The sequence below is a fragment of the Furfurilactobacillus curtus genome, assembly GCF_054657915.1.
Genome location: NZ_BAAHXU010000001.1, coordinates 112876 through 169758, shown reverse-complemented (window position 1 = coordinate 169758; position 56883 = coordinate 112876). Strand labels below are relative to the sequence as shown.

Here is a 56883-nt window from a genome sequence, read left to right as displayed (position 1 = left end):
GTCGCTTAACATCAGCAACCTGCGTGGCCAATTTATGTGTTTGTTCCGTTAAACGGCTTTGTTGCTGACTACCTTGTTCACGACTACGAGTCAAAAATTGGCGTTCATTGTGTAAAGTCGCCAACGTTTGCATGATCGAAACATACTCATCTTGTAACGCAGACAAGCGGTCCGTTAATTTTGCTTGTTGTTGTTTTAGATTGTCCCCTGCTAAAGCCGCCACAACCATTTGGGCATTATTCACAGCATCTGCCTGCTCGTCAATTGTCGCTGAAAGTTGATCCAATTCCGCCTGTGATTTAGTTAACGCCGCAACAACTTCTTGTTTTTTTGCCCTCAACTCTGCCAGTTGGCGCTGCTGAAACTGCGTACGTGTCGCAACATTTTCTTGTTGACCGGTTAAAGTCGCCACCTGTTCAGTTAATTGAACCAGCCGCTCCTGTAACTGATCTTTGACTGTAGTTAATTCGGCACGTCGTTGCTTGCGCTTATTAACCTCAGCCATTTGTTCTTTAACCTTGGTTTCGTAATCACTGACTTGTTGATTAGCCCGAATTATTTGCTGATCGATTGTCTGCTTAGCCGCGCGGTTCGCCTGAATTTCCAAGACCAATCGCGACTGATCCAATTGATCATAACGTTGCTTCTGGGCTAAATAGTCTTTCGCTAGCGCACTTTGCTCCGCCAGCGGCTCTAACTGACTCTCCAATTCAGCGATGATATCATTGACGCGATCCAAATAGTCACTCGTCGTCGTTAACTCTTTTTGCGCTTTTTCTTTGTTTTGTTTGTACTTATAAACGCCAGCCACTTCTTCGATAATACTGCGACGATCTTCAGGTTTACTATTAAAGATTGCCTCGACACGCCCCTGACTGATAATTGAAAAAGACTCTCGACCCAATCCAGTATCCATAAACAAGTTTAAAACATCTCGCAATCGACAGGATTGACCGTTAATTAAGTAGTCTGCCTCGCCATTCCGGAATAAACGGCGGGTCACTTTAACTTCACTAAAGTCACTTTTCAAGTAGTGATCCGTGTTATCAAACGTGATCGAAACCTCGGCACGATTCAGCGGTTTTCGGTTAGCCGCCCCAGCAAAGATCACATCGCTCATCTTATTACCGCGCAAATCTTTAGCCGATTGTTCGCCCAACACCCATCGAATTGCTTCGATGATATTGCTTTTACCGCTCCCGTTGGGTCCAACAATACCAGTCATTCCCGGCATAAATTCAATTTTTGTCTTATCAGCGAATGACTTAAAGCCGCTGATTTCTAGCGTCTTGAGTTTCATGCACACCATCCGTTACATCATTAATTGTCAGCTTGATCCCGACCATGATCCACTAAGGTTTCCTGCTGGCCACGTAAACTAGTCAGCGCTTGTAATGCCGCTGATTGTTCCGCAATCTTCTTTGATTTACCAATGCCCTGACCGATAATTTTACCAGCAGCAGCTACCGTCATCGTGAAGTCACGATCATTTTCCGGTCCTGTTTCGGCGGCTAAATCGTATTCAATGTGCACGTCACCATCACGTTGTAACCACTCTTGTAGTGCCGTCTTGTAGTCAATCGCATGATCAAACCACCCAGCATCCAGTTTAGGAAAAATCACTCGACTGATAAATGCCACCACGGCATCTTTGCCTTGATCCAAATATAATGCGCCAACAAAAGATTCAAAAATATCACAAAGTAATGACGCACGGTGGCGGGCACCCTCTTTTTCTTCACCCTTACCAAGCCGAATATAACGATCAAAATGGCACTCTAGCGCAAATTTTGCGAAACTAGCTTCCTGAACCATTGCCGCTCGTAAACGGGTCAACTTACCTTGTGGCATTTCTGGATACCGCCGATAAATATATTCTGATACGGTGAGTTGCAACACCGCATCACCTAAAAATTCAATTCGCTCATAAAATTTCAATCCCTGATGGGGATGTTCGTTGACATAGCTTGCCTGAGTAAAGGCTTCATCCAGTAATTCAGGACGATTAAAGTGAATGTCAAACTGACTGGCAAGTTCTGCTTGTAATCCTGGTATCAAAATATTTCTCCTTTTGTCTTAAAAAAACCGCCTTACCGGCGGTTTTTACTATTACTCAGCTTTATCCTGATGGTTGTAAATGTAATCCACCACTTGTCCGATAGTGCTCAATTTTTCAGCATCTTCATCGGAAATTTCGGCGCCAAATGTATCTTCTAGCTCCATAATAAATTCCACAAAATCAATTGAATCCGCGTCTAGGTCACTTCGAAAGTTCAGGTCATTAGTAACCTTATCTCGATCGACCTCAAAGCGATCGTCAATAATATCGGCAATTTTATTAAAAATCTCGTCTTTAGTCATGATTTCCCTAGTTTCTAAGAAGTGTTTTACAGTCACTTAGTTTATCGTTTTCGCAGGTAAATGTCCACTACCGCCGCTATTTTTCAGTCTGATCATCAGCCGCTTTTTCTGCCCTCTCATGTTCGAAATAATCAATCGTTTGCTGAATCAAACCACTTTCCACAATTTGATGAATTTGACTCATCGTATTGCGCACCGTTTCTGCTTTGGAAGAACCGTGCGTTTTGATGACAGCGCCCTTTAATCCCAACAAGACCGCACCACCATGCTTCGAATAATCCATCACTTGGCCAACTTGATGAAAGGCCTTTCGACTTAACACGTAGCCCACTTTGGCGCTGGTAGAACCCATAATTTTCGCTCTGATCAGGCTCATCATCGACAAAGCAGTCCCTTCAATGGCCTTCAAGGTCGCATTACCAGTGAAACCATCTGTGACTACCACATCTGCGGCACCGTTTAATAACTCACGCGACTCAACATTGCCGATGAAATTAAGTTGAGTGGATTCGCTCAACTGTTGATAAGCTTCACGATGCACTTTGTCACCCTTGTCAGCTTCTGTTCCATTATTGAGTAGCCCGATTCGTGGTTGCTTGATGCCCATGACCGTTTGTCCATAGAAGTTCCCCAAGATCGCGAATTGCTCCAAATTGCTGAGCTTATAGTCCGCGTTGGCGCCCACATCTAACATCGTAAAACTACCACTTGCATCGCCAGTCACCACTGGCAGGGTCGTGGTTAGGGCAGGCCGGTCAATCCCCTTAACCCGCCCAATGATAAATAACCCAGCGGCTAAAACCGCGCCGGTGTTGCCTGCTGAGAAAAAGGCATCCGCCTCGCCATTTTTGACTGCTGTCGCTGCTAAAACGATTGAAGAATCTTTCTTTGAGCGAACCGCGCGGACAGGCTCGTCTTCCATCGCAATCACACTTGCAGCATGCATCACAGTGATGCGGTCAGCATTTCTCACCAACGGCGTGAGACGATCACTTGGGCCAAATAGTTGAAATGTCATGTCAGGAAAAGCATCACGGGCCAACTCAACGCCTTTAACAATTTCTTCTGGTGCATTGTCGCCACCCATTGCGTCTATTGCGATTTTCACGATATTAATGCCACACTTTCTGTTAGTTTAGCTGGAAATAATCAAGGGTTAATCAAGGGTTGAATGCTGTTTAAGCTGATGTTGCTCATAGCCGGCCAATTCGCGATTATCCGGCTCTAATTGCCAATTAGGTTGTTCGACTAAGGCCAGTGCCTCTTCTTGGGCAATTTGTAGGATATTTAATTGAGCCACAGGATCGCCTACTTTAAAATCAGGAACCCCGGATTGCTTAGTTCCCAGTAGATCGCCGGAACCTCGTAATTCTAAATCTTTTTGCGCCAAAATAAAACCATCAGTCGTTTCAGTCATGACTTGCATTCGGGCAATGCCATCTTGTGTCTTAGGATCAGCAATCAGAATACATGTCGAAGCTACCTCGCCTCGGCCAACTCGCCCCCGTAGTTGATGCAATTGCGCTAAACCAAATCGATCTGCGTCAAAGATCAACATAACTGTCGCATTGGCCACATCCACGCCGACCTCAATCACCGTCGTTGATACTAGTACATCATACTCATGCGCCTTAAATGCCGCCATAACCGCTTCTTTTTCCTCATTTTTTAAACGACCGTGTAACAAGCCAACCTGGTAGTCTGGCGCAAAATTCTCGCTTAAATGTGCGTAAATGGCTTCAGCATTTTTAACATCAAGCGCTTCAGATTCTTCAATCAACGGCGTTACCACATAAGCCTGTTGACCATGGTTTAACTGCTGACGAATAAATGTCATCGCGGCTTCCACTTGATTGCTGTGTAACCAGCGCGTGGTAATCGGTTTCCGACCTGCTGGTAATTCATCAATGATTGAAACATCCATTTCCCCGTAGGCCGTAATTTGTAAGGTCCTAGGAATTGGTGTGGCGGTCATGGCCAAAATATCCGGATATTGTCCTTTGCGACGTAAAGTTTGCCGTTGATTAACCCCAAAGCGGTGTTGTTCATCAATCACCGCCAACCCTAATTGATGATAGATCACATCATCAGAAATCAGCGCATGTGTGCCAACAATCAAGTCCACTTCGCCGCTGGCAATATGTGCTAACGCCGTTTTGCGCGCTTTTGCTTTGGTGGAACCGGTTAACAAGACAATGTTAACTGGCATATCAGCAAACACTTCCGCCAGATTCTTGGCGTGCTGCTCAGCTAGGATTTCTGTGGGCGCCATCAATGCAGCTTGGTAACCCGCCGTGATCGCCGCGTACATCACAATTGCCGCAACAATTGTTTTACCAGAACCCACGTCGCCTTGTAACAAACGATTCATATGTGTTGGTCGTTTCATCGCCGCACAAATTTCGTTGACCACCCGTTTTTGAGCGTTTGTCAGTTCAAACGGTAATGTCTTAATAAATGTTTTCAGCGCTTCATTATCATAGTCGATCTCGGTTCCAGCGGCTTGATGATCCTTGGCCCGCATCATTTGTAAACGTAACTCAAATAAGAAAAATTCTTCGAACACCGCCGTGCGCCGCGCTAATTTGGCCGCTTGTGGGTCTTTTGGAAAATGCAAGTCATGGATCATCGTTTTCCGATCTAATAACCGATATTTTTGCAGCAAGTATGGAGGCAGCAGTGGATAAATCACGTCTTGATAGGCATCATAAGCTTGTTTAATCAACTGTGCGAGCGTACTTTGGCGAATATGCTTATTCACCGTGTAAATTGCACCAAATGATGCCCCTTTATCTGCGTTAATCAGCTTCATACCAGACAGACTTTTACGCACGGCATCCCATTTGCCATAAACCGCCGTCTCCTGACCAGCAGTTAGTTGTTGACTTAACCAAGGTTGATTGAAAAAAGTAACCATTACAACATCATGGCCAATCAATAAGCGAAAGTTGAGGCGACTTTTTTTGCGACCAAAGCGAACAACCGCTGGCTCATTAGCGACAGTTCCCTTTAACGTGATCTTTTCGCCTTCACTCACCGTTGCCAAATCTTTCGCTGTCAGATCATCATAGCGGAATGGAAAATCGGTCAGCAAATCAGCGATCGTTTGAATGCCCAGTGTCTTTAATGCGGCTGCCCGTTGCGAGCCAACACCACTGAGCTCTGTCACTGGATCTTCTAATGATTTTAACGTGGTCAAAGTAGGCCTCCTTTCAGTTAAGTTCTTACTGTTATCCTACCAAATGACCATTGGAAACAATAGTCTCGTTTCTTGAAATGAACTAATCATCTTACTTGTGAGGCAAAGAGAAAAGCCGCACTGATATCCATTGATACCAACCACGGCTTGAGCCCTTTTATTTTATCGTGCTAAATCATTATTCAACCGAGACTAAGAACGGATAAACGGGTTGATCCCCTTCATGAATTTCCACTTCAAGATCCCCATCAATGTTCATTACAGCAGTTTCTAAAGCCTCCGCATCGGTCTCACTGGCATCTTGACCATAAATAATGGTAACAATTTCGCTGTCTTCATCTAACATTGCCTGAACCATCTTCGTTGCGGCCGTGAGTATGTCAGGATCGGTCACTTTAATATTACCATCGACAATCCCCATGAATTCACCATTCTTGATGTCAATCCCATCCAAGGTCGTATCACGAATGGCATGGGTCACCTGACCACTCTTGACTGTCGCCAAGTTGTCTTCCATACCTTGCTGATTAGCTGATAAATCTTCATCTGGATTGTAGGCTAGTAATGCTGTCATCCCTTGAGAAATTGACTTACTGTGTACGATTACAGTTGGAATGTCGGCAACCTGCGCAGCTTGATCAGCGGCCATAAAGATATTACCGTTATTTGGAAGAACGATCGCGCGTTTAGCACCACTCTCATTAATCGCATTGGCAATATCTTCAGTACTAGGGTTCATCGTCTGCCCCCCATTGATGACTCGTGTCACGCCGAGGCTCTTGAACAATTTAGCAACGCCATCACCAGCTGAAATCGAAATAACGGCGGTTTCCGGTGCTACCGCTTCAATCATGTCGGTCATGGGTGAAGTTGGCGTTTCGTCAGCATCTTGGGCCATGATTTCTTCTTGCTGATGACGCATATTATCAACTTTTACCTTAATTAAATCACCATAATGCTGGCCCCAGCTGAGAACGTCGCCAGGATGTTCGGTATGCACATGAACCTTTACAATCTCATCATCGTTGATCACTAACAGTGAATCACCTAGATTAGCCAGGTATTGGTAAAATTCATCATAATCAAATTGACGATCGACTTGCTGTCCACCACCAAGACGCACCATAATTTCTGTACAATAACCGTACTTAATATCTTTAGGGTCTAGTTCCCCCTGAACACTACGATGATGTTCCGCGTTAATCATTTCGTCCATCTGGGCATCATCTGGTGTTTCAATCTCATCTTGAGCGACTTTTCCACTCAGTACTTCATCAAATGCTTGCAAAATAAAGACCAGTCCTTGCCCACCGGAATCAACTACACCCACTTGTTTCAACACGGGTAATAAATCTGGTGTCGATGCCAGGGCTGTTTTTGCTGCGGCATAAATCGTGTCCATGACGACGATCACATCATCTGTGTTAGATGCGGCGTCTCGACCAGCCTTGGCCGCCTCACGAATGACCGTCAAAATTGTTCCCTCGGTTGGCTTCATAACCGCCTTATAAGCGGTTTGGGCACTGGCGGCAAACGCTTCGGCTAAATCACTAGCGCTAAGCGTTGTCTTACCTTGAACACTTTTAGAAAAGCCACGAAAAATTTGCGAGGTAATCACCCCAGAATTTCCGCGAGCGCCCATCAGTAAGCCTTTCGCCAAAGCTTCAGCCTGATCACTAACGGACGGCGTGGTAACTTCACGTTCATATTTAGCACCACTGGCAAAGGCCAGTGAAATATTCGTACCAGTGTCACCATCGGGCACGGGAAAAACGTTTAAAGAGTTAATGAATTCAGCTTGTCCATTCAGGCGCTGCGAAGCTGCCTGAACCATTTTGCCAAATTCTAAATTTGTAATCGCTGTTAACGTTGCTTCCAATTCTATTTCCCCCACTTCGTTACAAGCAGCCACTTAGTCTGCTAACACACGGACACCTTGGACCGTCACGTTAACCGAGTTGGCGGAAATGCCAAGCATACTGTCTAAGTTGTAGCGAACTTTTTGTTGGACGTTTTTTGAAACTTCAGAGATTTTAGTGCCGTAACCGACAACAATAAACACATCAATCGCCACACCATTGTCTTCTTGTCGAACAACGACACCACGCGAATAATTATCACGTCGTAAAATCTCATTGACATTGTCGCGGATTTGGTTCTTGGACGCCATACCGACAACACCGTAGTTATCCGTTGCCGCACCACCCACAACCGTGGCAATTACATCATTGTTGATGTCAATTGTGCCATATTGCGTTTTGATTTTAACAGCCATGAAAAAAGGCCTCCTCAACTTTCTCAATCAATATCCTAAAGACCCGCAATGCAATCTTCAATCATGCTATCATAAAACCCGAGTCGAAAAAAGGCAAATATCGCCGTAATCTGGTTAGTGTCAACTCTAGTAGACGATCATTTTAAATGAGTGCTAATTCAAACTTTTATTGCGTCGGTCTTAGTCCTCCCAGCTATTCGACTGGAATAGCTGGGGTCCTCTGGAACCCTTTGGTAAGGCTTGGGACCCCATGATATTCAAATTAGTCTACCGTCAAATTAATTTGCTGATGTTTCTAAAATGCCTGTCAAGTAGTTTCCCTTGGCAATTTAATATTGCATTCAATTCGCCCATATGGTAAGTTATTCAGGTGAGAAAAAAGAGGTTCCCTTTGGAAATCCGAGAAGGAGGGATGAGCAAATGGCTAAAGATTTTATTACTGGCAAGCGGACTCACTTTGGTAACACCCGCTCCCATGCCTTAAACAGCAGTCGTCGTAGCTGGAAAGCTAACCTGCAAAAGGTTCGCATCTTAGTTGATGGGAAGCCAAAGCGGGTTTGGGTTTCGGCCCGGACGCTAAAATCAGGAAAAGTGACCCGTGTTTAATCACTGATTAAATCGGGAGGCGTCATCGACAATTATTGTTGGTGACGCTTTTTCTGTTCCAATATAAAACTTAACCTGAGGTTGAAAACCTGCCTAAAACAGCATTTAAACAACCAAAATACGGAGCATAGGCCAAGATTTGACTTATGCTCCGTTTGCTATGCATTTAAATTATAGCGTTCTGCACGATTATCGCTGAGATCAGTACTCTGAACGACTGCCACAATACCACTCGTGAATGAAAAAGTAGCCGTTTGACCGACAAACTCATTGCTGGCAAAGGAAATTGGCTGGTGAATGTCTACGTGATCAAGTTGATAACGCTCATCGCTTAAGGTTAATCCGCCAACTTCCCCAAATGTGACAAAAGCCAAGTATCGCATTTCAGGCAATTTATCAATCTGATACCGTCCTGGTAAGAAGTAACGAATCTCATTTTGTCGATCGACAAATATTAATCGGGCAACGACCGCGCGGAATCGAGTTTCCAAAGGCAAAAATAGATTGGCTAACAAATGATCAAGCCGGCCACCGGTAGCACCGTAGATCACAATTTCATCTGCACTAAATTCGGTCATCGCCACGCGAACCCCGAGCTGAGTGTCCGTTTCATCCTTGGCCGATCCCACCTGTCGTAAATCTTTTACGGCGGCTTGAACTCGTTCAAATTCGCCTTGTTTGGAAGAATCAAAATCGCCTAATGCAATGATGGGTGTAATCCCTAACTCTAACAAACGAATTGCTCCGCGATCAACGCCGATCCACGGACCAGAAATTTGCCCTGCAGCTAACGCCGGCGGCCACTCGCTTCTAGGTCCGCCAACTAGAATATTAAGTCGCGAAAGTTTAGGTCGGTCACTAGCGCGTTGCATGATGAATCGACTCAATGGCCGTCGCCGGATCTGCAGCACCATACACAAAGGAACCTGCCACTGCAACCGTCGCTCCAGCTTTATAGCAATCAACGACTGTCTTGTCGTTCACCCCACCATCAATTTCAATGTCGAATTCATAACCTCTTTGTTGCTTTAAATCATGCAACTGCTGAATTTTTTCAATCATTTCTGGTAAGAACTTTTGTCCACCAAATCCTGGATTAACGGTCATAACTAGGACCTGATCAACAAATGGTAATAGCGGTTCAATTTGGCTAACTGGCGTGCCAGGGTTAATGACCACTTCAGCCTTTACCCCATCATTTTTGATCATCTGAATAGCACGGTGAATATGCTCCGTTGCTTCAACATGAACACCAATCAAATCAGCGCCGGCCTTTGCAAATTGGTCAACATACCGTTCTGGATTTTGCACCATCATATGAACATCTAGGAACAAGTTGGTAATTGGCCGAATAGCCGCTAGTGTCGTCCAGCCAAAGGACATATTTGGCACGAACATGCCATCCATCACATCCACATGCAATAAATCCGCACCATTTTCTTCGACCATTTTAATATCACGTTCAAAATTGACAAAATCCGCGCTTAAAATCGATGGGGCTACTTTAATCATAAATTTCTCCTCCAACAAATCTCTTATTTTTTATCCTTATCATACTGTGGTTTCTGGTCAACAATCAACTGGTGAAATTGTAAATAGCTCTGATAACGGCTGGCCATAATTTTTTGCTCTGCCAAAGCGGCCTTGACCGCACAACCAGGTTCATTAATGTGTTGGCACCCCCGAAAGCGACATTGTGGTGCTAACGACGCCATTTCGGGAAAATATTGGCCTAATTCTCTCGCAGCCATGGGAAAATCTTCATACGAAGAAAATCCAGGCGTATCAGCAACAAGCCCATCACCGACGGCCAGTAAACCAACTTTTCTAGTGGTGTGTTTGCCACGATTTAAGACTTGCGAAATTTCACCAGTTGCCAAATTGAGGTCAGGCGCCAAATGATTGAGTAACGTCGATTTGCCTGCCCCAGTCTGTCCCATAAACACAGTTAATCGATCCTTAAACAGGGCCAACAGTTGCTCGAGTACACTTGGCTCAAAGGCAGTTGTCGCCAGAAATGTCTGATATCCAATTTGTCGATATCCAGAGGCAACTACTGTTAAATGGTCCAGCTGACTCACTGATAACAGATCTGTTTTAGTCACATAGATAATTGGTGTGATCAACTGACTTTCTAGAGCAACCAATTGGCGATCCAGCAAATTAGTTGAAAAATTAGGTTCGACAGCCGCGGTCACAACTACTGCTTGATCAACATTACTCACAGGTGGCCTGACCAATGCATTCTTTCGGTCTTCAATACTTAAGATATAGCCGTCGGAATTATCTTCACTTTTAAAGTCTACATAATCACCGACCATTGGGCTGATTTTACGTTTGCGGAAATTTCCGCGAGCTCGGGTACGATAAATCCTACCATCAGCGGTTTGAACATCGTAAAAGCCAGCTAATAACTGTTGAATTTGTCCTCTCATATAACCCCTTCTTAATTTCCTGTCACGTGGTTGTCAGTCATGATGGTTTTGCCATCCCGGATCACAATATAACGGCCTGTTTTACCACCTGCTAAAGTAAATGGTAGTGAGACTGACGTGTCCTGGGAAATTTGCATCTCCTGGTACACATCTGAAATATTCTTATCCTGATCGGCTAGATAAATCTTAACATCATTTTCACCTGTCGAGGCGCTGCTGCTAGAATCACGACTCGCTTGCCCATTAGCTGAAAACGGAATGGTAATATCGACGTGAAAGCTGTGCAATTCTGGTCCAGAAGAAATGACGACAGTAAAGGTCTCGCCCACCGCTAACATGGAGCCCACAGCAGGTGCCTGGCGAATCGCTGATCCTTGATCAACACGACTCGAGACTTCATCTGAGAAACTTACATTCACATTATGGTCATCGGCCCATGTTTGAATCGCAGCTTGCGATTTTCCGGCGAAGTCAGGTAGCTTAACTTGCTCAGGTGCCTTGTCTTTTTTGGGCCCAGAACTGACCGTTAAGGTTATCGTGCTATGTTTATACACTGCATCACCTGGCAAGACATCTTGATCAATAATGACGCCTCGATCGATATCACCAGACGACTGCTTGACCTGTTTGACCTTTAAACCAGCTTTTTCTAATTGCCGTTTGGCGGTCGTGAATTGCTCACCGGTGTAATCGTCAACCACGAATTTAGGACGTCCTGCACTAAGAATCAGATCAATCCGACTGCGACGCTTGACCTGAGAACCAATCTTGGGATTTGTTTTAATGATGCGCCCAGAAGCGTATGTCTCACTGGTTTGTTTCTTGATGGACCCCGTTGCTAAGTTGTTTTGCTTTAGAACTTTAGTCGCTCGTGCTTGCGTCATGCCTGAAACACTGGGTACAGTCACCCGACCAGGAAAGAACCACAGCCATAATACGCCAATGATCAGTAGCAACAAAAAGCTCCCTAAGAGCCACAAAAAGATTTTTCGTCCCCGTGAGGTTCGCGGATGCTTGGCTGGCGTTGTTTCAGCAGGTTCAGCAGACGGCCCTTTTCCCATCGTTGTGCGAGCTGCCGCACTAGTTGCCTGAGTAGCAGCCAGCACCTGATCTACCGGAATGATTTTAGTTGTACCATCATCGCCGTGGTCTGCTGGTTCAAAATGTCGCTCCCCACGACGTTCCGGTGCAAGTGCTGTTTGTAAATCCACCGCCATGTCATGTACAGACGCATAGCGATCTTCAGGTCGTTTGGCGGTTGCTTGTAACACGACATTCTCAAGTGCTTGCGGAATGCGTGAATCGAAATCGCGCACCGACGGCATTTGACTCTGGGAATGTTTGAGCGCCACTGAGACCGCAGTTTCGCCTTCAAATGGCACACTACCGGTAAGCATCTCATATAAGATAATCCCTAAGGAATAAATATCACTTTTTTTTGTGGACATCCCCCCACGAGCTTGTTCGGGAGACAAATAATGAACCGAACCCAAGACCGTATTGGTTTGAGTCATACTAGTTTGATTGCTAATCACTGCAATCCCAAAATCAGAAATTTTGACGTTGCCTTGCGCATCAACCAACACATTTTGTGGCTTCAAATCACGGTGAATAATGCCATGTTCATGCGCGACGGCTACAGCATCAAGTATCTGTTCCATAATATTAATTACCATGGCATAAGGGATTGGAAAATGATCATGGATATAAGCCTTCAAATCGGTACCAGGCACATACTCCATGACCAAATATTGCATACCATTATCCTCGCCCACATCATAAACACTCACGATGTGCGGTGAGACCAACTCACTTGCAGCTAACGCCTCTCGTTGAAACCGGCGCATGGTCCCCGCATCGTCACGCAAATCTAGCCGTAATAATTTAACGGAAACATCCCGATCCAAGATCAGATCGTGAGCCAAGTAAACGTCGGCCATCCCGCCTTCACCAAGCGGCCGAATGATACGATATCGACCAGCTAGTGTATAGTTTGCCCTCATGAGGTTGTCACCTCACGATCTGTTTCAACTAATAACACGGTGATGTTATCACGACCGCCGGCTTCATTAGCTAGATCAATTAACCGCTGACACTTTTCAGCTAGTGAACGATCAGATTGCACAAGCACTGCTTGAATTTGATCATCGGTGACCATGTTCGTTAGTCCGTCCGAGCAGAGCATTAATAAGTCACCAGGCATTGCACGATATAAATTGATGTCAGCGTCGGCCTCATCATTAATGCCTAAGGTTCGCGTAATAATATTTTTTTCGGGATATGTGCGCGCATCCGCTTCTGTGATTTGCCCAAGCTTAATCAGTTCATTAACTAATGAATGGTCTTCAGTTAACTGAGCTAATTCCTGATGCCGCAATAAATAAGCCCGCGAATCACCAATGTTTGCAACCAAAAATTGTGTCGGGAAAATAATCGCGGCCACTAACGTCGTGCCCATTCCACTTAAGTCACGATATTGTTGGGCCTTTTCAATAATGGTTTCATTTTCCTGCCGAACTTCACTTGCGAGCCATTTGGCGGCCGTTGCGGGGTCGATAAAACGGGTTGCTTCAAAACGGGTGCCAATATGGGACACCGCCATTGATGACGCGACATCCCCACCGCGATGACCACCGATTCCATCCGCTACAATCGTGAACCCTAATTCGGCCTTATTCATAAAGTTACCGACATAATCCTGGTTTGTTTCTCGTTGCCGACCAATGTCAGACAGAGAGGCTACTTGCATATCTATTTGCCGCCTTTATCAGCTTAATCACGACGTTTAAACCCACAAATGAAGAAGCCGTCGCTCCTATAATCATCTGGATAAATCGTCAACCATGGTGTCGTCCGCTGCGATTTTAGATGTCTTGTGGTCGAAACCGTTACGAATTCAAAGTCGGGATGCGACTTGACAAAGGCATTTGCCACGTCGTCATTTTCCGCTTGAACAATCGTGCAGGTACTATAAATAATTATACCGTTTTTCTTCACTAGCGGTGCGACCGCATCAAGAATTTCCAGCTGAATTTGTTGTAATTTTTGACTATCCGCCAATGTCTTAGCATAACGAATTTCTGGCTTGCGACGTAAGAGGCCAATTCCTGAACAAGGCGCGTCCACCAAAATTCGATCAAAACTCGCTTCATTAAAATGTTCGTTAGCTTGTCGGGCATCTAGTTTAATGGCTGAAATACGGTCAGCAACGTGTAGCCGTTGGGCATTGTCCTTAATTAAGGCAACTTTTTGATCGTACAAATCTAAACCAGTGACATGTCCGCCAGCAGACGCGTCAAGGTAGCCAGCAATTTGCGTTGTTTTTCCACCTGGCGCCGCGCACGCATCCAACACTTGGTCCGTTGGTTGAACGTTTAAAGCCTCGACTGGTAACATGGCACTTTCATCTTGAATGGTAAATAAACCTTCCTGAAAAGCCGCTGATAGTACGGGATGACCCTTGGTGATTCGCAATCCATCACCGCTCACCTCGCTGGTGCTAAACATAAGTTCAGACTGATGAAGTGCTGTTAAAATGGCATCACGATCGCCAGCAGCCTGATTTATTCGGATCGATTGCGCTGCCGGTTGGTTCAAACTGGTTAAAATGCGTTGCGCTTTTGCATCGCCCAGTTCAACACGTAATCGCTGAATCCAAGGCATCGGTACACTATAACGCACGCTTAAGCGCGTTAAGGGATCTTTAATGGTGTCAACATTTGTCAACCCTTGGTTAGCTAAGGCATGAAGCACGCCAGTCACAAATCGACGAGTTCCTTCATGACCACGCTGTTTGGCCAAAGCAATGGTCTCATTAAAAATCGCGTGATCAGGAATTTTTGATAACAATTCACGCTGATACACCGCTGTTTCTAACAAAGCCAGTACCCATGGTTGTACCTTATTAGGTCGCTTAACAAACGGCTTTAGCCAAAATTCCAGTAACAAACGGTGTTGCAACACACCGTAAACCAGCTGTGTACATAAAGCGACATCCCGATCGGATAAATGATGATCTTTTAAGGCAGCATTTAGTGCAAGATTTGAATAGCTCCCTTGTGTCACCTGCACTAAAACATCTACGGCCACCTGCCGAGGATTCTCATTGACTGATCGTTTGTGGGAAACTGGCGTCTGCTGACGATCATGATTAGCCATGTTGCACTCCTTTAAACTTATCTGCGACCACTCGTTCGCCAACCGCAAATTCTTCATCCGTACCATTTAAAAAATCAGTAATCGCCATTTGTGGATGTCCAGCTGGCTGCAAACGATTAATGCGTAATACGGTGCCATGACCAGCAGCCAGATCCAACGCATGTTTAGTTCGGGCAACGACTGTTCCAGGTGCCAGAGTCGTTTTTTGATCAGTCAATACCGTAACATCGAGTAATTTTGTTCGCACGTTGTTCAATCGAATATAAGCCGTCGGAAATGGTCGTAATCCCCTCACTTGCCAATCAATTTCGCTAGCGGTATGGCTAAAATCAATCTCTTCTTGTGCGCGACTAATATTCGGTGAAAAGGTCACCGCCGTCTCATCTTGAATCGTGCCAGTAATGGGGCCTGCAATAAGTTTCGGCAGGTTTGCCAATAACAAATCTCGCCCAACGAGGCTAAGCTTATCAAACATCGTGCCGACGTCATCCTGATCGCCAATCGCAACCTTTGCTTGAGCAATCACATTACCGGCATCCATCTGCCGAATCATGTACATAATGGATACCCCGGTCTCTTTGTCACCGTTCATAATCGCGTAATGAACCGGCGCCCCACCACGGTACCGTGGTAAGAGTGACGCGTGGACATTGATTGCCGCATTGGTGGCTGCCCTTAACAACTTGGTTGGCAAAAATTGCCCAAAGGCCGCTGTCACAATAAAGTCTGGCGCTAAATCAATGACGCGCTGCATTTCTGGTGATTTACTGACCTTTTCCGGCTGTAAAACTTCGATTTGGTGTGCTAGGGCAAGTTGTTTAACCGGTGATGGTGTCAAAATATGTTTGCGCCCAACCGGTCGATCTGGTTGCGTCATCACTGCCACCACATCATATTGGTCAATTAATGCCGCTAAAATTGGTGTTGAAAAAGCTGGTGTACCCATAAAGACAATTCTGGTCATAAATGATCCTCCTAGACGAAATTCTGTGGTTCCATGTCAATGCTAATTTGTAAGCCCCGCAAGTGCTGTGATTCTTCCAATATTTGCATCAAGGCATCGTGAAGTTGGGGCTCTTGCTTATATTTTAAGAAAATTTGATAGTAATAACGATTTTTAATCCGTGCAATCGGTCGTGGCGTTGGCCCTAAAATAATGGTGCTCGACGACAATCGTTGTTTTAACCAATCTGCGAGTTCGAACATTTTTTTGGCCGCCGTATTCTCGTCTTGATCACTAGCGCTGATTAGCGCGGTATAAAAGTACGGCGGATAATTGCCCAAGTGACGTAAATTCATTTCCACACGGAAAAATCGTTCATAATCCTGCTGCTGCGCGAGCTGAATCGCATAATGGTCTGGATTAAACGTCTGGATCATGACTTCACCAGCCTTATCCGCCCGGCCTGCTCGCCCACTGACTTGAGTTAGCAACTGAAAAGTCCGCTCGCTAGCACGAAAATCAGGCAAGCCTAAAGCAGTATCGGCGTTTAAGACACCAACTAAGGTCACATCTGGATAGTCTAGCCCTTTAGCAATCATTTGAGTCCCTAATAAAATGTCGGCTTCACGTCGGCCAAAGGCAGCTAACATTTTTTCGTGCATACCCTTGCGACGTGTCGTGTCAACATCCATCCGAATAACACGTGCAGTCGGTAATAGTTGCTTTAATTCAGCAGCAACTTTTTCAGTTCCCGTTCCATAGTAGCTAATTCGTTTACTGTGACAATTAGGACATCGGCGGGGAATTGCTTCTTCATGTCCACAATAGTGGCAACGCATGGTGTGGGAATCCATGTGCAACACCAATGTATTATCACAATTCGGGCATTTTAAGACAAAGCCACAGTCACGACACATCATAAATGATGAAAAGCCACGTCGGTTCAACATTAAGACACTTTGCTCACCACGCTCTAGGCGTTGTTTTAAAGCGGTTAATAACGCTGCCGAGAAATTACTTTCTTGGCGCGTTTTCAATTGTTCGCGCATATCAATAATTTGAACAGGCGGCAATGGTCGTTGATTGATGCGCTTAGGCAGCATCAAATGTCGATAGACGCCACGCTCGGCTCGTGCTCGGCTCTCTAATGACGGTGTGGCCGAACCTAAAATCACCGGCGCATTGTGCCATTTAGCCCGCCACAGTAGAACATCACGCGCTTGATAGCGAGGATTATCCGATTGTTTATAACTCGTTTCATGCTCTTCGTCCATGATGATCAGGCCTAAATCGTCCAATGGGGCAAACGCTGCCGATCGTGCGCCAACCACGACTGTCGCTTCATGTCGTTCAATTCGCCGCCATTCATCGTATTTTTCACCAGCCGACAAGCCACTGTGTAAAACGGCCACTTGAGCGCCAAACCGGCCGCGAACTCGTTTTACCATCTGCGGCGTCAGCGCGATTTCTGGGACCAACATCAATGCCGTTTGTTGTTGTGCCAAAGCTTTAGCAATACTTTGCAGATAAACCTCTGTTTTACCAGAGCCAGTGACGCCTTCTAGCAAGAACGTTGTCGCCTGATTGGCAGTAATCGCCTGACTAATCGCCGTCACTGCCTGTTGCTGATCAGGCTGTAACATCATCGAAGTAGTCTGTTCCACCTCGCTTTGCGCAAAGGGATCGCGGTACACTTCCTTTTCGGTCATTTTCACCCAGCCACGTTGAGCCGCGGCCGTGAAATCGGCCCGAGTCAAGCGTGCATCGGTTAGTAACTCAGCTAAAGGTTGTGGCGCAACTTGTCGGGAAAGTGCTAACAATACGCGCCGTTGTTTGGTCGCGTTGGCCCGTAATGACGCTAATTTTTCTGTGACCTGCGCTTCATTTAATTGGGAGGTTACCCATGTGTTCGTTTTAACTTGTGCTCGATTATTGACTTGGTACGTCGCATGAACGACCCCCAGACGTTGCAAACGAGCTAACGCTTTGACCTGACTTTCGGATAAAGTTGTGGCGGTAAAATCTAAGCGTCCCTGTGCATCAAACAATCTGGCTAATTCATCATTATCGATTGCTTGATCAGCCACTAACCATTTATGACTAGCCGTTTTCAACGCAGTCGGTAGCATGGTTTGAATCGTTGAGATTCGAAAGGCAAAAGTCTGTTGAGCTAGCCAATCGCTGAGTGCTAATAACTCTTCATTTAAAACAGGGACTAAATCCAGCAGTCGAGTGATTGGTTTTAAATCACCCTGATACACGGCATCATGTTCTAAATCTTGATCGATGTTGATTAAACCAACCACCATGCCACCAACTTCACGGTCACCCTTACCAAACGGAACAGAAACGCGAACACCAGGCACTACTGCGTCCACTAAATCGGTAGGAATCATATACGTATATGGCCGGTTCGTTTGCATCGTCGGCACATCCACAATAATTTGAGCTGCTTGGGTCACCAATTCGACTCCTTTCGATAGTTGAATCAAATTCACTTTTTTCACATTTCCACTAACACTTTTACTAAATTCAAGCCAACAGAAATAATCAACTTATTGTAACAGATTCAGCGATCGTGAGCTTTTTTACAAGAACCGAGGTATTTAGGTTGAGAAGTTTGGCAATAAAAATTACCATAAGGATAGATACAGATATTACCAGAACTTTATAGGGGGGTAAGACATATGCGTACGTTTTCAGTTCGTGTCCTTGACGATGCGTTTGAAATCTCTTACGTACCAAACGGAAAGACAAATTTCACTAAGACCATCACGATTGTATGTGATCCCGATGTTCCGATTGGTGAAAATTTGGAAAAAATTCGTGAAAAATTAGCAGGGATCGACTTTGACGCCGCAATTATCGAAAATCCGTTAGACTATGATTTTTCAGATACTGTCATCGGAGTCAATCACCAGCGCATCGACATGGGCCTAGCCCTCTCCAACATGCTTAATATTCCCGTAGTTAGCCATGAAACAGCTGACCGCGAAGGCTTAGAAACCGCTGTCGAAAATAAACGCACCTATAACGAATGGCATCTTGATTATTATGGTGAATACGCCGCTAAACGTAATTATGGTCAAGAGGCGATGTTAACTATTGGTAACGGTTATTTTGGCCTTCGTGGCGCCTATCTTGCAGCCAATGCTGACCAAGATAATTATCCGGGTTTATACGTCGCCGGTTTGTATAATCAGCTGACAACGGATATCGCTGGACGCGATGTTATCAACGAGGATCTTGTCAATTTACCTAACGCCCAGTATTTATCTTTTAGTTTGGACCAACAAGAACCATTTACGATTAAGCATGAAAATATTAGCGACATCTATCGATCCTTGGATTTGCATACAGGTGTTTTAACCACCACGATGCTCGTCTCCTTGCCTACCGGTCATTTATTAAAAATTTGTGAGCAGCGCGTCGCGGACATGCATCAGTGGCATCGTTTTGTCCTTCATTATGAAGTGACTCCGATGAACTTTGAAGGCCCGATTACGATTTTTTCCCGCATCGATGGTAGCGTTGTTAACGCTAATGTGGATCGTTATAAAGCCTTCAAATCGCGACATTTTGACATTACTGAAACCACTATTAATGGTCAAGATGCAACCCTAGGTGGGCAAACCAAAGCTTCCAAAGTAAACTTCGTGATTGGAACCCGCTTAACCAGTCAAGAATTAACGGCAGATTCACCGGCAAATGAAAGCGTTACCGACGATATCTTAGAACAAAGCTTTACGTTCAAAGCGCAAACAGGAACTACTTATGTGATCGAAAAAACCATTGCCATCAATACCAGCTTAGAAACAGATGGCAATCTTAACGATGCTGTCACTAGTGAACTTGCTCAGACAAGTTTCAACGATGTCGTAACTGCTAATCAACGGTTCTGGGAACGGGTCTGGCACGATAGTGATATTCAAATCGATGGCGATCTGACTGCCCAAAAATTAACTCGCGTTAACATCTATCACCTATTTGTCTCGGCTTCCCCGAACAGTAACCCCCATTTGGACGCTTCTGTTGGCGCTCGTGGGCTACATGGCGAGGCCTATCGCGGTCATGTTTTTTGGGATGAACTATTTGTTTTGCCATTTTACACCCTGCATACACCTGATCTAACTAAGCAACTACTGCTTTATCGTTACCACCGATTGGCCGCCGCTAAGAAAAACGCACAGTTAGAGGGGTATGAAGGTGCCATGTATCCTTGGCAATCGGCTCAATATGGCGACGAACAATCACAATTCGTTCACTTCAATCCAGATAGTGGCAAATTTGATCCGGACAACAGTCGCCTGCAGCGCCATGTTTCCTTGGCGGTCGCTTACAACATTTGGTTATACTTCCATAGCACCAATGACTTGGACTTTCTGAAAACGTACGGCTTAGAGATGTTGTTCGAAATCGCCCATTTTTGGTCCAGTAAAGCAGTCAAAAATGAAGCAACTGGTCGTTTTGATATTAAAAATGTCATGGGTCCAGATGAATTTCATGAAAATTATCCTAACGCGGATGAACCAGGACTAACAAATAACGCTTATACCAACATTATGGTGAGCTGGTTGTTCACTACACTGATGGATTTAAAAAAGCAAGTTGATCAAAAGACTTGGACTGCGTTAACAAAGAAAACAGGATTAACCTCAACGGACTTTACCCGTTTCGACGAAATTGCCCATCAACTAAGTTTGGATATCAATAAAGATGGCATCATCGGTCAATTCGAAGGTTACTTTAAATTACCGACGCTAGACTTTGAAAAGTATCGAAAAAAGTATGGCAATATTTCTCGGATCGACCGCTTGTTAAAAGCTGAAGATAAGTCCCCTGATTCCTATCAAGTCGCTAAACAAGCTGATGCCTTGATGGCTTACTATAACCTCAGCTTCAATACGATTGATAATATCCTGAAACAACTTGATTATCAGTTGCCTAAAGGTGCTTTAACTCGCAACATCGAATATTACCTTGCGCGCACAACTCACGGTTCTACTCTCTCGCGAATTGTTTATTCGGTCTTGAGTCTGATCACTGGTAACATGGATCAATCATTTGCCTTCTTCAATACAGCTTTAAGGTCTGATTACTACGATATTCAAGGCGGGACGACCGCTGAAGGGATCCATTTAGGGGTCATGGGCGCCGTTTTACTTCTTGAAATGCGCAATTACGGCGGCGTAACTGAATTCGATGATGTCTTGTCAATCACGCCTCACCTACCAGAACGTTGGCATCGCCTAGCATTTAGAGAACAGTTCAAGGGCATCAATTACAGCTTTAGCTTCACCCACGCCGAAATGACCATCACAGCCGATAAAGAGGCAACGGTTAAGGTATTCGGCAATACACAACACTTAAAAGCGCAACAGCCACTTACAATAAAAAATACGGAGGCCTCATAACATGGCAAAATTTGCAGACTTAAAAGGATTCATCTTTGATTTAGACGGTGTGATCACTGGGACGGCAAAATTTCACGGACAGGCTTGGCACCAACTCGCCGACGAACTCGGCGTGACTTGGACTGAATCATTAGCCAATGGCCTAAAGGGTGTTTCTCGCATGGACTCCTTAGAAATGATTCTAAAAGCTGGTGGCAAGGAAAACGACTACACCGAAGCAGAAAAAGTCGCCTACGCGACCAAAAAGAACGACAACTATCTGAAGCTAATTAGTAACATGACACCAGCTGATGTCTTTCCGGGTGTGAAAGAATTTCTTGATGATTTATTAGCCAAGGGATATGTCATCTCCTTAGCTTCCGCCTCAAAAAATGCGCCGACAATCTTAAAACACATTGGCTTATCTGATTACTTCACCAAAATCGTTGACCCAGCCACGTTAAGTAAAGGTAAACCAGATCCAGAAATTTATACCCGCGGTGCAGAAATTCTTAATTTGCCGCCAGAAGCTTGTGCCGGAGTGGAAGATGCTGCGGCGGGCGTTGCGGCCATCAATGGTGCTCACGAGACGTCAATTGGGATTGGTGATGCCAATGAATTAAGTGCTGCCGACATCATCTTTTCAGAGACAAGTGCATTAACGTTAGCCAACATTGAAGCCCAGATGGCGAAATAACGACTAACAATTGATTCGGGTAATTTGTCAGCAAAAACCACGTTTACTGTAACTTCCAACTTAGGAAGCGCACGTAAACGTGGTTTTTTAGTGGTTATAGCCTAATTACGCACGGCTGATAAATGTCGTACTTGCTGTAGCGACAATATGTCCTTCGATGACTCGATAAAATTCATTTAACCAGTAACCATCGCTTAAAGGCAATTGCTCATCTAATGCATAACCTAAAACCTTGTACTCATGATCCTTATCAGGTGGTGTCGGTCCAGTATAACGTTGTGTGATCATTGGATCCGTCTCGTGAATTAATCGGCCAGCAGTACTATTTTTCCCTTGAACGAAACGCCCGTCAGCATGCCGACTTGCATCCTCTGGTAAGCTTGCTTGCTCAACAGACAGATTAGCGCCAGTCCAATGAATAAATGTAAAGCCGACAACTGGGATTGCATCATCATCAATCACGACCCAAGCTAAGCTGACCGCCTGCTTAGGAACGTCCAAAAAGTGTAATGGAAACGAAATCGTCGCATGGCCCTGATATAATTCATCTGGTGCCGCGTACTTACCATAGCGATCAGCTAAGAGACCATTTTCTAACGGAATTTCTAATTTCATTGAACAACTTCCTTTTCATGAAACATTATTTTTTAGGTCGTGTCATTCATTTACTGGCAATCAGGTGGTAGTGGCGCAACCCGTTCACAATGCCATCCGTCGTATTGGTTGTCGTTACATAATCAGCAACCGCCTTATCCCTAGGATGCCCATTGCCCATAACAATTGCGGTATCAACGCTCGCAAACATTTCTAAATCATTTAACTGGTCACCGAAAGCATACGTTGGAATGCCAGTTAGCTGTGTTTCTTGAAGTAACCGTTCCAACCCGCTTCGTTTTGTTACACCACTCTTCATCGTGTCTAAACAAACCAAGTTATTGCGAACCAACGATAACCGCCCCGCAAAAGCCTGATTATACAGATCCTCTTTATCACGGTTAAACACGTTCATGAAATTAATCGGCTGTTTGCGGAAATAATCTGGATCAATCGTCACGTCTAACCGCAGCACGTGATAATTATTTACGACATCTTGTGTCGATTCTGTTAAGGCAAACCCTTTATTATTGTAATAAGCCACTGCATCGCCCTGTTCTTTAGCAAACGCCGTAAATTCCTCAATGAGTTGTTGATCGATCGCTTCTCGGAATAATTCTTGTCCATGGTATTGAACATAAGATCCGTTAGCACTAACAACAGTATCAATTCCTGTTTCATCCAACACATATTGGATTTCAAAAACATTTCGTCCTGTCGCAATGACCGGCAAAATATGATTTTGTTGCATCTCATTAATTGCTGCAATGCTTTGTGGTAAAACATGCTTGTCATCATCAAAAAGCGTGCCATCAAGGTCAAAAAAAACAATTGCTTTCGTATCGGTATTCATGTCTTTCAGCTCCCTATTAGGTTTATCTTCCCTTATAAGGATAGCGCATTAAACAACAAGAAACACTCAGAATGACTTGTTTTGCCGAAAACAGTTATTTCAAATCAAACTAAATGATTGACCTAGTTCGCTCAAGGACCTCACATAAAATTAGTCAACGCGTTTCCAAAAATTAACAATTGACCAGGAGTTTAGCTTAATTCAAGTCATAAAAAAACGTCCCCCCAACTTAAGGAAGACGATTTAATCACTATATTTGGCTAAGCCTTACTCAACATCTGTGATATTGCGGTTACGACCAAGATCCTCTTCATGGTCAGGATCAATCGTGACTTCACCGGCTTCGATCTCTTCAAGCGCTTTGCCAACTGACTTGTCCGAATCATAACTTGATAATAGCTCTTGAGATCCGGCATCCAGTTCATGTGCTCGCTTAGAAGCTAACATAATTAAAGAATAACGTGAATCAACCTTTTGTAATAATTTATCAACTGATGGATATAAAATCATAGTTTACAATCCCTTCTTGTCTTCCGAATTGCCTGGTTGCAGCTCACTTGATTCTAACATCTGCGCGTACTCTGGGTAAACCCGGGGAACCCGCAATCGTTCTGCTCGAATAATTTCTCGAATTCGAGATACTGCCAACGGAATTTTGTCATTAACTACCGCATAATCATAGTTACGCATCATTTTAATTTCCGTCACAGCTTGATGAATCCGCTCATCAATCACAGCCATTGTTTCCGTCCCCCGACCGATCAATCGCTGTTTTAAGGCCATTAAATCAGGCGGAGTTAAAAAGATGAATACACCGTCTGGCATCTTCTCACGAACTTGCATCGCACCATTAACTTCGATCTCTAAAAAAACATCCTTGCCTGCTGCGAGCGTTTCTTGAACATATTTCATCGGTGTTCCATAATAATTGTCCACATATTGAGCATATTCAAGCATACCACCGGTTTCAATATTGTGTTCAAACGTGGCCTTAGAAACAAAAAAATAATCCTTGCCATTCACTTCTCCCGCTCGGGGGTGGCGAGTGGTCATCGAGATGGAATACTGAAAATCAGTTCCTCCCTGGTCAAACATTGCTTTACGAACAGTTCCCTTGCCCACTCCTGACGGTCCAGACAAGACAATTAACATTCCACGTTTCGGCATTGACTGTTTCGTTCCTTTCAACAGCTAAAAAAAGATTTACCACTAATTTTGAACTTTTTTAACCAAAAATTCAAGCTATAATCCCATTCACACGCGGGAATAGCGGGATCTTGCCGTAAAGATACCAAACTTCTGTAGAGCAACCAACTGGGAGTTGCATTTTTGAACGTTTGTTCGTATACTAATAACACAAACAAATGTTCGGTAAGTACGAACAAAGTAACGGAGGCTATCACCATGGATCAATTGCTACCAAATACCTATACTCAACCACAACGGCAAAATCACGCACTCTTTAATTGGCGCCAGTCAGTAGCGATTCTTACACACCAAAGTCTACGCGCCCATTTAGTTCGTTTTCGTCAATGGTTCTGGACGGGTGAACGTGGTGATACTCTCGTGCATCCGCAAATGCCAGCCGATCAATTAATCAACCTTCTAAATGGCGCCCTCTCCCATCACGCAGTCATTTCCGTCATGCTAAACAGCCGTAATCCTTTTGCTAAAAAGCTCCCAATTATCACAGGAACCTTGCAGCAACAACGGCATTCGTTAATTTTAACCAATCATAGTACCGATAGTAGCTATGTTTTGCTTCCTGAGCAAGTTCGGGAAATTTGCTATGGTATGATGGTTGCCTAACCGACAAACCTTTGTTCGAAATAAGCTCAGTTAATCGCTGGGTCCTGACTTCCTTAATAAAATCAACCTAAAAAAGCCTTCTTCTGGAAGGCTTTTTTGATGAATCCGATCAGAGCTCAACTGGTAAAAGCCTGTTTTTCCGCAGCCGCTAACTTCAACAGCTCAGAAGCATGCTCGGTTGCCAATTGGGTCACAGTGGTCCCAGCTAGCATTCGTGCCAACTCGTCCACCCGCTTGGCTTCTGATAACTTAACAACCATCGTTTTTGTGCGCTTGCCGACCACTTGTTTTTGAATATAAAACTGATGGTCCGCAATGGCAGCCACTTGAGGTAAATGAGTAATACAAAGAACCTGTGAATGACGACCGATGGCCATAATTTTTTCAGCAATCGCTTGTGCGACACGACCAGAAACGCCCGTATCCACCTCATCAAAAATAATACTGGTCACACCTTGAGTCTCCGAAAAAATTGTCTTCAAAGCAAGCATCATTCGAGATAATTCCCCACCAGAAGCAATTTTGGCTAATGGTTTCAAATCCTCACCAGGATTGGTTTGAATATAAAACTCGACATTATCGATACCAGAGGCATAAAACGGTATCTCTTTATGAGGCAAGAAGCGAACCTGAAAGACGGCCTTTCCCATATACAACGCCTTGAGTTGCTCATGAACCGCCTGTTCCAGCGTTTTCGCCAATTCCTGACGCTTCTGGCTTAATTTAGTTCCCGCCTCTGCCAAACGGGTCTTAACCTCAGCTAATTGGGTCTCTAAAGCCTGATCATCGTCTTGATCGGCCTGCATATTTGCTAACTCAGACTTGATCTTGTCAAAATAAACTAAAATACTGGCCACTGAATCACCATATTTTCGCTTCAGTTGGTGAATTTCCTCTAAACGACTTTCAATTTCATCCAATCGACCTTCGTCGAATTCCTGATTGGCCAACTGAGTAGACAAATCGGTAACCGTATCTTGTAAGCCATAGTAAGCGTTAGCTAAGCCATCTGCCAATGCTTCATAGGCGGGGTCAAGATCTGCTATATCTTGCATCGAAGTCATAGCAACGCCGATTTGATCCAATGCGGCACCGTCTTCACCCCCTGTTATGGCCTCATGACTGCTTTCTAAAGCAGTGACGATACGTTGATAATTCGCCAAATGATCCCGTTCAGTAATCAACTGTTCTTCCTCATCAGGTTGCAAATTGGCATCATCAATCTCCTGTACCTGAAATGAGAGCATGTCCAGCCGTTGCGCCCATTCTTGAGCATGCTCACGCTTGTTAACAACTAGCTGTTGTACCTGTTTAAAAGTACTATATTCCTGCTCATAAGCGGCCTTCAGCGGTGCCAAAGTTTGCGGCTGAAATTCATCTAGTAAGCTCAAATGCTTTTCAGGTTGCATTAACTCTTGATGTTCATTTTGACCATGAATATCAACCATCGTCTCTCCAACGCGCTTAAGGGTGGTCGTATTCACGATGGTACCGTTAATCCGACTCACATTATGCCCATTTTTATTCAATTCGCGATCGATAACCACTTGTTGGTCCGCATAGTCGACGCCTAGTTCATCCAATACATTAAAGGTCGGTGACAACTTTGGCAAAACGAATAAACCTTGAATTGTCGCCTTATTAGCCCCCTTACGAATGAAATCACTAGCCGCTCGACCACCGGCCAGCAGCCCAACTGCATCAATAATGATTGACTTCCCAGCGCCTGTTTCTCCAGTCAGGACGCTCATACCATCATCAAAGGCGATATTCAAAGACTCAATAATCGCGAAATTTTTAATTGATAATTCCTGTAGCATCGCGGTTCCTCGCTATTCTGCACCTAAACTAGCCAACCGGGTTCGTATCTGAGTCGTACTCAACACAGAATTACCGACAATCAGGACCGAGCTATCATCACTCAACACGCCGAACACTTCTGCATAATTCATCTGTTTGATCAAGCTGCCAATGACAGGGCCATTACCTGGCAACACGTTTAACAAACAAAATCGATCATTGAGTTTCATTTCAACTACATTACCCCGCAAATTTCGACGTAGTTTGGCTTCACCATCAACAGGTCGATCATTGGAAAACGTATAGTAAGTGCGACCTTGATCGTCAGGCACCTTAACTAATTGTAAGTCGGTAATATCCCGTGAAACAGTCGCTTGGGTCACCGCCAAACCGGCTTCTTGAAGGACCATCACTAATTCAGTTTGGGTATGAATGGCTTGATTGGCCACTAACCGACGAATTTCCGCCTGTCGTTCTTTCTTTTTCATCCCTACTTGCCATCCTGTTTTTGATTTAGCTGGGTATAAGCAGTTGACAGTGTTTCGTCAATCGATACATTTGGACTAACTGTACCTTGATCATCGGCATTAACTAAGTGGATGAGAAATTCGATATTACCGCCACCGCCTTTGATTGGCGAAAAATCTAGACCTAACACGTCATAGCCGCTCTGACTAGCGAAGTCGACCATATCTTCTAATACGGCTCGATGCACTGCCGAGTCACGCACGATACCATGTTTACCGACCCGATTCTTGCCGGCCTCAAATTGTGGTTTAATTAACGCGACCACTTGCCCACCTGGTGCCAGAATCGTTTTTAGGTTCGGCAAGATCAAATGCAATGAAATAAACGAAACATCAATACTGGCAAACGTTGGTTGTCCTTGCATAAAATCGGCCAATTTTACATAACGAAAATTTGTATGCTCCATCACGACCACTCGGGGATCTTCACGAAGTTGCCAGACAAGTTGATTACTGCCAACATCGAGTGCATAGGAACGCGCAGCACCATTTTGTAACATAACATCGGTAAAACCACCCGTAGAAGAGCCAATATCCAGTACCGTTTGCCCACTCACATCGATATTAAAGACACGTAAGGCCTTGGCCAGTTTGAAGCCACCTCGACTAACATACGGCATGGGCACGCCCTTAATGTGTAATTCCGTGTCAGTCGGAATTTTTTCGCCAGGCTTGTCCAGACGTTCTTCATTTTTACCCAAGACTTCTCCAGCCATGACAGCGCGCTTGGCTTGTTCACGTGAGGCAAAAAGCCCTTGTTCAACCAGCAGAATATCCACCCGTTGTTTTTCCATTAATTTGTTTCCTTCCCATCGATGATAAAGTAGTCGAGCAATGCGCCTAAACGATCAACATTCATCCCCGTAGTTGCTAACTGCCTGCAAAGCTGTCTGGACAAAGTTACCTGTTCAATCAATGCCTGCTTAGCGCCAGGTAGGCCAAGTAATTTTGGATACGTATTTTTTCCTTCGGCAACGTCTTTATTCGGTGTTTTGCCAAGTGCTGCTGCCGTCTGAGTTTCATCTAAAATATCATCGTAAATTTGAAATGCTAATCCGAAAGCCTGTCCAAATTGAGTCAGCAACTTCAATTGCGTTTCAGAGGCTTGGCCCATAAATGCCCCGGCACGCATGGTGTAAACAAGTAAGGCACCCGTTTTTTCACGATGCAATTGTCGCAATTTGGCCAGTGAAATTGTCGTTCCAGCTAAGGTGACATCCAATGTTTGACCAGCGACCATCCCGACCGGACCGGCGGCATGTGCAAGTTCACTAATCAATGTCACTTTAACGGTTAGCGGTAATGATAATGAGCTGAGCCAATCAAAAGCTAATGTTTGTAAGCCGTCACCAGCTAAAATGGCCACATCTTCGCCGTAAACCTTGTGATTAGTTGCTTGCCCGCGCCGTAAATCATCATTATCCATCGCCGGTAGGTCATCGTGAATCAAGGAATACGTATGAATCAATTCCACGGCACAGGCTGCTGCCAATTCTTCGCCAGTTAGTTCACCCTTCAACCCAGTCAAAGCCGCAATTGTTAGCAGCGGTCGTAAACGTTTTCCTCCTGCCATCACTGAATAAGTCATCGCAGCCTGTAAGGTGGCTTGCGTGCTGCTGTGCGCCATTTGCTTTGCTAAACAGTCATTAATCTGCGGCAAGTAAGTCGCTTCAAAGGCGGTTAAGACTTTACTCATTGGCGTTATCACCAGTAGCTGGCTTGACTTCAAAGTCAGCTGTTTGTCCGTCGTCATTCATCACCTGAGTCAGTGTTTTTTCTGCTTTTGTCAAGGTCTCCTGCAGTTGTTGACTGAGTTTGACCCCCGCTTGAAATTGCGTCAAGGCCGTTTCCAATGGAACATCGCCTTGCTCTAACTGAGTCACAATTTCCTGAAGGCGCGTTAAGTTTTCTTCAAATGTTGGCTGTACTTCGTCTGATTTTGCCATGATTAGTTCCCTTCACGATCTGATTTAAGAGTGGTGATCTGAGCAGTCGCTTGACCATCGGCTAAATGCAAGGTAACCGACTGTCCGGTCGTTAATTGACTAGTCGATTTAACCACCGTCTCATCGGTGGTTACGTAACTATAACCTCGCGTCATCACCTTTAGCGGACTCAGCAAATCTAATTGACTGACCAGCGCTGCGACCTGTTGCTGACTTTTTTGAAAAAGGGTGGCCTCCGACGTGAACAATCGCGTCCGTAACGCTAGCAACTGTTCTTGTTGTTGGCTAAAACGGTCTGATAACAAGCGTGAACTTAAACGCGTTTGCAGCGTGCTCAATTGTTGCTGGTTTTGGTTGACGACTTGTCGCTGAGCACGAATTAATTGGTCCAATAATAAGCTCAAACGTTGTACATAACCCTCATATAATCTTTGGGGTTGTGTGAAGACATACGTTTGCTGTAACCGACTTAAACGTTGCTGATCAAAACGTAATCGACTAGTTAGAGCCTGCAGCAACCGATTTTTCAGTTCGCTTAAGGCTGACAACACGTCCGTCAACACTGGTGTCGCTAATTCCGCCGCAGCTGTTGGTGTGGCAGCTCGTACATCCGCAACCAGATCAGCGATTGTGGTATCTGTTTCATGACCTACGGATGAAATCACGGGAATTGCACTGGCACTGATGGCGCGGGCTACGGCCTCTTCATTAAACGGCCAAAGATCTTCAATTGAACCGCCGCCGCGACCGATAATGAGTGTATCAAATTCGCCTAATGCGTTGACCTGCTCAATCCGCCTGACTAAATCACTGGCTGCCGCATCCCCTTGTACTTGCGCGGGAAATAAAACGAGCTGAACAATGGGATAACGCCGCCGAGTGGTCGTTATAATATCTCGGATAACCGCCCCTGACGGACTCGTAATCACAGCAATTCGTTTAGGAAACATTGATAATTGACGTTTTGGCCGATCAAACAGACCTTCGTTAGCTAACTTCTGCTTTAACTGCTCGTAGGCCTGATACAAAGCACCTACCCCATCAGGCTCCATGCGATCGACATAAATTTGATAGCTTCCTGAGGGTTCATACAGAGAAATCCGCCCAGTAACAAGGACTTTCATGCCTGCTTCTGGCTGAAATTTAAGTTTGGCAAACGCTGACTTGAACATGATGGCGCTAATTTTAGCTTGGTCATCTTTTAAACTAAAATATTGATGCGCATTTGGGCGTAAACGAAAATTAGAAATTTCGCCAGTTAAATACACACGGCCAAGATAAGGATCTGCGTCAAATTTTCGCTTCAAATAGCGTGTCAACGTGGTTACTGTTAAATAATCTTCACGAGCAACCATTTCAAACCTCCAGTCCATTTTGCCAGGCGGCCAGTTGAACGGTCTGCTGCATTAATGTAGCGATGGTCATGGGGCCCACACCACCAGGAACTGGCGTAATATACCCGGCAACTTCAATGGCAGTGTCGGCCACGTCGCCTGTTAATTTACCATCGGCTTTACGATTCATGCCAACATCAATGATCGTTGCACCCGGTTTAACCATATTGGCGGTCACAATGTTTGGCTGACCGACTGCCACAATGACAATATCGGCCATTTTGCTTAAAGCCGTCAGCTCATCTGCACCGGTATGTCGATGTGCCAGTGTTACAGTCGCATTCTCATTATTTAATAAAGCCACCATCGGTTTCCCAACGAGTCGACTACGCCCAATCATGAGAACGTGCTGACCGGAAATATTGATTTTCTGGTCGTGCAACATTGTCATGATACCTTTAGGCGTGCAGGCCACCGGATAATGTAATCCTACATTCCCAAATAGGCGCCCCAAATTAATCGGATGTAGACCATCAACATCCTTTACCGGGTTAATGGCCTGGACAACTTCTTCTTCATCCAAGTGGTCTGGTAATGGTGATTGGACCAAAATTGCATGGATTTCGGGGTCCTGATTGTACCGCGCTACTAACGCTAATAATTCGGTCTGTGTCGTAGTTGTCGGTAACTTCTTCACAACTGAGTTAAACTGCAGTTTACCAGCTTGACGCTCCTTATTCCGAACATAAATGGCACTAGCTGGATCATCGCCGACCATTATAACAGCTAAGCCAGGAATAACCCCCTGACTTGTTAGAGCCAGGGACTGCTTTGCAGTTGTTTCATTTAGTCGCTTAGCGATTGCCCGTCCATCGATTAATTTTGCCGTCATGCATCTATCTCCATTTACGTTTCTTCAGTCCATTTTATTAACTTATGCTGAATAATTTTACCACATTCCAACGTCTCTTGGCAGTCGGCCGTTTACGAAATCAAAGTGGATTACGGTGGATTACGCCGGTATAATCTGTTTAAAAACCAAAAAAAACGTCCAGACTTATTAGTCAAACGACTAAATAAATCGGAACGCTCATGTTTCACTTAAAATGCGATAACTCAAGCCTTATTTTTCTGGTCTGCTTGATCAAACAACTTAGAAAGCACCCCATTGACAAAACGTCTAGAATCATCATCGGAAAATTCCTTAGCTAACTCAATTGCTTCATTTAAAGCAACTCGTGTCGGAACCGTCGCCGAATAGCTCATCTCATACAAACCTAAACGCAAAATAATGAGATCAGGATAAGCCAATCGACCAACAGACCACTTGTTGGCTAATTGCGCATCAATTTTGGCGTCCAATTGATCTTGATGCTCAAGTACCCCATTGACCAAGGTCACTAAATAATCTGGCACAATCGTGGGTTGATCTTCATCATGATCAATAAGTTGTTGGTACAAGGCGGTCACATCAGCATCAGAATTCGCGTGTTTGGCGAACAAGACCTGAAAGGCAATCTCACGAATTTGGTGCCGCGATAAATCCACTACGCTTCACCATCTTTACTTGTCAATTCGTTTGATTCAGTCGTTAAATGATCGCCGAAAATATCGTCAGGGTCAATATCAGAACTAGTTTTTTCAGGAACAATCCCAACAATGTGAATGTTAACTTCTCCAACCGTCAACTCAGTCATTAGAGCAACCTGTTGCTTAATCTTATCTTGCAGTTCCAAGGCAACTTTCGGCACACTAACCCCATAGTCCAGATAGACGAACACATCAGCTGTAATTACGCCATCTTCCAAGTTAAGTTTGACACCTTTACTCAATTCTGTGCGGCCAAACAATTCGGAAACATTATTGGCAATGTTTCCACGCATTCGGTTAACGCCTTCAACTTGACTAGCTGCAACACCAACAATAATCTCCAAAACATCAGCTGAAATTTCAATGGTACCCAATGCATCTTCTGGCTGATTTAACGTGATTTTATTCACTTCAGGCATGGCGACCTCCAATCTAGCAACTTACTTAGGCCCGAGAAACGTACGACCCTTCCTGGGTATTAATGATCAACTTGTCACCAGCATTCACGAAGAATGGCACTTGAACCACCAGACCAGTCTCCATGGTTGCAGGCTTCGAACCGCCAGTTGCCGTGTCTCCACGAATACCAGGTTCAGTTTCAGCAACTTCTAGCGTAACCGTGTTAGGTACTTCCACGCCAAGAATTTCATTACCAAATGAAGTCACAGTCACTTCCATATTTTCCAATAAGTACTTGGCTGCATTTTTCATTGATTCATTTGGAATGGAAACTTGGTCATAGGTTTCAGTATTCATGAAGACATAATTAGTACCATCATTGTACAAATACTGCATCTTGGCCTGCGAAATTTCGGCCAATTCCATCTTGGCACCAGCGCGGAACGTCTTTTCTTGAACGGCACCAGTCCGCAAGTTCTTTAATTTTGAGCGAACAAACGCCCCACCTTTACCAGGTTTAACGTGCTGGAATTCAACAATCCGCCAGATGGCATGGTCAACTTCGATCGTTAACCCATTTTTAAAGTCTGCAGTTGAGATCGACATAATCGTTCCTCCTAAAATTCATTCTTGTTCAGTATACAGTAATCGCTCCTAGCGTTGCAATAGCAACCATTTCAAAAACAACTCAGGGCGAAACAAACTAAGCGATGCTGAGCATTAATTAGTGGTCACGACGCGCTAGTTAAATAACTTGCAACGTCTTAGGTGAACTCGTTAAGACTTCCGCCCCATTTTCAGTTACCAAAACGTCATCTTCAATCCGAACCCCACCATGATCTGGCACGTAAATACCTGGTTCTACCGTGATAACTTGGTTTGCGCTCAGTTGGTATGGTGTCCGAGGTCCATAAACTTGTGGCTCTTCATGAATATTCAGACCAATCCCATGTCCCATTCCATGATTGAATTGCGACCCGTAACCTCCCGCAATAATGATGTTGCGACCAGCAGCGTCAAGTTCAGCGCCAGAAACGCCGGGTTTAATGGCGGCGATCACAGCCTGATTGGCAGCTAAAGTTAGATCGTAAATTCGTTTTAACGCTTCATCAACATAGCCGATTGCAAACGTTCGTGTAATATCAGAGGTATAACCATCGAAATAAAAGCCAAAGTCGATAGTCACTAATTCACCTTGTTGAAGCCTTTTATTAGTCGCCGCTGCGTGTGGTTGGGCAGCTCGTGAACCGCTGGCGACAATCGTAGCAAACGAGGGGCCCGTTGAACCATGAGCGCGCATCCATCCGTCCAAGCGATTGGCCACTTCGATCTCGGTCATGCCAGCAACAATTGTTGGCATAACCTCATCGTACCCTTGGCTGGATAAAGCAATGGCGTGTCGAAGTGCCATAATTTCTGTTTCATCTTTGATTTCACGCAAATGATCCACAATTGCGTGCATGCCGACAAAGTCCGCCGTGAGTTGCTCGTCAAGCTGAGCCCAAATAACATATGGCAGTGTATCTTCGAACCCAACCACCGTCATTTGTTCTCGTTCAACTAAGGTCGCAACTTGTCCATAATAGTCACGGGTAATTAGCAGACGAACATCCGCAGGCAGATCACTGGCCATTGCGGTTTCGTAACGGGCATCAGTAATCATCCAATAGCTGGACTGACTAATTAACAGACAACCATCGCCACCTACGTCGCTAAAACCAGTTAAATACTGTAAGTTAAACCCATCCGTGATCAGGATGGCATCTAACCGCAAGTGAACTAACTCCTCCTGTACGCGTTTCAACCGTTCTCGTCTGCTCATTTTGTCGTCTCCACCACTAAATAATTATAAAACTGTGACCTTTCGCCTCGTCAAACAAAAAACGAACACAATGTTTTACACATCATGCCCGTCAATCGACGCGTTATTCAGCTTCAGCAACCGGGTAAACAGACACCTGACGGCGATCCTTACCCTTCCGTTCAAACTTAACAACACCATCAGTCAATGCAAACAGGGTATCATCCCCACCACGACCAACATTAAGGCCAGGTAGAATATGCGTACCACGCTGACGGTAAATGATTGAACCGGCGTTGATCTGTTGACCATCTGCCCGCTTCGTTCCTAACCGACGACCTGCTGAGTCACGACCGTTAGTTGTCGATCCGCCCCCTTTATGGTGAGCGAAGAATTGTAGATTCATGTCCAATAACATGTGGTTCCACCTCCATTAGTTAAAGTGACCATCACTAATCGTAATGAATTGTGCATATTTCTCGGCGATTTGTGTCATTCCTAATGTGAATGTTGCGAGGATCGTCTCAGCTGCCTGATTTCGATCATGCATCGTTAGGGCCAAGTACCCGCCATTTGCGTTGTCTGAGGTAAGCGACGGATGAACCGTCGCTACCTCATCTAACGCGTTGACCGTGGTAATTGCCAACACAGATGCGGCTGCGCACACAATATCTTCACCGTATTGTCCTGAACCAGCATGGCCTGTCATCTTAAATGACGTTACTTGCTGATCGGAATTTCTTGAAATCGCAACTTTTATCATAATCTTCTTAGTTTTGGTTTAAGCAAACTGAGTTATTTTGTGGTGATATCGTCAATCATAACCCGTGTATAAGGCTGACGGTGACCCTTTTTAGTGTGTTGGTTCTTCTTTGGCTTGTATTTGAAGGTTACGACCTTCTTTTCCTTACCTTGTTTTTCAACTGTACCTGCTACTGAAGCACCTTCAACTAACGGTGTCCCCACAGTAATGGCACGGCTGGCTACTAACACAACTTCGTCAAAAGTGACCTTGTCGCCTTCCTTTGCATCTAACTTTTCAACAAAGATCGGTGATCCCTTTTCAACTTTATATTGCTTACCACCAGTTTTGATAATTGCGTACACGTTGTGCACCTCCTTAAATTAAAGTCTTAGACTCGCCAAAAACAAGTGCCGTCTCACCATGAAACAAACTTATAACTTGCTCTGTGCGGTTGCAGTGTGGAAGCCCACAACGACAACGTTAAAAGTGTACCAAAAAAACATAGCTTGGTCAACGTCAAAGTAGTTGTCCAAGCACATCTATACTGACCATTAACGTGATATGAGAAAAACCAGTCACTTAACGCAACAAAAAAAGGAATTCGCTAGGTTGCAAATCCCTGTTAGTACAAGCTTAAATCAATCACGGTTCAACCGTTGGTGGCGAGAGGCTTGAGCAGTCGTCCGATTGGTTGATAAATGTGATGCAGCAGGACGGTGCATCAGTTCCCATGCCCCACTACCAATTAAAACAACGATTAAAACGACAACTGCTACCATCTTTAAAACCTCCCTTTGCGTTGCTAACCAGCAACTCGACTGTTCTTAGTTTACCAAGGACCGTCTGAGAGATTCAAATTTAAACGCTATCTTAACAGAAAAAAGTCTTTTTTTACTAAATCGTTACATTTGTTATTCTTGACTACCAATTTTATATAACTCAGTATCCGCATTTGTGTCTTTACGCATCTGTGTCTCGATCTTACTACGTTGCTGGGCAGAGTTGCCAATTGTATAAGCCGCCATGTCAAAAATCAAGCGAAAATTGGCATGAAATTGTGAAGCAACTTCGTCATCGAAATTATATTGTTTGTTCACAGCAGCTTTCACGATACCCTTCACACCCGTCGGGCCATCGCCAAGCGTGTTTGCCAACTGATTTTTTTGTCCTTCACTTAACCCAGGCCGTAAAGTTTGATTAACCTGGTCAGCTGCTTGATAGACTTTGTTGGCGCTTGCTTCGTTATCGTAACGGAATTTTTGTAGTGCCGTTACTAAAGCCTCAATCCGCTTATTCTCATTTTGCACTCGCGTATATTCTTTTTGCGTCACTTGGACGCCACCGTAACTTTTTTGACCACAGGCTGTCAAGATCACCATACTTGCTAAGACAACCACCGCCGCCACAATCTTTTTCAACATTTTGCTTCCTCCGTTGCCGCTTCGTTAGGCCTTCATTAAAATCTGGTCGTACAATCAATGCAGCAAGTGGGGTTCGAACCCACGACCCTCGGTTTAGAAGACCGATGCTCTATCCAACTGAGCTACTGCTGCGTCACTTAACTCATATCAGTATAGAAAAGTGGTGTCATAGTGTCAATTTATATTCCGGCCTTTTCCTCAAACTAGATCCCCCACTAAGTTCCTTGAAGAACCTTAATTATGCCTAATTGAGACTACTTGCTTTAAAATTAACGCGTACTAGCGCACAATCATTTGTGCATTATCCATGGTATGTCGGTTGACGAAGCGCTTTCATTTCTTATATAATGGGCTTTGTAAACATTTATCAATAAGCTGTCTAATAAAGCTTTATCGAATGACAGCTTGGGGGAATTCACATGGCTAAGCATTTGGACCCTCGGGTAATTAAAACACGGTCAAGTTTAAAAGATGCCCTAATCAATTTGATGCAGCAATATAAAATCGAAAACATTAGTGTGCAAAAAATTACTGAAACTGCCCACATCACTCGAGGCACCTTTTATCTCCACTATAAAGACAAGCGCGACTTTATTGCCAGCGCAATGACAGAAATTTTAGATGATTTTTTTAATGCTGTTATGATCGACAGCACTGGCCGGTTACCAATGATCACCACATCGACCCAAGTAACCCAACTGTTCTCTGTCAACGCAGCCTTCAGCTATATCGAAACCGAGGCAAACATGTTTAATGTTTTGCTCAATACCCAAGCAAATGGCGTCTTTGAGTATCAGTTGATTACACGCTTAACTAAAGCACTTGAGCGTTTTCACGACCAGTTAAAATCTGATTTTTTGGAAATTAATGTTCCTGAAAATATCCAAATTGCTTTTATCGTGTCTGCCTATATTGGGCTTGTCAAAAATTGGCTGGCAGATGGTTTGATTTATACACCACATTATATGACCAGTTCAATTCAAAAAATGACTGCTCTCATTAGCCATGATCCACAGAAACTTACCTTCAGCGACTTTTTCTTTACGCAAGCTGATTTTGTACCCCACCCCGCTGCCAATTAGGATTTGCTTAATTAAAGTTATCAATCAAATGAAACTGAAAGACAGGCAAAGTCCCTCCCATTCATCACCGGATTCATCCGGCAAAAAGGTGCCCCAACAGATTAGGCACAAAGACTACGCTAACGAAACTCGATAAAAAAGTGGTCACCTTCCCCAATAATGGAAGTGACGTTTCCCCAAAAGTTGGCGCTAAATAATCAAGCTACGAGCTGGATGGCAGCGCTTCGGAATTCTACCGGAGTCCTGCCATCCAGTTTTATTTTAATTCGTTCATTTCGGAATAGCTGTAGAATTTCCTGTTTAATCGTTGATCAGAAAGACCATCGATGCCCTTTCTGAAAAAGGTTGAATCCAACCATAAACCGTCGTAGTCCCTGTGATGCCATACTTCGTCACCACTTTGTGAATCCCCCACACCATGGTTACAGTCAGCGATTGCGTTCATTTTGTCATTTACTGATAAATACATAAAGAACCCCCTAAATTGGATTTTTCCAACTCAGGGGGTTCACTTCATAACGGAAGCCGACCTCTTTTTTGTCGCATTTTTCTCAATTAAACTAGCCAGCTTAATAATTGTCAGCCTGGCGTTGCAAATTGACGGCTCGCTTATTTTGGTAAGCAGTTTGAATTTCTTCTTGGCTAAAACCAAAGCCGCGTAATCCCATGGTCAAGAATAGATGCCACGCGTGGCCAAAATCACCTTGTCGATGTTCTTTTAAACTACTAAGCACCATACTATTGATTCCCAGATAAACCTGGTCTAAATCCATTTTTGGGCCGACTGCCAACTTGTCTAACTCCGCTGGTGTCAAGACGGTTAAATGCGTCCACTGCTGTTTATGGAAAATTAGTAAAAAGAAATCTAACGCATCGACATATTCTTCTAGGAGCGTCGACCGCTTGCTTTGACCAGGATTATTTTTACCCCGGTGCTCCTTCCAAACTTTAAACCATTCACTAGTATTCGCAATTTCAGCTAGTTCGACCAACAAAGCCACATAAGCATTTTGTAAACTAGCATCACGGCTCCAATGCAGTTGTTTTGCTTGAGCGACTTGCTGATCAAACTCAATGGATTCGCGCAGTAGCAAAGCTAAATCTAACATTGGCACTCACCTCCTTAGGCAAAGATCAATGGATCCGATTGGATTTCCAAATCATCCCGGTTGGCAAGATACCACTGACGAATAAAGTCATAGTTAAGCAGAATTGACATCAGGGAAATCGCATCATTTTTATCAGTGACTGTGATCACCCATTTAGGTGCTTTATTATTACCAGCATTGGCAATGCCAAAGACTGTCCCATCTGCCAATTCAATCATCGCGCCCTGACCACTTGGGGCATTTTGTAACATGTAATGGCTATCCGCAGACGCGACAAAAAGTTTGTCCACCGTACCGGCAGGTAAATCAGCGTGCTTGGTTAAGTAACGGGCCCGATTGTTAGTTTCTAACAAATTATAGTCAGCAGAGAAATCATAGTCTTGCTCAAGATCCTTCGCGAATAGAATCAGCGTTTCAATGGCTGCCATTCGTTGTTCCACTGGCTGATCAGCCAATTCAATCGCGAATAAGTCCGTGAAAGCCTTACTGTTAAACCGTACCTGCTGGCGCTCAAGATTCATGTAAAACAGATGTAGACCAGAGTGCTTGTCGGTAAAGAATGCCCCACCATTCTGACCTCCGACTAACACAAATTTAAAGGCATGCTGATCGCCCAGCGCATCCACTGACAGACTCAGTTCTTCATGTTCTGCGGCACTACTCAAGGTTATCCCAGGTTGACGATGAAGCTCTAGCAGACGACCCATAAACAATAAATAGTAATCCGCCGCGGAATACTGATGTGGGAAGGTAACAAACGTCGTATCCAAATGAAAGGTGAATAACGCTGTAGCAGCTGCTAATAATTCATCAGTATCGCTGGTTTCTGTCAATTGATCTAAGTGATCTGTAAAAGCCAATCCATTTTTTAAACCAGCTTTTAAATTGTTGTTGTAAATCCGAAATCGTTGACTAGGAGATAATGTCACCGGTTTGGGCTTGTGAGCCGCTGATTGATCTTTTGCTTGGCTATCTGCTTCAGTCACCTGTGACGCTTTCATCGGTTCACTTACCGATCCTGCTGATGTTGCATTGTCATCTGCGGTCAACTGCTCTTTTTGCGTCTCACTTGCCATTGTGTTTCACCCCGCTATTTTGTTTTGAAGCTCGGAGCTCCTCGTGTTGTGAATCAGATTCAATGTGCCGACCAATTAAATGGCTTAAGTAGTCCACATAAAGATTAGCATTTCGATCTTCAAACGTGGCGTAATCACCAAACACTTTCCGAATCGCCTGTTTTTCATAACTCAGGATTGTGTCTTCCTTTGCTAATACCAAAGACTCATCTTCATTGGCTTTCATCCCTTTATAGGCATTATTGGCGCGGTCATCCTCATCCGCTAAAACCGTTAAACGATCCAGTAACTCCTGGCGTTCCGATTTAGCACGTCCACCGGCAAAAATGCCGCGGTTTTCACCCACTTCTTTTAGTTGTGCACGCAATTTTTCTTTTTCTAGATCACGTTGTTCTTGTTGATCCATCAACGCTTGCAATTCCTGACTCTGACGAGCAATGTCCTTGATGCGGTCGGAATTATAATTCTTATTTTCAGCCTCTAGGGCAAAGGATTGCGTTAACTTTTCGTATTCCACTTGATCGAAAACAAACTGTACGTTTAGGACATCGAGGTCCCCAAATTGACGTCGATCCCACCAGTTGCCAAAGTAGATTTCAAAGTGTCCTTGATCACTTTCTTCAAAATAAAAGAATGGATAGGTCTGTTTTAAATAAGCTAATAAGTCATGACTGAGATAATGACTTAAGTCCGGATGCAGATCAGTAACCAGACTAGCCAAAGGATTAACTTCGGCTTGATCATTACCCCGAATCAGCGTGGCATAACGTTGCGGGTCAACTAACTCATAGACCCGGCGATCATCAAAAGCATCAATGGCGTCCGTCAAGTCCTGTAAATAATGCGACTTTTGACTTAACTTACCGGATAATGCTGGCTGCACCTGCCGTGCCTGTTCTTCATTTGATTGTGGATTATCCATGCCGTCTTACCCCTAACTTCAAAGTGTCCTTACTGTCTCATCGTACACTAATGCAACCACAGCGACAATCACCACCCGTCAAATCAACGCAATTTTTAACCATTCGCTAGGTTTCACAAATTTCTTTCAAACTAAATGAGAATAAAAATGCCTACCATAACTTGTAATGGTAGGCAGTCGTTTAATAAACGTGAGTTTAAGTTTGAAAACGCAATTTAATACTGTTCCAAATACTGATCTCGCTCCCACTTGGTGACTGACTGACGATAAGAAGCCCACTCAAGCTTCTTAGCCTCAACAAAACTCTGGTATAAGTGATCTCCTAAGGCATCACGCATCGTTGGGTCAGCTTGCAGTGCTTTAGTCGCATTATGCAAATTATCTGGTAAATTACTAATGTGGTTATCCTCACGCTCCGCTTCGTTCATAGAATAAATGTTTCGATCGACCGAATCATTTGGTGTGATTTCATGACGAACCCCATCTAAACCAGCTTCTAGCATCGCTGCAATAGCTAGATAAGGATTAGCTGCCGGATCAACCTGCCGCAATTCCAGACGAGTTGAGTTGCCTCGCGCACTAGGCACCCGCACAAGTGGGGAACGATTGGAACCAGACCAAGCTACATAGACAGGTGCCTCAAAACCAGGTACTAAGCGTTTATATGAGTTCACAATTGGGTTAACAACCGCGGTGAAGGCCCGTGCGTGAGCCAACAGACCTCCGAGGAAATAGTAAGCTGTCTGACTTAGTTGCAATTCGCCATCTGGATCATAAAAGGCGTTACCATCAGCGGTCGATAATGACATATTCATGTGCATCCCAGAACCGTTAATACCTTCCAATGGTTTGGGCATGAACGTCGCAAATAAGCCGTATTTTCTAGCAATCGTTTTAACCACCAGTTTGAAAGTTTGAATATTATCGGCAGCCTCTAAGGCGTCCGCGTACTTGAAATCAATTTCATGCTGGCCTGGAGCGACTTCGTGATGGGCCGCTTCGACTTCAAACCCCATCTTCTCCATTTCTAGCACAATATCCCGGCGGCAATTTTCACCCAAATCCATTGGTGCGAGATCAAAATAACTCCCCTTATCATTTAATTTCAATGTTGGTTCGCCATTTTCGTCCATCTTAAATAAGAAGAATTCGGGTTCTGGCCCAATGTTAAATGCGGTAAAACCGGCCGATCGCATTTCGTTCATCACTCGAATTAAGTTGTTCCGTGGATCCCCAGCAAAGGGTTCACCATCAGACGTGTAAACTTCACAGATTAACCGCGCAACTTTGCCATGTTCACTGCCCCATGGGAAAACCATCCATGTCGCCAAATCAGGAATTAAATACATATCACTTTCTTCAATCCGAACAAACCCATCAATTGACGAGCCATCGAACATGAGCTTGTGGTCAAGTAGTTTTTCAAGCTGACTAACTGGGACTTCTACATTTTTAATTGAACCTAGCAAATCAGTAAACATGAGCCGTAAAAATTCAACATGCTCTGACTTAACCATGTTACGAATATCATCCTTGGTATAATCTTTCCTTGGCATAATCAGTTTTCCTTTCCTTCTAGCGGACTTAAATGGGTTAGAGATGACGCCATAATCCTGGCACTGGTGGCTTCATCCCTGCTAATTGTTGCATCTCTGGTTCTAAATACTGACGCGCCTGTTGATCACTAAGCGAAGTAGTTGTTTGCTTTCGAATCTGCGCCGACTGATTAAAGAGACGTCGCAACGTTGCAAAGTCCATTCCACTTGCTAAGCCATCCTTAACTTCCAATAATCGGTCCACATCTTGTAACGAATACCGGCGCCGGTTACCTTCATTGCGAACTGGGTGAACCAATGCTTGCGACTCATAATAGCGAATTTGCCGAGCTGTAAGCCCAGTCAACGTCATTACCGTGCTCATTGGTAGCACCGAAAGTGACCGACGTAATTGTTTCTCAGCCATGGGCACCTCCTCAATTCAAACCACAACGCCATCAAAGAACTTGTACAAGAGCATCTTCCCACGTTTACTTAAATAAAACAAGCGTTCATGTCACAAGTTCTGACATGAACGCTAATTTAATTTAGTCATCACCTTACTTGGACTGCCAATCGGCCACCCGTTGTTCAATTTCGACGATAGTATCGGCTCCACTAACGAGATCAAACCACTCAACTGGCAGTTGATGGCGAAACCAAGTCAACTGTCGTTTCGCATAGTGGCGAGAATGCTGCTTAATAGCTGCAATGGCTTCATTCAATGATTCCTGATCTTCAAAGTATTCAAATAATTCTTTGTAGCCAATCCCGCGACTGGCCTGCGGCGCTACCTGACGCCGCTCATATAACCAACGAGCTTCCTCTATCAGTCCTGCCGTCATCATCTCGTCTACCCGATGGTTAATCCTTTCATACAAAACCGCTCGATCAGTTGTTAATCCAACGATCAAAGCGTCAAACTGTTGTGAACGTCGTTCTTGCTCCAAAATGGAGTGTCCCGTACTTTCGAAAACTTCCAACGCCCGAATTACCCGGCGAGAATTCCCCATCGGAATTTGATCGGCAGCTTTAGGATCGCGTTCATCCAATTGTTGCCAGAGCCACAGTTGATCGTGCTTTGCCAACATAGTTTGCCAAAATTGTCGACGTTGTTTATCAGCGGGACTGCCTAATCGCAAACCATCCAGCAAGGCTTGGAGATAAAATCCGGTACCGCCAACAATGATTGGCAGTTTTCCGCGTGCAGTAATCTGTCTAATCAAGTTTGTGGCCTCATCTACAAACTGCGCCACGGTGAATCCTTCGCTCACCTCACGAATATCGATTAAATAGTGCGGAATATGTTCTTGCTCGACCGACGTTACTTTAGCAGTCCCAATATCAAGGTGACGATAGACTTGCATCGAGTCCCCAGAAATAACTTCGCCATTAAATTGTTTAGCTAGCTCAATTGAAAGTTGTGTTTTCCCAACCGCCGTGGGTCCCACAACTAGCAGTACTTTGGGTTTGTTCATGCGATCTCCTCTAAAAAACAATTTTAATGACGGGCCTGCTGTTGCCGCAGCTGCTTAGCCAAACGCGCCCGATCGGTAATCACGGCATTAACTTGCTGTTCAAAACATGCTGTCAGCGTCGAACGATCATTCACTGTCCAAACGCGCACCGGCGCCTTTGTGGGCTGCTGATGCCGCTGCCACCACCAAGTTTTCGGGTGCCAAGCAGTAATAATTCCCCGTCTTGACAACCATCGGGCCTGCCAAGACGTGAATCGAAATAATAATGCTGTATCAATTTGTGGTGCCAGTTTGTGAAACCGTTGCAGTCGTTTTGATGAAAAACTGGAAATCACTACTGTAAATGACCACGAGCGAGCCAGAAGTTTTGCCGCCAAACGTGCTTCTAATTGTGGCATGATTTTTTGATGTGTTTTAAGTTCCAAATTAAGAATACCAACAAAATCATGTTGCTGAAGAAAGGCTAACAGTTCATCGACCGTCATCACCCGTCCACGTTGAGCACGGTTACGAATGACCAATGATTGTAAATAAGCTAAGGTATGCGCACTAACCGGGCCGTATCCATTCGTATGTCGTTCCAATCGAGCATCATGGAAAATGACTAACTGGCCATCTTGGGTTTGTTGTACATCAGTTTCAATACCATCAATTCCTAACGATAGCGCATCCGCAAACGCGGTTAACGTGTTTGCTGGTGCATAATCAGTTACGCCACGATGTGCAAAAATCAAAGTCATGATTTTCCTCCACGGTTATCCGTTTAACTGGACGATTGTCTTTAAAACGACGATAATATGATTGTAAACAAAAAGGCAGGTTTCTGTAAAACAGAGCCTAAAAAAGGAGGTTCACCATGAAATCATTTGGCAAAGGCTTCTTATGGGGTACATTAGCAACAATGGGAGCAGTGGCTGCGGCCATTGTTTCATTCCACAAAACCGTTGTTTCTCCAATTGAAGAAGAGGAACAACGTTTTGATGATAATCGTCGACGTGCAATGCGTAAATCTCGCTCAGCTCATCTCGGCTAGTCTAACCACTCTCATCAATTCTAACAAAAAGACGCTGGTTATCTGCTTATTAAGCAGGAAATCAGCGTCTTTTTGTTGTCGTTTACAAGCTTCATTTTTAATCAATGCTTACTAGCTTTAATTTTGCCATCCCAGTGGCCGTAACCATCACTAAGAATAAATAGTTTTGAATAGCCGTGACGAGCTAACCGCAATGCTGCACGAGTACTTAGGGTCTTGCTTTCATCGTACAGGTAAACTGGCAAATCTTCGCGAATTTCTTTGTATCGTTGGCTAAACATCGAGTAAGGAATATTACGGGCACCCAGAATATGGCCGGCGTCGAAATCTTTCTTTTCACGGACATCTACAATTTGGGCCTTACGCATGCCTGCCTGAAAGGCTTCTTGATCCAAAAGCGTAGAAACCTGACGACGCCGAATGATAATATAAATCCGCCAGCCGATCCAACCAACGATCACAGCAATTCCAATAATGTCTAAAATAATTTCCGCAACTGATGCTCCAACTAACACGAATACCCCTCCAACTTGATGTTCATCAATCCAATTAGCTCGATTTTAATCAATAGTGCCATTGTACACATTTACGCAGGCACTGCCTAGCCTTGCGCCAGCTTTTTCTCTTCTAAACGATGTTCATGGTTCAACACGACCTTGGCTTTTAACCAAGTAGGTTTGTCAATCGCGTTCATTTCATGTAAATGATCCAATTCTAACGCCATCATTTCAATATCCCACAGTCGCTTACCAACGTAAACGTAAATACCAAAGACTTTCAGTAGTTGCTGAACATCATATAGCGTCCTAAGTGCATCTGGATCATCACGATATAAATTTGCTTTCATCGTCCACCTCAATTGCTATCTATAATAATGGCAACCCAATCGCACAGATTGCTAACAACGCCAAGCCACCCAGGCCACGCCAGATCCATTTAATCTGACCGTGAACAGTTGGCACCCCAATCACCAGTGCAATCGCAAAGCCACCGATCAAACCACCAATGTGACCCCAGATATCAATCCCTGCGCTAAAAATATCCATGACTAAATTCAAAACAACTAATAAGACGAATTGTCGGCTCATGGCACGAATATATGGGTTTCCATGAAAAACTATGCCCAACATAATAAACGCGCCAAACAGGCCAAAAATCGAAGTACTAGCGCCCGCTGATAGTGTAGTCGGCAGAAAAATAGCGCTCCAAATATTACCAGTCAAACCGCTCACTAAATAGATAGCCAGTAGCCGCCAATGGCCAAAAAGGGTTTCAATCTGTTGACCCAAAAAGTAAAGAACGACCATGTTCATGCCTAAATGCATCACACTCATATGAATAAACATCGGAGTGAACAGGCGCCACCACTGACCAGCTTGAATCGCCGGTGTGTATCGAGCACCAGCCGCTAGTAAACTTTGACCCGAAAAAGTACTGAACAGTGACACGCCTTGAATATGGTAGACCGCCACCATCAATATGAAGACCACAACATTGATCGTCACTAATCCTGCCGTGACCGGAGCCCCATTTACAAATTTGCGCCAGTTAGCCATGGTGATCCTCCTGCATGGAAATGATTTCTTCAATTTTAATATCAAATGGTGTTAATGGCCAGACGACTTGGTGAAACCGCTGCACTGCCAATGCCAGACTGATCGTGTGACCAGCATAATGGGCTAAGTAACGGTCGTAGTAACCTGCACCAAAGCCCAATCGATTGCCATCATCAGCAAATCCAAGACCTGGCACAATAATGAGATCGTGATCTTCAGCGGTAATTTCTTGCCCACCAATTGGCTCATCAACACCAAAGGTTGACGGCTCAAAAGTCACTCCGGGACCTAACGCAACAAAGGCCATCTGCCGTTTAGGCAAAGTTCTTGGCACAGTGACGGTTTTGCCAGCTGCTAATGCTTGCGCAATGAGTGGCCGTGTATCTAATTCAATTGAGGTGCTCATTGTCATACCAATCGTTGTCGCTGCCTGCCACCAAGGATGGCTCACTAACGCACTGATTAATTGTTGCGTTTGGTTGACTTTGTCGGCCGGTGATAAAGCTGTCAGTCGTTGAATAACGGTCTTTCTTACTGCTGCTTTTGTTGGCATCACTTATGACCTCCACAGGTTGTTCAGCAAGATTTAAAACAAACAAAAAAGTGTCTGAGAAATTTCCCAGACACTAATCAGTCATTACTTAGTTTCACGGTGCAAAGTAACTTTGCGATCGTGAGGGCAATACTTGTTTAACTCAATCCGGTCTGGATTGTTGCGCCGATTCTTTGATGACAAGTAAGTCTGTCGACCACATTCGGTGCATTCTAAGGTAATGTGTACGCGCATCTTTAACCCTCCACTCTACTTGAAAATTGGCGAAGACGCCTCAACTCGAACAAGTTTAGCATTTTTTGCTACAAATGACTAGTATTTTTTGTGTCTTTACGCCGTTCACTATTTAAATCCATTGTCACTTTGAACATCTTTCCAGTACAGATTGTAAATTTCTGCTGCAATGTTCTGGTTGACGAGGTACGAAGCAGTTGTTTCTGGCAATCCAGGCACCGCCACCGCGATTGCGACTTGTGGATCCGAAGTTGGCGCATAAGTGATGATACTGGAAGTGACCGTTTGTTGACCGTTCACAAACGTTTCAGCAGTCCCGGTCTTGGCAACAATCCCTGGTTTCACTTTCTGCAATACGTCGGCCCCGGTCCGGTGAGCGGATGTCCCATTAACCACTTGATACATCCCTTGCTTAACGATAGCTTTGGCCTCTGGACTAGCATCTACATAATTCAAAGCTTGCGGTTCAGCTTGGTATTCAACTGCCCCTAACCCACCGTTCTTATTAGTGCCTCGAATTTGGTCAACCAGATATGGACGCATGCGGTAACCCCCATTAGCCAGTGTGGAAACGTACTGACCCAACTGTAACGTCGTGTAAGCATCATAGTTACCAAACGCCTCTACCAATGCAGAACCAATTTGTTTGCGCCCTGAAAGGCCCTTCAGTCCTGCTGATTCTCCTGGCAAATCGATGCCGGTTTTAACACCTAATCCGTATTGGCTGAAGTTGTTACGCAGCGTTTGAAACATTGAAGTTGGCACATTATTGACAGATTCACCCGGTGTATATTTGAAACCAGCCATCTTCATCCCAATCTGCACGGCATATGAGTTCGATGAAGTTTCTAAGGCCATTGCGGCATTCATCGGGATTTCTTGGTTTTGATTCCAGTCCGTAGTAATTTTCGATGTTCCTGTTAACACAATTGGTTGATCCACCAACGTATTATTGCTAGGTGTAATTACACCGGCTTCAAATCCACCAGTAATAATTGCTGGCTTCACCACAGATCCCATAACAATTGGTTGATTAATGGCACCTAAAGCATCCGTTGTAACTTTACCAGTATTGGGGTTTCGTGAATCCCCTGCCATCGCAAGAATAGCGCCTGTTTTAGGGTTCATCACGACCGCGTAAGCGCCTTGGCAGGTCCCGCCAGGTAATTGTTTATCAATCTCTGATTGCACGGCATCTTGAAACTTAGAGTTGACCGTTAAGACCAAGTTAGATCCCTTCTTACCAGCGTACTCTTGAATTTGTTTGGTTACTTTACCACCACTGCTAACCTCAACGGATGTCCGCGACTTTGTTCCCTTTAGAATCGGTTCATACGCTTTTTCAATATAACTGGAGCCAACTGAGTCATTTCGTGAATAACCTTGAGATAATAAAATATTAACCTCGTCGGCAGGCAGACCTTGTTTTTCGCTAGTTACTGTGCCCACAAAGCTTTTGACTGAATTTCCTGATGGATATGAACGGGACCAACTCGTCGACGTTTTAACGCCAGGCATTTCAGAAAGATGTTCGCCAATTTGTGAAATTTCCGCAGTTGAAACATCGCTCTCTTTGATGTATGTCGTTGACAACGCATAGGCACCATTCATTTTAGTGAAAATAGCCGCCGCGTTTTTCTGACGGTCTGAAAAATTGTCAAAATGTTTGGCCACATAGTCCTCACTGGCCTCAGCTAATGCGTTGGCACTCAATACGTTAGCCTTGGGAATTTTTTTAGCAATGGCTTGTTGATGAGCGGGGTCAGCTAAATAATAAATTGCCGATTGTCGATCCGTCAGTGAACTCGTATCGATAGTTAAATAGCGACCCAATTTATTGGCAACTTGATACATATCAGCAGAAGAGACATTCACACCCTTAGTATAACTGATGGCCTGGTGCGCCTCGTTGCCTACAAGAACCTGACCAGTAGAATCATAAATCATTCCTCGCTGAACATTATTAGTTTCAATTGTATTGTCAGTTCGGTTAACCTCCGCTTTGAAAGCCGCTCCATTTTGTAATTGAAGATATGCCATCTGACCCACAAGCGCTAGCAATAGCAAAAAGACAATCACTAGCAGCAAGTTCAAGCGCATGGGAATTCGAACAGTCTGATCATCTTGATGACTATTTGCTCGTCGTCGTTGAATAAACTTATTAAACACGGAAGCTTCAACCTACCTTATCTTGACACCATTTGTCGTCTAAAAACTTTAAATTGTGTTGTAATTCTAGCTAAATGACTTTGTCGTCTTAAAGCAATCGTCTATCATTGTAAATGATGTTACGCGAAAGCTAAAGCGGCGACGCTAAACTTTATGCTTTTTTCAAACGCGAGAAAGGATTGATCCCTTTGCAAATTCACTTAAATTTGAAAGATCACTGGCCGCTTTACCTCAGCTTCTTGATTCCAGCCTTGTTCATGACTAGCTACTTTGCTAGTCGAGGAATGGCGCCGTTTGGCAACAGCTCTTTGCTAACCGTCGATATGGGACAGCAATATATTGATTTCTTTGCCTTCTTTCGTAATACCTTATTACACCAACCAGGCAACTTTTTTTATAGTTTCGGTAAAGCCTTAGGTGGCGAAACAACTAGCCTGTGGGCCTATTACTTAATGAGTCCTTTTAATTTATGCTTATTACCCTTTTATAAAGGTGGGCTCAGTAGTGGGGTCTTATTGATCACTGTTTTAAAATACGGCTGTGCTGGTCTCAGCCTAGCTTGGGTCCTAGATCGACTCAACCTCCAACACAGTTGGCGATTGCCGACCCTTGCCACTGCCTACTCAATGTGCGGATGGACCATCGCTAACCAGTTAAATTTGATGTGGCTCGATGCTTTGATTTTACTTCCATTAGTTGTTTTTGGTCTTGAACAACTCGTTGTTAACCAGCGTTACTTGCCCTACATTGGCTGGTTAGCCGCCATTTTCATCATCAACTATTACATGGCGTACATGATCAGTTTGTTCACGCTACTTTATTTGATCTTTAGTATCATTTGGCACCGTTTAAATCGTCGCCAAGTCTTCCGAGCGACGCTCAGGTATCTGAGCAGTTCAATACTCGCTGTTGGCTTAGCCAGTTTCATTTTAATTCCGACTTATCTGGCCCTACAACTCAGCAAAACTAGCTACACGCTAGCGCCAATTAAGTGGAAATTCGATTATTTTCCACCGAAAATGTTAGGCAAATTTTTCCCTGGTAGCTTTAACTTTGCTCAAATGCCTAAAGGTCAGCCCAACTTGTTCGTGGGCGCCGTCGTGATTATCCTAGTCATCGCCTTTTTCCTTGAATCATCGGTTAAATGGCCGGTTAAACTGGCTGCCGGCCTAATAACAGCTATCTTGGGACTGTCAGTTTGTTATACGCCCCTAAACCTATTGTGGCACGCCGGACAATTTCCAATTTGGTACCCTTATCGCTTTTCGTTCATTGTTTGTTTTTGGCTCGTGTGGTTAAGTGCCATCGCATGGCCTAAACAAATTGCTTTAAAGTGGCGAACAATTATAGTCACGTTGCTATTGCTCATCGCCGTGACCACTTATTGCTATGTTAATCTCCGCCAAGTTAACTTTTTGACAGTTGGTCAGTTACTAACTGGTTTTATCATCATGCTGATTGCTTTAATTTGTTTTACACCGTGGCCTGGACATTATCTTTGGTTGCGTCCCTTTATCCTCATCTTGACGATTGCTGATTTAGGCACCAATGCCGTCTTATCACTCAATAAAATTAGCTATGTGCCTCAGCGTCAGTTTGCCGTTTACACTGATACGCTCGATACCGCGAGTCAGACAACTAAAAAAACCGACGCTGGCTTTTATCGGATCGGTAGCACTTTCCAGCGAACCAAAGATGATCCACTTCAGGGCGACTACGCTGGTGGTTCTCACTTTGGGTCCACTTTGGAACGAAAAACGATCGGTTTTTACGATCTTACCGGTAATCCGGATGGTGATGGCTTTGTGACTTATGCTAACGGAACGCAATTTATGGACGCTTTGCTTAATTTTAAATATTTCTGGAGCGTTAATGAGACACCGTTACCTGGTCACAAATCCACCGCAGATGATTTACCAGCGTTAACCATGAAGCCCGATTTGCATCGATACACCGCTATCACGCAACTACCTCAAACAACAACATATCGTAATCCAAATGCGCTAGGAATCGGCTTTATGGCTGCGGGGACCACCCAAAAACTAAAAGACATCATGCGCGATCCAATGACTAACCAGAATCAATTGTGGGACGCCCTTTTAGGCCAGCAGCCTACGTCACAACTTTTCCAAGCCGTCAATTTTGATCAAGTGTCATTTCATAATACCAACTCGCTCACCAATATCACGGGAAGCACGTTGACAAAGCGTAACCTTAAACGACCCGCCACCATGACCTTAACGTTCACGCCGCCTACTGATGATGCCTATTATCTGTCTTTGGGAGCTAATCTACAGAAAGAAAATGTGCGAATCACGCTTAATGATCGCCCACTAGCGCAATTTGATACATTTCGAAATACAGTTTTAGTTAATCTGGCCAATCGGCAAAAGGGCCAGCCACAAACGATCACATTTCACTTGAAGAAACCAGCACTGTGGTTGCAAAACGTGACGCTCTATCACCTCCCCCAGCGATCATTTGCAGCTGGTATTAGCAAATTGCAGCAACATCCACTGACCGTGACAAGTTGGGGGACCACTCATGTCTCTGGTACCGTAACTGCAACTGCGCAACAACCAATCCTCATGACCTCCATTCCCGCCCAACCTGGTTGGCGCATCATGGTCGATGGTCATTCGATCCGGCCATTTACTGTTGCTGATGAATTCATGGCAATCAAGTTAACGCCTGGCCATCATAAAATCCAGTTTCGTTATCAAACACCCGGGTTGTGGTTAGGTATCGGGCTATCAGTTGCTTCGTTATTGGTCGTGGAATTTGTCCCTCGGTTTCAACGATGGCAAAAAAAGTATCACCATGTTACCGGATAAATCAATTTTCTCAGCATAAAACAAATTAGCAAACCACCCGCACCGTTCAAGGTCATCCACCTGCACGAAAAAATCACGCCAACAGCGTGATTTTTTATTTAGAATCAATTCAATTATTGAATAATCAACTGGTCGCTAATGCCATCCGATAGCGATTGTTTAAGCCTCAGGTTGAGCAACATACTGATAAATAGGCTCATCCGTCTGGGGATCATAATCAATCACAAAATCATAGCCTTCGAAAAACCAAGCGTCGCCGTAGTTCACGAAATATTTAATCCCGTCCTTTTCAGTTTCAGCAACGGGCCGATCTGGCTCCTTATCAGGCACCATTGCCATGGAAAAGCCTTCATGGACAGGAGTCTTACCGTAAACCTTCCCATAAAATTTCATGCCGTCGCCTGGTTCCAGGCCAACCTCGGTCTGAAACCATTTACTAGCAGCGTCTGTAACCGTAATTTGCATGCTAACTGCCTCCACATAATGAATTCGCTTTCAATGGCTTAACTCTATCACAAATCTTTGTGAAAGCAAACAAATGAAATTACGTCAAGCCCCATGAATACCGGCTTTTAATTTATTTACCCCTGCACAAACTTTGCATATTGAACCTCATCATAGACTCGATCTAGTTCACCAATGTATTCAGTTGCGTCTCGAACATACCCATGCTTAAACAGCCACAGGCCATCACTCTTATCAAGGGCAAAAACGCCGCCTAAATCATAACGATTCTTATGTGCATCAAGTGCTTCACCGATCATTTCCCACTGCAATCGATAAGGCGCCAATAATTTTGGTTCAGCGTTAATCGAACCACCATACATATACCAAAGTTTATCACCATACTTAAATGCCAATGCAGCGGCCAAATCTTGCGTTTGGGAATGCGCAACAAAAATCCGTAAAATATCAGTATCTGCAAATGCCGTGACCATTCGATCAAAATAGTCACGTGGTCGATACATAATCCCTTGACGATGACTCATTTCTTCGTAAAGCGCATAGAAACGATCCATTTCTGCCATCTGTGAACCGGCCTCAACCATTAATTCTGGTTTAATCGAGTGCCGGACATCATGGCGCGTATTTGGACGAAAGGTCATCAAGACCTCATCCATCGTTTGATTTTTTAAATCCATCACCATATTAAAACGTGGTTGGATCGTATCATGCATGCCTACATTGCGATTACGAACTCGATAGCCATGTTCAATAAATTGCTGGTTTAACGCCTCGTCAAATGGCACTTCTGGATCCATTCGCAAAACATAAACATGGTTAGCAATCAGCGCCGGTTCAGCTTCAGCGACTAGTGCATCAATGGTAGCGACATCTGTTGGATCACAAACAGGTCCCTTTGAGCAGTACGCTAACTTACCACCAGCTTCATTTTCAATCATCAAGATAGACATGGCGGCAACGATATTGCCATCTCGTTCTAAGGTGACGTGTAGTGGCTCCCAATTGTCTTTAATAGCTGCCCAACCTGGGTCTTGTGTAACAGAAGTAAACGGCGCATTTCTGACAAAATCTGTATATCGCGCCATTTGCACTTGGTCATGTTCATTAATAACAGGCATAGATTTAAGGTCCTTTCCGATTCTGCTAAACTTCAATCTCTTAGTTTATCCTACTTCCCCGATGGCAACAAATCCCAAAAAATCAGAACACAACCTGGCGCCTGCTCCTGACTATTAGCTCGACCAGTTAAACTAGGGGACAAAACTAAATAAAAAACCGTCCTCCCCCAAAGGAAGACAGTCGTTCAAAAACATGCCTTACTCACGTTAATAAAGCCGGATATCTATCCTATTTGACCAAAAGTTAATTAAGCGTTTTCCACTGATAAAATCGTGACTTTCATTGAACCAGCAGGAATCGCAATTTCAACTTCATCACCCACTTTATGACCAATTAAGCTATGAGCGATTGGTGAATCATTGGAAATCTTGCCTGTCATTGGATCGGCTTCAGCAGCACCTACAATGGTATATGTTTCTGGTTCCTCATCTGGTAATTCTTTGAACGTCACAGCTTTGCCCAAAGAAACTTCATCAGCGGCCACCGCATTGCTGTCAATAATTTCAGCATTGTGTAACATGTTTTCGACCAGTGAGATGCGACTTTCAATGTTAGACTGTTCGTCCTTGGCAGACTCATATTCTGAATTTTCAGAGAGATCCCCGAAACCACGTGCAATTTTAATTCGTTCGATAATTTGCGGACGAGTAACTGTTTTTAAATTTTCTAATTCTACTTCTAATTGTTTACGACCTTCTTCGGTCATTGGATATGTTTTTTCTTCAGCCATGATCTTGATAAACTCCTTTTGAAACTAATTTCGACAGTCATCAGATTACCATGCACAATAAAGCTTGTAAACGCTCTAGGGAAAAAAGACCCGGATTTAAACCATTTAACTTAAAATAGATACGGCGGACGAACCCCGCAAGTACGCCAACCATTATAAAAACAGCCTTTAACCAATCCCATTTTGCCGGGTGGTCAAAAGCCATCAAAAATACTTTTTACTCAAAAAAAGACATTACTTATTTTTGCTGATTAGCCTGTTTGAATTGACTGTCCTTCCCGTCTTTGGCTAAAATGTCGCGAATCTTAGTGGAAAGTAAGTCAATCGCAACAGTATTTTCGCCACCCTCTGGAACAATCACATCAGCATAGCGCTTGGTCGGTTCGACAAATTGGTGGTACATCGGCTTTACAGTTGCCAGGTAATGTTCAATAACATTATCCAACGTTCGACCTCGTTCACTGATGTCACGCTGAATCCGGCGAATAATTCGAATATCGTCATCAGTATCAACATAAACTTTGATGTCCATCAGATCACGTAATCGTGGATCATCCAGAATTAAAATTCCCTCTAGAATGATCACATCACGCGGCTCTTGGTGTACCGTTTCAGAACTACGCGTGTAAGCTTTGTAATCGTAAACAGGCTTATCAATGGCCTGATAATGGATCAATTGCTGTAATTGCTCGACCATCAAATCATAATCAAAAGCTAATGGATGATCATAATTGACCGCTTGTCGTTCTGCCATTGTCATCTCAGACTGGTCATTGTAATAGGAATCTTCCTGCAAAATTAATAGTGAGTGCCCGGCTAATTGGTTATAAATTGCCCGGCTCACAGTGGTTTTACCACTACCAGATCCCCCTGTAACACCAATAACGATGGGCCGTTTAGCTACTTCAGTCATCTTCACGACTTCCTTTCACCCGATTACTTTTGATTATTATTGTCATCTTGGTACTTAGCTGTGTAAGCATTTTGTTCCGCTAAGGTCTTGGAGAAATGAATTTTACCTGTTTTCATGTTGGCCACAAAATATAAGTAACCCTTAGCTTCGTCTGTTGGTGCAGCAATTGCTTTCATAGCTGCTGTGCCAGGATTATTGAAGGGACCCGGGCCATAACCAGCATTCGCATATAAATTATAAGGTGAATCAACTTTGAGGTCGGCCAAGGACAAATTCGGTTTATGGGTTTGCAACGCGTATTGGACAGAAACATCAGATTGCAAAGGCATTTGTGCCTTAATTCGGTTGAAGAAGACGCCAGCTACTTCTTGCATATCAGAAGGAGAATTTGCTTCTTTTTGCGCTAACGATGCGAGGGTTAACGCCTGCTGAACCGTTAAATTTTCTTGCTTAAAGGCACTTAAGTATGGCTGAACACGCTGATTAGTCGTTGAAACCATCTGCTCAACTAACCCCTTCAAACTCTTCGCTTCACTCGTATCATACACGGCCGGGAACAAGTATCCTTCTAAATGATAACGAACTCCAGTTGCCGACATACTTGAGCTCAGCAAGTCGGGATATTTTTGCGCGAGTGCATTCATAAAGGATTGATCCGTCATTAAGTTCATGAATTCAGTCTTTGAGTAACGGGAGTGTTTTGGCAATGCAGCAGCAATTTGATCCACCGATTCGCCTTCTGTAATCAATAAAGCATGTTTCGCATTCGTGAGTAACGGCGTATCCGAACCGACACCGTTTAAGGCCGTCGCCACTTGTTTTACATTCATATTCTTTCGTAATACAAAATAACCAGCTTTAAAATTGGCCAAATTGTGATCGGAAATATACTTTGTAAAAACAGTCGCGTCCTTAATCGCGCCTTCTTGCTTTAGATTGGTCGCCACTTGAGTCGCAGTCGCGCCCTGTTTAATTTCAACTTGAATTTTCTTATGACTATTCGGATCAACGGCTTTTAAGTTATTCGAATAGCTCACATTGCGCCCAACGACGACACCCACAATTATAATAATGACGGCAATAAAAATGCCGATAAGCCAATTACGACCGGTATGACGACGATTGCGGCGACGTTCACTGCGCTGCATAAAAAGTTTCCTCCTCTTATAAAATCACTTTTTATATTGTA

Annotated in this window: 61 protein-coding genes, 1 tRNA gene and 1 other annotated feature (1 of these 63 only partly in view); of the genes, 7 read left to right on the top strand and 55 right to left on the bottom strand. The window is 44.2% G+C overall.

Annotated features, from left to right (window positions below):
- The 7 genes from smc to ACYQ0Y_RS00975 all read right to left on the bottom strand — a co-directional run.
- Nucleotides 1-1300, bottom strand: the beginning of a protein-coding gene (gene smc / locus ACYQ0Y_RS01005) for a chromosome segregation protein SMC (RefSeq protein WP_407882171.1). It extends 2261 nt beyond the left edge of the window; 1300 of the gene's 3561 nt are visible here — the first part of the coding sequence; its start codon is at nucleotides 1298-1300; its stop codon lies off the left edge, out of view.
- Nucleotides 1301-1320: 20 nt separating this feature from the next.
- Nucleotides 1321-2058 (bottom strand): ribonuclease III, encoded by a 738-nt coding sequence (gene rnc / locus ACYQ0Y_RS01000; RefSeq protein ID WP_407882170.1) that lies wholly within the window; start codon nucleotides 2056-2058, stop codon nucleotides 1321-1323.
- Nucleotides 2059-2109: 51 nt separating this feature from the next.
- Nucleotides 2110-2361 carry an acyl carrier protein gene (gene acpP / locus ACYQ0Y_RS00995; protein ID WP_407882169.1) on the bottom strand — a complete coding sequence of 84 codons (252 nt, stop codon included), beginning with the start codon at nucleotides 2359-2361 and terminating at the stop codon, nucleotides 2110-2112.
- A gap of 76 nt (nucleotides 2362-2437) precedes the next feature.
- Entirely contained in the window at nucleotides 2438-3469 is a 1032-nt protein-coding gene (gene plsX / locus ACYQ0Y_RS00990; RefSeq protein ID WP_407882168.1) for a phosphate acyltransferase PlsX, read from the bottom strand.
- Between the two features lie 48 nt (nucleotides 3470-3517).
- Nucleotides 3518-5560, bottom strand: coding sequence for an ATP-dependent DNA helicase RecG (recG, locus tag ACYQ0Y_RS00985; RefSeq protein WP_407882167.1), 2043 nt, complete (start codon nucleotides 5558-5560; stop codon nucleotides 3518-3520).
- A gap of 178 nt (nucleotides 5561-5738) precedes the next feature.
- On the bottom strand, nucleotides 5739-7394 hold the full coding sequence (locus tag ACYQ0Y_RS00980; protein WP_407882568.1) for a DAK2 domain-containing protein: 1656 nt from the start codon (nucleotides 7392-7394) through the stop codon (nucleotides 5739-5741).
- A gap of 78 nt (nucleotides 7395-7472) precedes the next feature.
- Entirely contained in the window at nucleotides 7473-7835 is a 363-nt protein-coding gene (locus tag ACYQ0Y_RS00975) for an Asp23/Gls24 family envelope stress response protein (protein ID WP_407882166.1), read from the bottom strand.
- A gap of 420 nt (nucleotides 7836-8255) precedes the next feature.
- On the opposite strand from ACYQ0Y_RS00975, the gene rpmB reads away from it, so the two are divergent.
- The gene (gene rpmB / locus ACYQ0Y_RS00970; protein WP_057808748.1) at nucleotides 8256-8441 is read left to right on the top strand and encodes a 50S ribosomal protein L28; all 186 of its coding nucleotides are present in this window, start codon (nucleotides 8256-8258) and stop codon (nucleotides 8439-8441) included.
- 158 nt (nucleotides 8442-8599) lie between these two features.
- Here the strand turns inward: rpmB and ACYQ0Y_RS00965 are convergent, their stop codons facing one another.
- The 8 genes from ACYQ0Y_RS00965 to priA are packed head-to-tail and all read right to left on the bottom strand — an operon-like array spanning nucleotide 8600 to nucleotide 18439.
- Nucleotides 8600-9313 carry a thiamine diphosphokinase gene (locus ACYQ0Y_RS00965; RefSeq protein ID WP_459935454.1) on the bottom strand — a complete coding sequence of 238 codons (714 nt, stop codon included), beginning with the start codon at nucleotides 9311-9313 and terminating at the stop codon, nucleotides 8600-8602.
- A complete protein-coding gene (gene rpe / locus ACYQ0Y_RS00960) occupies nucleotides 9300-9953 on the bottom strand; it encodes a ribulose-phosphate 3-epimerase (protein ID WP_407882164.1) in 654 nt (217 codons plus the stop codon). The genes ACYQ0Y_RS00965 and rpe overlap by 14 nt, the downstream gene beginning before the upstream one ends.
- Nucleotides 9954-9976: 23 nt before the next feature.
- A complete protein-coding gene (gene rsgA / locus ACYQ0Y_RS00955; protein ID WP_407882163.1) occupies nucleotides 9977-10876 on the bottom strand; it encodes a ribosome small subunit-dependent GTPase A in 900 nt (299 codons plus the stop codon).
- A gap of 11 nt (nucleotides 10877-10887) precedes the next feature.
- Nucleotides 10888-12879, bottom strand: coding sequence for a Stk1 family PASTA domain-containing Ser/Thr kinase (gene pknB, locus ACYQ0Y_RS00950; RefSeq protein WP_407882162.1), 1992 nt, complete (start codon nucleotides 12877-12879; stop codon nucleotides 10888-10890).
- Entirely contained in the window at nucleotides 12876-13625 is a 750-nt protein-coding gene (locus ACYQ0Y_RS00945; protein ID WP_407882161.1) for a Stp1/IreP family PP2C-type Ser/Thr phosphatase, read from the bottom strand. Before ACYQ0Y_RS00945 ends, pknB begins: the two co-directional genes overlap by 4 nt.
- Before the next feature lie 23 nt (nucleotides 13626-13648).
- Complete coding sequence (gene rsmB, locus ACYQ0Y_RS00940) at nucleotides 13649-15034, bottom strand: 16S rRNA (cytosine(967)-C(5))-methyltransferase RsmB (protein ID WP_407882159.1); 1386 nt, start codon at nucleotides 15032-15034, stop codon at nucleotides 13649-13651.
- Nucleotides 15027-15998 carry a methionyl-tRNA formyltransferase gene (fmt, locus tag ACYQ0Y_RS00935; protein ID WP_407882157.1) on the bottom strand — a complete coding sequence of 324 codons (972 nt, stop codon included), beginning with the start codon at nucleotides 15996-15998 and terminating at the stop codon, nucleotides 15027-15029. The genes rsmB and fmt overlap by 8 nt, the downstream gene beginning before the upstream one ends.
- Before the next feature lie 11 nt (nucleotides 15999-16009).
- Nucleotides 16010-18439 (bottom strand): primosomal protein N', encoded by a 2430-nt coding sequence (gene priA, locus ACYQ0Y_RS00930; protein WP_407882155.1) that lies wholly within the window; start codon nucleotides 18437-18439, stop codon nucleotides 16010-16012.
- A gap of 225 nt (nucleotides 18440-18664) precedes the next feature.
- Between priA and ACYQ0Y_RS00925 the strand changes: the two genes are divergently transcribed.
- Nucleotides 18665-21391 (top strand): glycoside hydrolase family 65 protein, encoded by a 2727-nt coding sequence (locus ACYQ0Y_RS00925; protein ID WP_407882153.1) that lies wholly within the window; start codon nucleotides 18665-18667, stop codon nucleotides 21389-21391.
- Between the two features lies 1 nt (nucleotide 21392).
- Complete coding sequence (pgmB, locus tag ACYQ0Y_RS00920; RefSeq protein ID WP_407882152.1) at nucleotides 21393-22067, top strand: beta-phosphoglucomutase; 675 nt, start codon at nucleotides 21393-21395, stop codon at nucleotides 22065-22067.
- A 105-nt stretch (nucleotides 22068-22172) separates the two neighbouring features.
- Here the strand turns inward: pgmB and ACYQ0Y_RS00915 are convergent, their stop codons facing one another.
- The 4 genes from ACYQ0Y_RS00915 to gmk all read right to left on the bottom strand — a co-directional run bounded on the left by ACYQ0Y_RS00915 (nucleotide 22173) and on the right by gmk (nucleotide 24681).
- Nucleotides 22173-22682, bottom strand: a complete 510-nt coding sequence (locus ACYQ0Y_RS00915) for a YbhB/YbcL family Raf kinase inhibitor-like protein (RefSeq protein ID WP_407882151.1) — start codon at nucleotides 22680-22682, stop codon at nucleotides 22173-22175.
- A 46-nt stretch (nucleotides 22683-22728) separates the two neighbouring features.
- Nucleotides 22729-23514: a Cof-type HAD-IIB family hydrolase gene (locus ACYQ0Y_RS00910; protein ID WP_407882149.1), complete on the bottom strand. Its 786-nt coding sequence runs from the start codon at nucleotides 23512-23514 to the stop codon at nucleotides 22729-22731.
- Nucleotides 23515-23781: 267 nt separating this feature from the next.
- Complete coding sequence (gene rpoZ / locus ACYQ0Y_RS00905) at nucleotides 23782-24024, bottom strand: DNA-directed RNA polymerase subunit omega (RefSeq protein WP_407882148.1); 243 nt, start codon at nucleotides 24022-24024, stop codon at nucleotides 23782-23784.
- Between the two features lie 3 nt (nucleotides 24025-24027).
- The gene (gene gmk / locus ACYQ0Y_RS00900) at nucleotides 24028-24681 is read right to left on the bottom strand and encodes a guanylate kinase (RefSeq protein ID WP_407882146.1); all 654 of its coding nucleotides are present in this window, start codon (nucleotides 24679-24681) and stop codon (nucleotides 24028-24030) included.
- Nucleotides 24682-24918: 237 nt separating this feature from the next.
- On the opposite strand from gmk, the gene ACYQ0Y_RS00895 reads away from it, so the two are divergent.
- A complete protein-coding gene (locus ACYQ0Y_RS00895; RefSeq protein WP_407882145.1) occupies nucleotides 24919-25323 on the top strand; it encodes a hypothetical protein in 405 nt (134 codons plus the stop codon).
- 116 nt (nucleotides 25324-25439) lie between these two features.
- On the opposite strand, the gene recN is transcribed toward ACYQ0Y_RS00895, so the two are convergent.
- From recN to ACYQ0Y_RS00810, 17 genes are all read right to left on the bottom strand, one after another.
- A complete protein-coding gene (gene recN / locus ACYQ0Y_RS00890; RefSeq protein ID WP_407882144.1) occupies nucleotides 25440-27143 on the bottom strand; it encodes a DNA repair protein RecN in 1704 nt (567 codons plus the stop codon).
- 12 nt (nucleotides 27144-27155) lie between these two features.
- Nucleotides 27156-27611 carry an arginine repressor gene (locus tag ACYQ0Y_RS00885; protein ID WP_407882142.1) on the bottom strand — a complete coding sequence of 152 codons (456 nt, stop codon included), beginning with the start codon at nucleotides 27609-27611 and terminating at the stop codon, nucleotides 27156-27158.
- 2 nt (nucleotides 27612-27613) lie between these two features.
- Nucleotides 27614-28444, bottom strand: a complete 831-nt coding sequence (locus tag ACYQ0Y_RS00880) for a TlyA family RNA methyltransferase (RefSeq protein WP_407882141.1) — start codon at nucleotides 28442-28444, stop codon at nucleotides 27614-27616.
- Nucleotides 28444-29346, bottom strand: a complete 903-nt coding sequence (locus ACYQ0Y_RS00875; RefSeq protein WP_407882139.1) for a polyprenyl synthetase family protein — start codon at nucleotides 29344-29346, stop codon at nucleotides 28444-28446. The genes ACYQ0Y_RS00880 and ACYQ0Y_RS00875 overlap by 1 nt, the downstream gene beginning before the upstream one ends.
- The gene (locus ACYQ0Y_RS00870) at nucleotides 29339-29596 is read right to left on the bottom strand and encodes an exodeoxyribonuclease VII small subunit (protein WP_407882138.1); all 258 of its coding nucleotides are present in this window, start codon (nucleotides 29594-29596) and stop codon (nucleotides 29339-29341) included. Before ACYQ0Y_RS00870 ends, ACYQ0Y_RS00875 begins: the two co-directional genes overlap by 8 nt.
- Before the next feature lie 2 nt (nucleotides 29597-29598).
- On the bottom strand, nucleotides 29599-30951 hold the full coding sequence (xseA, locus tag ACYQ0Y_RS00865) for an exodeoxyribonuclease VII large subunit (RefSeq protein ID WP_407882136.1): 1353 nt from the start codon (nucleotides 30949-30951) through the stop codon (nucleotides 29599-29601).
- Nucleotide 30952: 1 nt separating this feature from the next.
- Complete coding sequence (locus ACYQ0Y_RS00860) at nucleotides 30953-31822, bottom strand: bifunctional 5,10-methylenetetrahydrofolate dehydrogenase/5,10-methenyltetrahydrofolate cyclohydrolase (protein ID WP_407882135.1); 870 nt, start codon at nucleotides 31820-31822, stop codon at nucleotides 30953-30955.
- A gap of 224 nt (nucleotides 31823-32046) precedes the next feature.
- Nucleotides 32047-32478, bottom strand: a complete 432-nt coding sequence (gene nusB, locus ACYQ0Y_RS00855) for a transcription antitermination factor NusB (protein ID WP_407882133.1) — start codon at nucleotides 32476-32478, stop codon at nucleotides 32047-32049.
- Nucleotides 32478-32939, bottom strand: coding sequence for an Asp23/Gls24 family envelope stress response protein (locus ACYQ0Y_RS00850; protein WP_407882132.1), 462 nt, complete (start codon nucleotides 32937-32939; stop codon nucleotides 32478-32480). The genes nusB and ACYQ0Y_RS00850 overlap by 1 nt, the downstream gene beginning before the upstream one ends.
- Before the next feature lie 25 nt (nucleotides 32940-32964).
- Nucleotides 32965-33525 (bottom strand): elongation factor P, encoded by a 561-nt coding sequence (efp, locus tag ACYQ0Y_RS00845; RefSeq protein ID WP_407882130.1) that lies wholly within the window; start codon nucleotides 33523-33525, stop codon nucleotides 32965-32967.
- Between the two features lie 139 nt (nucleotides 33526-33664).
- Complete coding sequence (locus ACYQ0Y_RS00840; RefSeq protein WP_407882128.1) at nucleotides 33665-34741, bottom strand: M24 family metallopeptidase; 1077 nt, start codon at nucleotides 34739-34741, stop codon at nucleotides 33665-33667.
- 103 nt (nucleotides 34742-34844) lie between these two features.
- Nucleotides 34845-35138 (bottom strand): 50S ribosomal protein L27, encoded by a 294-nt coding sequence (rpmA, locus tag ACYQ0Y_RS00835; protein ID WP_407882126.1) that lies wholly within the window; start codon nucleotides 35136-35138, stop codon nucleotides 34845-34847.
- 15 nt (nucleotides 35139-35153) lie between these two features.
- The gene (locus ACYQ0Y_RS00830) at nucleotides 35154-35483 is read right to left on the bottom strand and encodes a ribosomal-processing cysteine protease Prp (RefSeq protein ID WP_407882125.1); all 330 of its coding nucleotides are present in this window, start codon (nucleotides 35481-35483) and stop codon (nucleotides 35154-35156) included.
- 32 nt (nucleotides 35484-35515) lie between these two features.
- Nucleotides 35516-35827, bottom strand: a complete 312-nt coding sequence (rplU, locus tag ACYQ0Y_RS00825) for a 50S ribosomal protein L21 (RefSeq protein WP_407882123.1) — start codon at nucleotides 35825-35827, stop codon at nucleotides 35516-35518.
- A gap of 18 nt (nucleotides 35828-35845) precedes the next feature.
- Nucleotides 35846-35928, bottom strand: a sequence feature (ribosomal protein L21 leader region).
- Nucleotides 35929-36103: 175 nt separating this feature from the next.
- Nucleotides 36104-36244 (bottom strand): hypothetical protein, encoded by a 141-nt coding sequence (locus tag ACYQ0Y_RS00820; RefSeq protein WP_407882121.1) that lies wholly within the window; start codon nucleotides 36242-36244, stop codon nucleotides 36104-36106.
- Between the two features lie 132 nt (nucleotides 36245-36376).
- Nucleotides 36377-36886 (bottom strand): hypothetical protein, encoded by a 510-nt coding sequence (locus ACYQ0Y_RS00815; RefSeq protein WP_407882119.1) that lies wholly within the window; start codon nucleotides 36884-36886, stop codon nucleotides 36377-36379.
- 58 nt (nucleotides 36887-36944) lie between these two features.
- A tRNA-Arg gene (locus tag ACYQ0Y_RS00810) sits at nucleotides 36945-37018 on the bottom strand.
- Nucleotides 37019-37305: 287 nt separating this feature from the next.
- Between ACYQ0Y_RS00810 and ACYQ0Y_RS00805 the strand changes: the two genes are divergently transcribed.
- Nucleotides 37306-37968, top strand: a complete 663-nt coding sequence (locus ACYQ0Y_RS00805; RefSeq protein WP_407882117.1) for a TetR/AcrR family transcriptional regulator — start codon at nucleotides 37306-37308, stop codon at nucleotides 37966-37968.
- 256 nt (nucleotides 37969-38224) lie between these two features.
- Here the strand turns inward: ACYQ0Y_RS00805 and ACYQ0Y_RS00800 are convergent, their stop codons facing one another.
- From ACYQ0Y_RS00800 to ACYQ0Y_RS00765, 8 genes are all read right to left on the bottom strand, one after another.
- Nucleotides 38225-38437 (bottom strand): hypothetical protein, encoded by a 213-nt coding sequence (locus tag ACYQ0Y_RS00800; RefSeq protein WP_407882115.1) that lies wholly within the window; start codon nucleotides 38435-38437, stop codon nucleotides 38225-38227.
- A 100-nt stretch (nucleotides 38438-38537) separates the two neighbouring features.
- Complete coding sequence (locus ACYQ0Y_RS00795; protein ID WP_407882113.1) at nucleotides 38538-39077, bottom strand: dUTP diphosphatase; 540 nt, start codon at nucleotides 39075-39077, stop codon at nucleotides 38538-38540.
- 14 nt (nucleotides 39078-39091) lie between these two features.
- Complete coding sequence (locus ACYQ0Y_RS00790) at nucleotides 39092-40153, bottom strand: hypothetical protein (RefSeq protein ID WP_407882111.1); 1062 nt, start codon at nucleotides 40151-40153, stop codon at nucleotides 39092-39094.
- Nucleotides 40143-41075 (bottom strand): exonuclease SbcC, encoded by a 933-nt coding sequence (locus tag ACYQ0Y_RS00785; protein ID WP_407882109.1) that lies wholly within the window; start codon nucleotides 41073-41075, stop codon nucleotides 40143-40145. Before ACYQ0Y_RS00785 ends, ACYQ0Y_RS00790 begins: the two co-directional genes overlap by 11 nt.
- A 215-nt stretch (nucleotides 41076-41290) precedes the next feature.
- Entirely contained in the window at nucleotides 41291-42631 is a 1341-nt protein-coding gene (glnA, locus tag ACYQ0Y_RS00780) for a type I glutamate--ammonia ligase (protein WP_407882107.1), read from the bottom strand.
- Nucleotides 42632-42668: 37 nt separating this feature from the next.
- A complete protein-coding gene (locus ACYQ0Y_RS00775) occupies nucleotides 42669-43037 on the bottom strand; it encodes a MerR family transcriptional regulator (RefSeq protein ID WP_407882105.1) in 369 nt (122 codons plus the stop codon).
- A 133-nt stretch (nucleotides 43038-43170) separates the two neighbouring features.
- Nucleotides 43171-44088: a tRNA (adenosine(37)-N6)-dimethylallyltransferase MiaA gene (miaA, locus tag ACYQ0Y_RS00770; RefSeq protein ID WP_407882103.1), complete on the bottom strand. Its 918-nt coding sequence runs from the start codon at nucleotides 44086-44088 to the stop codon at nucleotides 43171-43173.
- Between the two features lie 23 nt (nucleotides 44089-44111).
- Complete coding sequence (locus tag ACYQ0Y_RS00765; protein ID WP_407882102.1) at nucleotides 44112-44828, bottom strand: glycerophosphodiester phosphodiesterase; 717 nt, start codon at nucleotides 44826-44828, stop codon at nucleotides 44112-44114.
- Nucleotides 44829-44944: 116 nt separating this feature from the next.
- Between ACYQ0Y_RS00765 and ACYQ0Y_RS00760 the strand changes: the two genes are divergently transcribed.
- Nucleotides 44945-45121 carry a DUF3042 family protein gene (locus tag ACYQ0Y_RS00760; RefSeq protein WP_407882101.1) on the top strand — a complete coding sequence of 59 codons (177 nt, stop codon included), beginning with the start codon at nucleotides 44945-44947 and terminating at the stop codon, nucleotides 45119-45121.
- Nucleotides 45122-45222: 101 nt separating this feature from the next.
- On the opposite strand, the gene ACYQ0Y_RS00755 is transcribed toward ACYQ0Y_RS00760, so the two are convergent.
- The 6 genes from ACYQ0Y_RS00755 to ACYQ0Y_RS00730 form a co-directional block, all read right to left on the bottom strand.
- Nucleotides 45223-45636: a rhodanese-like domain-containing protein gene (locus ACYQ0Y_RS00755; protein WP_407882099.1), complete on the bottom strand. Its 414-nt coding sequence runs from the start codon at nucleotides 45634-45636 to the stop codon at nucleotides 45223-45225.
- Between the two features lie 86 nt (nucleotides 45637-45722).
- A complete protein-coding gene (locus ACYQ0Y_RS00750; protein ID WP_407882098.1) occupies nucleotides 45723-45968 on the bottom strand; it encodes a YqgQ family protein in 246 nt (81 codons plus the stop codon).
- 19 nt (nucleotides 45969-45987) lie between these two features.
- On the bottom strand, nucleotides 45988-46677 hold the full coding sequence (locus tag ACYQ0Y_RS00745) for a rhomboid family intramembrane serine protease (protein ID WP_407882096.1): 690 nt from the start codon (nucleotides 46675-46677) through the stop codon (nucleotides 45988-45990).
- The gene (locus tag ACYQ0Y_RS00740) at nucleotides 46670-47230 is read right to left on the bottom strand and encodes a 5-formyltetrahydrofolate cyclo-ligase (protein WP_407882094.1); all 561 of its coding nucleotides are present in this window, start codon (nucleotides 47228-47230) and stop codon (nucleotides 46670-46672) included. Before ACYQ0Y_RS00740 ends, ACYQ0Y_RS00745 begins: the two co-directional genes overlap by 8 nt.
- Nucleotides 47231-47314: 84 nt before the next feature.
- Nucleotides 47315-47464, bottom strand: coding sequence for a 50S ribosomal protein L33 (rpmG, locus tag ACYQ0Y_RS00735; RefSeq protein ID WP_081495844.1), 150 nt, complete (start codon nucleotides 47462-47464; stop codon nucleotides 47315-47317).
- A 108-nt stretch (nucleotides 47465-47572) separates the two neighbouring features.
- Nucleotides 47573-49564 carry a peptidoglycan D,D-transpeptidase FtsI family protein gene (locus tag ACYQ0Y_RS00730; protein WP_407882567.1) on the bottom strand — a complete coding sequence of 664 codons (1992 nt, stop codon included), beginning with the start codon at nucleotides 49562-49564 and terminating at the stop codon, nucleotides 47573-47575.
- Between the two features lie 257 nt (nucleotides 49565-49821).
- Here ACYQ0Y_RS00730 and ACYQ0Y_RS00725 point away from each other — a divergent pair, with 257 nt between their 5' ends.
- Nucleotides 49822-52467 carry a YfhO family protein gene (locus tag ACYQ0Y_RS00725; RefSeq protein ID WP_407882092.1) on the top strand — a complete coding sequence of 882 codons (2646 nt, stop codon included), beginning with the start codon at nucleotides 49822-49824 and terminating at the stop codon, nucleotides 52465-52467.
- Between the two features lie 159 nt (nucleotides 52468-52626).
- Here the strand turns inward: ACYQ0Y_RS00725 and ACYQ0Y_RS00720 are convergent, their stop codons facing one another.
- From ACYQ0Y_RS00720 to mltG, 5 genes are all read right to left on the bottom strand, one after another.
- Nucleotides 52627-52932 carry a HesB/YadR/YfhF family protein gene (locus ACYQ0Y_RS00720; RefSeq protein ID WP_407882090.1) on the bottom strand — a complete coding sequence of 102 codons (306 nt, stop codon included), beginning with the start codon at nucleotides 52930-52932 and terminating at the stop codon, nucleotides 52627-52629.
- Between the two features lie 116 nt (nucleotides 52933-53048).
- Entirely contained in the window at nucleotides 53049-54050 is a 1002-nt protein-coding gene (locus tag ACYQ0Y_RS00715; RefSeq protein ID WP_407882088.1) for a lipid II:glycine glycyltransferase FemX, read from the bottom strand.
- 248 nt (nucleotides 54051-54298) lie between these two features.
- Nucleotides 54299-54781, bottom strand: coding sequence for a transcription elongation factor GreA (gene greA, locus ACYQ0Y_RS00710; RefSeq protein WP_407882086.1), 483 nt, complete (start codon nucleotides 54779-54781; stop codon nucleotides 54299-54301).
- 238 nt (nucleotides 54782-55019) lie between these two features.
- The gene (gene udk, locus ACYQ0Y_RS00705) at nucleotides 55020-55694 is read right to left on the bottom strand and encodes a uridine kinase (RefSeq protein WP_407882084.1); all 675 of its coding nucleotides are present in this window, start codon (nucleotides 55692-55694) and stop codon (nucleotides 55020-55022) included.
- A gap of 23 nt (nucleotides 55695-55717) precedes the next feature.
- Nucleotides 55718-56842: an endolytic transglycosylase MltG gene (gene mltG, locus ACYQ0Y_RS00700; protein WP_407882082.1), complete on the bottom strand. Its 1125-nt coding sequence runs from the start codon at nucleotides 56840-56842 to the stop codon at nucleotides 55718-55720.
- Nucleotides 56843-56883 lie beyond the last annotated feature (41 nt).

Bases quoted from the DNA above. Each gene is read 5' to 3' on its own strand.
- ACYQ0Y_RS00785 (WP_407882109.1), bottom strand. From the start codon at position 41,075: ATGGATAATCCACAATCAAATGAAGAACAGGCACGGCAGGTGCAGCCA.
- ACYQ0Y_RS00740 (WP_407882094.1), bottom strand. From the start codon at position 47,230: ATGCCAACAAAAGCAGCAGTAAGAAAGACCGTTATTCAACGACTGACA.
- rpmA (WP_407882126.1), bottom strand. From the start codon at position 35,138: ATGTTATTGGACATGAATCTACAATTCTTCGCTCACCATAAAGGGGGC.
- ACYQ0Y_RS00805 (WP_407882117.1), top strand. From the start codon at position 37,306: ATGGCTAAGCATTTGGACCCTCGGGTAATTAAAACACGGTCAAGTTTA.
- greA (WP_407882086.1), bottom strand. From the start codon at position 54,781: ATGGCTGAAGAAAAAACATATCCAATGACCGAAGAAGGTCGTAAACAA.
- fmt (WP_407882157.1), bottom strand. From the start codon at position 15,998: ATGACCAGAATTGTCTTTATGGGTACACCAGCTTTTTCAACACCAATT.
- ACYQ0Y_RS00860 (WP_407882135.1), bottom strand. From the start codon at position 31,822: ATGACGGCAAAATTAATCGATGGACGGGCAATCGCTAAGCGACTAAAT.
- ACYQ0Y_RS00815 (WP_407882119.1), bottom strand. From the start codon at position 36,886: ATGTTGAAAAAGATTGTGGCGGCGGTGGTTGTCTTAGCAAGTATGGTG.
- ACYQ0Y_RS00745 (WP_407882096.1), bottom strand. From the start codon at position 46,677: ATGGCTAACTGGCGCAAATTTGTAAATGGGGCTCCGGTCACGGCAGGA.
- ACYQ0Y_RS00870 (WP_407882138.1), bottom strand. From the start codon at position 29,596: ATGGCAAAATCAGACGAAGTACAGCCAACATTTGAAGAAAACTTAACG.
- rpmB (WP_057808748.1), top strand. From the start codon at position 8,256: ATGGCTAAAGATTTTATTACTGGCAAGCGGACTCACTTTGGTAACACC.
- ACYQ0Y_RS00915 (WP_407882151.1), bottom strand. From the start codon at position 22,682: ATGAAATTAGAAATTCCGTTAGAAAATGGTCTCTTAGCTGATCGCTAT.
- xseA (WP_407882136.1), bottom strand. From the start codon at position 30,951: ATGGTTGCTCGTGAAGATTATTTAACAGTAACCACGTTGACACGCTAT.
- ACYQ0Y_RS00800 (WP_407882115.1), bottom strand. From the start codon at position 38,437: ATGTATTTATCAGTAAATGACAAAATGAACGCAATCGCTGACTGTAAC.
- ACYQ0Y_RS00975 (WP_407882166.1), bottom strand. From the start codon at position 7,835: ATGGCTGTTAAAATCAAAACGCAATATGGCACAATTGACATCAACAAT.
- ACYQ0Y_RS00910 (WP_407882149.1), bottom strand. From the start codon at position 23,514: ATGAATACCGATACGAAAGCAATTGTTTTTTTTGACCTTGATGGCACG.
- ACYQ0Y_RS00720 (WP_407882090.1), bottom strand. From the start codon at position 52,932: ATGCAAATTACGGTTACAGACGCTGCTAGTAAATGGTTTCAGACCGAG.
- pgmB (WP_407882152.1), top strand. From the start codon at position 21,393: ATGGCAAAATTTGCAGACTTAAAAGGATTCATCTTTGATTTAGACGGT.
- ACYQ0Y_RS00925 (WP_407882153.1), top strand. From the start codon at position 18,665: ATGCGTACGTTTTCAGTTCGTGTCCTTGACGATGCGTTTGAAATCTCT.
- glnA (WP_407882107.1), bottom strand. From the start codon at position 42,631: ATGCCAAGGAAAGATTATACCAAGGATGATATTCGTAACATGGTTAAG.
- pknB (WP_407882162.1), bottom strand. From the start codon at position 12,879: ATGAGGGCAAACTATACACTAGCTGGTCGATATCGTATCATTCGGCCG.
- udk (WP_407882084.1), bottom strand. From the start codon at position 55,694: ATGACTGAAGTAGCTAAACGGCCCATCGTTATTGGTGTTACAGGGGGA.
- rsmB (WP_407882159.1), bottom strand. From the start codon at position 15,034: ATGGCTAATCATGATCGTCAGCAGACGCCAGTTTCCCACAAACGATCA.
- ACYQ0Y_RS00880 (WP_407882141.1), bottom strand. From the start codon at position 28,444: ATGGAAAAACAACGGGTGGATATTCTGCTGGTTGAACAAGGGCTTTTT.
- ACYQ0Y_RS00750 (WP_407882098.1), bottom strand. From the start codon at position 45,968: ATGAAAGCAAATTTATATCGTGATGATCCAGATGCACTTAGGACGCTA.
- efp (WP_407882130.1), bottom strand. From the start codon at position 33,525: ATGTCGATCTCAACTGCAGACTTTAAAAATGGGTTAACGATCGAAGTT.
- ACYQ0Y_RS00875 (WP_407882139.1), bottom strand. From the start codon at position 29,346: ATGAGTAAAGTCTTAACCGCCTTTGAAGCGACTTACTTGCCGCAGATT.
- rsgA (WP_407882163.1), bottom strand. From the start codon at position 10,876: ATGAGAGGACAAATTCAACAGTTATTAGCTGGCTTTTACGATGTTCAA.
- ACYQ0Y_RS00885 (WP_407882142.1), bottom strand. From the start codon at position 27,611: ATGAAAAAGAAAGAACGACAGGCGGAAATTCGTCGGTTAGTGGCCAAT.
- ACYQ0Y_RS00945 (WP_407882161.1), bottom strand. From the start codon at position 13,625: ATGCAAGTAGCCTCTCTGTCTGACATTGGTCGGCAACGAGAAACAAAC.
- ACYQ0Y_RS00850 (WP_407882132.1), bottom strand. From the start codon at position 32,939: ATGCCTGAAGTGAATAAAATCACGTTAAATCAGCCAGAAGATGCATTG.
- ACYQ0Y_RS00765 (WP_407882102.1), bottom strand. From the start codon at position 44,828: ATGACTTTGATTTTTGCACATCGTGGCGTAACTGATTATGCACCAGCA.
- rpe (WP_407882164.1), bottom strand. From the start codon at position 9,953: ATGATTAAAGTAGCCCCATCGATTTTAAGCGCGGATTTTGTCAATTTT.
- ACYQ0Y_RS00760 (WP_407882101.1), top strand. From the start codon at position 44,945: ATGAAATCATTTGGCAAAGGCTTCTTATGGGGTACATTAGCAACAATG.
- ACYQ0Y_RS00730 (WP_407882567.1), bottom strand. From the start codon at position 49,564: ATGCGCTTGAACTTGCTGCTAGTGATTGTCTTTTTGCTATTGCTAGCG.
- rpmG (WP_081495844.1), bottom strand. From the start codon at position 47,464: ATGCGCGTACACATTACCTTAGAATGCACCGAATGTGGTCGACAGACT.
- ACYQ0Y_RS00820 (WP_407882121.1), bottom strand. From the start codon at position 36,244: ATGGTAGCAGTTGTCGTTTTAATCGTTGTTTTAATTGGTAGTGGGGCA.
- ACYQ0Y_RS00965 (WP_459935454.1), bottom strand. From the start codon at position 9,313: ATGCAACGCGCTAGTGACCGACCTAAACTTTCGCGACTTAATATTCTA.
- ACYQ0Y_RS00795 (WP_407882113.1), bottom strand. From the start codon at position 39,077: ATGTTAGATTTAGCTTTGCTACTGCGCGAATCCATTGAGTTTGATCAG.
- ACYQ0Y_RS00840 (WP_407882128.1), bottom strand. From the start codon at position 34,741: ATGAGCAGACGAGAACGGTTGAAACGCGTACAGGAGGAGTTAGTTCAC.
- ACYQ0Y_RS00715 (WP_407882088.1), bottom strand. From the start codon at position 54,050: ATGCCTGTTATTAATGAACATGACCAAGTGCAAATGGCGCGATATACA.
- miaA (WP_407882103.1), bottom strand. From the start codon at position 44,088: ATGAACAAACCCAAAGTACTGCTAGTTGTGGGACCCACGGCGGTTGGG.
- ACYQ0Y_RS00775 (WP_407882105.1), bottom strand. From the start codon at position 43,037: ATGGCTGAGAAACAATTACGTCGGTCACTTTCGGTGCTACCAATGAGC.
- recN (WP_407882144.1), bottom strand. From the start codon at position 27,143: ATGCTACAGGAATTATCAATTAAAAATTTCGCGATTATTGAGTCTTTG.
- rpoZ (WP_407882148.1), bottom strand. From the start codon at position 24,024: ATGATTTTATATCCATCAGTTGATAAATTATTACAAAAGGTTGATTCA.
- ACYQ0Y_RS00895 (WP_407882145.1), top strand. From the start codon at position 24,919: ATGGATCAATTGCTACCAAATACCTATACTCAACCACAACGGCAAAAT.
- ACYQ0Y_RS00830 (WP_407882125.1), bottom strand. From the start codon at position 35,483: ATGATAAAAGTTGCGATTTCAAGAAATTCCGATCAGCAAGTAACGTCA.
- gmk (WP_407882146.1), bottom strand. From the start codon at position 24,681: ATGCCGAAACGTGGAATGTTAATTGTCTTGTCTGGACCGTCAGGAGTG.
- acpP (WP_407882169.1), bottom strand. From the start codon at position 2,361: ATGACTAAAGACGAGATTTTTAATAAAATTGCCGATATTATTGACGAT.
- ACYQ0Y_RS00790 (WP_407882111.1), bottom strand. From the start codon at position 40,153: ATGGCAAGTGAGACGCAAAAAGAGCAGTTGACCGCAGATGACAATGCA.
- mltG (WP_407882082.1), bottom strand. From the start codon at position 56,842: ATGCAGCGCAGTGAACGTCGCCGCAATCGTCGTCATACCGGTCGTAAT.
- ACYQ0Y_RS00980 (WP_407882568.1), bottom strand. From the start codon at position 7,394: ATGGTTCAGGCAGCTTCGCAGCGCCTGAATGGACAAGCTGAATTCATT.